The organism is Desulfovibrio sp. ZJ200, from assembly GCF_011039095.1.
In the GTDB taxonomy this organism is placed as follows: Bacteria; Desulfobacterota; Desulfovibrionia; order Desulfovibrionales; family Desulfovibrionaceae; genus Desulfovibrio.
Genome location: NZ_JAAKEH010000017.1, coordinates 1 through 54,852, shown reverse-complemented (window position 1 = coordinate 54,852; position 54,852 = coordinate 1). Strand labels below are relative to the sequence as shown.

Here is a 54,852-nt window from a genome sequence, read left to right as displayed (position 1 = left end):
CAGATGGGGGCGCGCAAAGAGCGGGAGCCGCGGCAATGATCCCGCCGGCGGCCCGGACGCGGGCTGAGCGCGTATGCCTGGCCTTCTGACAGGAACGGCTCTGATTTACACATAGGCAATCTGCTGTGGCACAGAGAAGCGTCCGGCGGCGTTTTGTTCCGCCTTCCTAGAGCAGATTACCTTTGACTTTTTATGAAAGTCAAAGGTGGCATTCAGGCGAAAAACGCGGTTTTCGCCTGAATGTACGCCGCGTTGCGGCGGCTGCCGCTTTCGCGTCAGCAGAGCATTTTCAAAGTGAAAACGCTCTAGTGACGGGACGAGGTCAGCGCAGCACGGTCAGGCGTCCGCCTTCCATGCGCGCTTCGCGATTGATGCAGAGCGGCGCGTCCTCATCGTGGTGCGAAACATACACGAGATGGATGCGCTTTTCAGGATGGTCCGCCACGGTATCCAGCACATCCAGGTAGCGGGCGCGGCTTTCGGCGTCCAGGCCGGAGCAGGGCTCGTCCAGCAGCAGAATGTCGGGATCGCCCGTCAGGGCTCTGGCCAGGAACAGGCGGCGCACCTGGCCTGTGGAAAGCAGGCGAATGGATTGGGCCGCCACCTGCTCCGCGCGGCCTTCCGGAAAAAGCGCATGGATCAGGCGCAGGGCCTGGTCTTTCTCGCGTTCTGTGAATTGGCGGTACAGGCCGATGCTGTTGTCAAAGCCGGAGCAGACCAGCTCCAGGCCGCTGAGTGTGAACCCATAGAGAGCCTGGGAAAGATCCGAGACCAGCCGCACGCCCTTGCGCACCTCGGCCAGGGTTTGCACGCTGCCGCCCTGGCGCGGCAGCCAGCGGCGGATACGGCCCCCGGCGGCCGCGAATGCATCACCGGCCAGCAGGCGCAGCAGAGTGGATTTGCCGGAACCGTTGGCCCCGGTGATGCGCCAGTGCTCGCCTTCATGCAGGCTCCAGGTGAGATTGTGCAACACCTTGCGCCGGTCAATGAATACCGAGACGTTTTCCAGAGCCAGCAAAATGCGGTCGTCGGCATTGGAGACCGGCTGCGGCGCGCGCGGCCCGGCCTTCGGGGCAGGGGAGGGGGCAGGGCCGGGCGCAGGGCTTTTTGCCGGAGCAACGGTATGCAGGCGGCCCGCGTCAATATACAGGCGGCCGCGGCACCAGGCCGGTATCTCGCCGGGACGGTGCGCGGTGAGAATCACGGTGCAGTTTTTCGCGCAGTCTTCCAGAGCGTCGGCAATACTGCGCCTGCGCGCGGCGTCCAGGCCGTCGGCCCACTCGTCCAGCAAGAGCAGGGCAGGCTTGCGCACAAGGGCCCGTCCCAGCAGAAGCAGGCGCAGCTGGCCCTGGGAAAGTGTGGGCACCAGCCGGTCCAGGAGGCTCACGGCCTGCAGACGGGCGGCCGTCTTTTCCACGACAGCCTCCTGGCAGGCGGCCCTTTGCGCATAAAGCAGAGGCGTATCGTCAAAAGCGGTGAGCAGCAGCTCCCTGCCGGTGATCTCCCAGGCCCGGCGCTGGTAAGTTTCCTGCTGGGACGGAGAAACCAGGGCGCTCATGGCTCTTCCGGCCAAAGGCGATTCTTCGGCTCCTTCCGCCGTATGCCAGTAGATATGCCCTTGCGCGGGCCAAAGCTCGCCGTGCAAAAGGCGCAGAAGTGTGGACTTGCCCGAGCCGTTGGGGCCCAGCAGGGCGCAGTGTCCGCCGCGCGCAATCTGCCAGTCAATGCCGTGCAGTACGGTTTCCTGCGCAGGATCGCCGGGCAGAAAAAGACTGACGTGATCCACTGTGACCAGCGGCGCTGCCGCGTCGGGGCCGGGCAAAGGCTGTGCTGAAAGGAACGGGCTGGTTTTCGGCATGATACGCGCACTCTTGTCAAAAGCGGCCGGGATCTGCGGGCCGCCATCCGGTCGCTCACGGGGTGGAGCCGGGAATCTCGTCCAGAGCATTTTTTCTTTGAAAATGCTCTGCTGACGCGAAAGCGGCAGCCGCCGCAACGCGGCGTACATTCAGGCGAAAACCGCGTTTTTCGCCTGAATGCCACCTGTGACTTTCATAAAAAGTCAAAGGTAATCTGCTCTAGAAGGGCTGCGCCGTCATGCGGCCCTTTTCAAAGATCACATGTTCTGTAAAGCCGAAGGCCCTGGCGTAGGAGGCCAGGCGCGCAAAGCCATAGGCAATGTCGTCAACGCCGTGAGCGTCCGAGGCAAAGCTCACGGGCACATGCAGCTCGGCGGCCAGTGCCATGATCGGCGGGGCCGGGTATATTTCGCGGCAGGCCTTGCGCAGACCCGCGGAGGAAATTTCCATGGCCATGCCCGCGTCGCGCAGGGTCGTGAGGCAGCGGCGCAGCAGTTGGAGGCTCTCCGGCCTGGCAAGCCAGATATGAAATTGCTCCACAGAGAAAATTTTGATCAAATCCGGGTGAGCCGCAATATTGAAGAGCCCGGAGCGCAGCATCTGTTCCCAGGCCGTGAAATAGGCCTGATACTGTGTTTCGCATTCCTCCTGGGAAAAGGTCTGCCAGGGCCCGGCGCCGTCGTCAAAGCCCCAGTGCCCGAGAAAGTGCACGCTGCCCAGCAGGTAATCGAAATCATGGGCTGCGCAGGAAGCGCGGGTAAAGTCCTCGCGGCCGTCCAGCCAGTCTATTTCCATGCCGAAGAGCACGCGGCAGAGACCGGCTTGCCCTTCACGCGGCGCGGCTTTAAGCGCGAGCACCTCGTGGACGTACTCCGGCAGGCGCCGGGTCAGTTGCTCGCGGTATTCATGCAGATAGTCAAAGCCTTCCGGGCGCGGCGAGTGCTCGGAAAAGCCCAGCAGCGTCAGCCCCTTGTCCAGGGCTGCGGCGTACATTTCCGCGGGCGTGTTCGCCCCGTGGGAATACGCGGTGTGGGTATGCAGATCGACTGTGATCATCTTCGGCTGCCCCAAATGCGCAAGTTGCAGGAAAAAAATAAAAAAATTTATGGGAGAGGAGCTTGCCTCCTCTCCCAGAACGCCAGAGGAATTTTGTCCGCCGGCAAGGCAGGCAAGCGACCCGGCGCGGGCGCGCAGTCATCTGCGTAACCAGTCCGGGCCGCGCGGCCTGACACAGCCAGCGGGCAAAAGAACATGGCGTCAGGCAAGCAGCCTCTTGACAATTTCCTGCCCGGCCCGCCGCCCCGCGCCCATGGCCAGGATCACCGTGGCCGCGCCGGTGACGATGTCGCCCCCGGCAAAGACGTTGGGCAGGGACGTCTCGCCGCTTTCCTCATTCACCTTGATGTAGCCCCACTGGTTTTGCTCCAGGCCGGGTGTGGCGTCCAGCAAGATGGGATTGGAGCGCGTGCCCAGGGCCACAATGGCCAGATCCGTGGGCAGATCGTAGACCTCATCCTTGATCGGCACCGGGCGGCGACGACCCGAGGCGTCGGGCTCGCCCAGCTCCATCTTCTGCAGAGTGACCGAGGTCAGGCGCATTTCCGCGTCGCCGTTGAAACACAACGGCGCGGAAAGCATGGCGAACTGCACGCCCTCTTCCTCGGCGTGCTCGATCTCCTCATGCCGGGCCGGCATTTCCGTCCTGGTGCGGCGGTAGACGATATGCACGTTTTCCGCGCCCATGCGCAGCGCGGTGCGCGCCGCGTCCATGGCCACGTTGCCCGCGCCGAAGACCGTCACGTTTTTGCCGGGAAAGGCCGGCGTGTCCTGCTTCGGGAAATCGTACGCCCGGCCCAGGTTCACGCGGGTGAGGTATTCGTTGGCCGAAAACACGCCTACCAGATTTTCCCCGGGCACGCCCAGAAAGACCGGCAGGCCCGCGCCCACGCCAATGAAGACCGCGTCATATTCCCGGCGCAGCTCTTCCACGCTCACGGTGCGGCCGCCCACATAATTCAGATGAAAATCCACGCCCGCGCCGTGCAGGCCGTTGATTTCCGTGGCAACCACGTTCTTGGGCAGACGGAAGGCCGGGATGCCGTAGATCAGCACCCCGCCGGGCTCGTGCAGAGCCTCAAAAACGTCCACCTTGATTCCCGCGGCCGCGCACACGCCCGCACAGGTCAGGGAAGCCGGCCCCGAGCCGACGCAGGCCACTTTTTTGCCGCATTGGGGCACGGCGCAGGCATTGGCGCCGGTAACCTGCTCGCAGGCCGTGGTCGCAATGTATGTGTCGGCCACAAAGCGCTCCAGGCGGCCGATGGCAATGGGCTGGCCCTTGGCCTTGAGAATGCATTTGCCCTCGCACTGGTTTTCCTGCGGGCAGACCCGGCCGCAGACCGCGGGCAGGCTGTTGGTGGTCTTGATGATCCTGTACGCCGCGTCCATGTTGCCGCGCGCCACTTCGGCGATGAAGTCGCGGATGGGCACTTCCACCGGGCAGCCGGTGACGCAGAGCGGCTTTTTGCACTGCAGGCAGCGGGAGGCCTCGGCAACAGCCATTTCCCTGGTATAGCCCAGGGCCACTTCCGCAAAGTTGGAGCGCCGCACGTCAGCGGGCTGGCAGGGCATGTCCACCCTGGGGGCAAGGGTTTTTTGGGGCTTCTTAGTTTCCATGTCCGCACCTGCTGTATGAGTCAATGGAGATTTTTTCCTGTTCGCGGTAAGCGGAAAGACGGCGGCGCAATTCGGGAAAGTCCACTTCATGCCCGTCAAATTCCGGGCCGTCCACGCAGGCGAATTTGGTTTTGCCGCCCACGCTCACGCGGCAGGCGCCACACATGCCGATGCCGTCCACCATGATCGGGTTGAGGCTGACCGTGGTCTTCACGCCGAAGGGGCGGGTGGTGTCGGCCACCGCGGCCATCATGGGCACCGGGCCCACGGCCACCACCTCGGACACGGTCTTGTCCGCTTCCAGGCGATCGCGCAGCAGATCCGTGACCAGGCCCTTGTGGCCGCGGCTGCCGTCGTCCGTGGAGATCAGCAATTCGTCGGCAAAGGAGGAAAGCTCTTTTTCAAAGAGCAGCAAATCCTTGCTGCGCGCGCCGATAATGCCGACTACCCGGTTGCCGGCGCGGGAGTGGCCCTTGGCAATGTGGTGCATGGCGGCAATGCCCGTGCCGCCGCCCACACAGATCACGGTGCCGTGTTTTTCAATGTGCGTGGGATGGCCCAGAGGGCCGCAGACGTCCAGGATGGCGTCACCTTCCTTGAACGTTTCCAGCACGGCAGTGCTCTTGCCCATAACCAGATAGACGATGGTAATGGTGCCGTTGGCGGCATCCGTATCCGCGATGGTCAGAGGGATGCGCTCGCCCTGCGGGTTCATGCGCAGCATGACGAAATGCCCGGGCCGCGCTTTTTGGGCGATCTGCGGCGCATGGAGCACCAGTTTGCTGGTTTTGCCCGGGATCAGGCTTTCCTTGTGCAGAATGGGTGTCGGCATAGACTCTCCTGTGCTGCTTGTGAGCCTGCCCCCGCGACGCTCCGTTTGTTTGCGCCCACGCAATACCTGTTTTTATTGCGTTCGCGTTATGCCGGAGTGCGCTCTCCCCATAAAAAGCCTTTCTTTTCCGGCAGAGAGCGGCAGTGCCCGTGGTGCGGACAGGCCCCGGAGCGTTTCAGCAAAACGCTCCGCCGACGCACGTGCGCCGGCTGCGAGGCAATGTGAATTCGGCAAAAAACCGCGCTTTTTCGCCGAAAGGGTTGTGAACCGCAGGGAGGCTCAAAACGGTCAGCATGGGAGCATCACGGGTTGGAATAGCGGCGAAACGCTCCGACGACGCCCCGGAGCGCCGCCCCGCGAAAGGGGCCGGAAAAAGATTCGCGGCCCGGCCCGCGCGGCGTGGAGCGCCGTTTTGCTTTGCCGGGTCCGCACGCCCTCGCGCATCCCGCTGGGGGAGAATCCGCGCGCAGGTACAGTCGGGCCGCGGGCGCGGCCTTGCTGTGCAGAACCGGCGTCGGGCAAGGCGAGGCTTTGCCCGCACGCTGAGTTGTGATTGTTGCAGGCATAGTAGCCGTGAAAAAGCCCCCTGGCAAGCGCCCGCGGCCGCGCAAATCTTTTTTTTCACAGAGCTGGCAGGCAGATAGCCTTGCCATTCCTTGATTGAGCGTTCAGTGAAATTTTTTTTTAAAAAAATTCCTAAGGTAAATTTTTGGCTCGCCGATAAGAAAAATGTTGAGTGGGGAAAGGGGAGAGCGTATAGCCGTAAAGGAGGCGAGTCAGGCGACCCCCATTGCAGGGAAGCAATGATCCATTCAGGGAGGAATGGTCATGTCGCTTATACGTACCGACGAATCCCGAACGGATAAAGAGCAGCCGGACAGCTTTGATCCCGGCGCGCAAGAGGAACTGGCGCAGGTTTCGCGCTATCTTGCGGTATTGGAAGAAAACAGAGGGGCCAGCCGCTTTGTCCTGGACGATGCGGCACTGGCCCTGGACATGGCCGGTTTTGTGAAAAACCGGCTGCACAAGGGGCATGCCGCTCCGGCAAGCCCCCTGGCGCGCCTGGCTCTGGCCCTGGTGCACAAGAGCCCGGAGGCGTGCGAGCAGTAAAGCCGATCATCATGCCCGCCGGCACAAAGGGCATTCGCAGCCGCACTGTGAACTGCCCTGAAAAACGGCCGCCGCAAGCGCGGCGGCAAGGCCGCATGTGGAGAAAATCCGCGCCGCAAGCGCGGCAGCAACCTCAACATACCGTCATGTTTCCGTGACATGAGGGGGATTCGCAACCGATTCGCCATCCAGTTGATTCTCCGCTCAAAGCCAGGGAGGGGCCGTGGGGGCCCCTCCCTTTTTTGGCGCCGGGCCGCCCCTGGCTCACTCACGGACGTTGCTTCCGGGAAAAACTCTGTTTTTTCCCGAAACGGAAACGTTGAACGCTGTAAAAATTTACAGGTACTTTGCTCTACTTCCGGAATCCGTGCCTGAAATCTTCGGCATACAGGCGCGAGGCCGCGCCTTTTTTCAAGGCAGCGGGCAGAACGAGAAAAACAACCTGCCGGGTAATGCCGTGCGCCGCCACGCTGCCGGCCAGCTCGCCAAGGCGGGTGCGGATCAGTTTTTCCTCGGGCCAGCCCACCCGATAGGCGCAGAGCACCGGCGTTTCCGGGGGCAGGCTGCGGGAGAGCTCTTCCTGCAAGGCCTGGGCCGCGTGCGCGGAAAGATAGATGGCCAAAGAAGTTTTGTGCGCGGCCAGGGCGGCCAGGCGCTCACGTTCAGGCACGGGCGTGCGGCCCTCCATGCGGCTGATGATCAGGCTCTGGGTCGCTTCCGGCACGGTAAAGGTCACGCCCGCGGCGGCCGCGGCCGCGCAGGCCGCCGTAACCCCGGGAATCACCCGCCAGGGGATGCGGTCCCGGTCCAGCAGGGCAGCCTGCTCGCGCAGCGCGCCATAGAGGGAGGGATCGCCCGTGTGCACGCGGGCCACGTTCTCTCCGGCCAGAGCCGCATCGCGGACCAGAGCATGACATTCCGCCAGCGTCAGGGGCGAGGAATCCGCCACTCTGGCCCCGTCTCCGGCGCAGGCCACCACTGCCGGGGGGACCAGGGAACCGGCATAGAGCACCAGCCCGGCCTGCTCAATGGCTTTGCGCCCCTTGACGGTCAGCAGTTCGGGATCCCCGGGTCCGGCCCCGACAAAAGAAACCAGACCCGGCCGCACCGTGTCTTGCTTGTTTTCCGCTGTGGGCATCGGTACTCCTTTTTTGCGTCGGCGTTGCGAGGCTGCCCGGCGCGACCGCCTGCACCCCGGCGCGGCGCTTGCCGTGCTGCGCGCGGGCTGCGGGCAGGCAGAAGGGATTGATCAGCTCGCGTTGTGCGCGGGTTTTTGCGCGGCCAGCAGAAAAACCGGATTCAACGCCGCCAGATGCAGATCTCCGCCCAGCTCGCGAGCCTCGGAAGCCTGGACCTGGACGATCTCCAGCGGCCAGCCCAGACGTTCCAGAAAGCGGCGGCTGCCGCAGAGCGTATCCAGCAGCACGCACGCGGCCACAAGCCGCCCGCCCGGCGGCAGGCGGTGGCAGACATGCCCCAGAATATCTTCGGCATCCTCGCCTGACAATCCGCCGCCGATAAAGACCCGTTGCGGGTCCGGGAGGGCGGGCAGACATTCCGGAGCCTGCCCCAGGCAGACATCCAGCGTGGCGGCCCCGAAGCGGCGGCGGTTTTCCTGGATGCTGATGGCCCGCCCGGCGGAGCGCTCCACAGCCACGACACGGCCTTCATGGGCCAGCACAACGGCCTCCAGAGCCATTGCGCCGGAGCCGGAGCCGATGTCCCAGACCACATGACGCGGTTTAATCCGCAGCAGGGAAAGCGCGGCGGCGCGCACCGGCCGTTTGGTTATCAGATTGCCTTCAACGGCAAGCTGCGCCGTGTCCAGGCCCAGATACGGCGCGCGCGGCCTGTCTTTGGGAACCAGCAGCAGGGTGCAGGCCGGGCCGAAAGCGCGGCAGGCCGTTTCCGAAAGGCTGAGCTGGTGATGCGCCTCATCCGGCGCGCCCATGCGCTCGAAAATATGGGCCGTGAACCAGTCCACGCCGCGATCCAGCAGATGCCGGGCCAGCACGTCCGGGGTCATGCGCGCATCGGTCAGGATGCAGAGCGGCGCATCCTTGCCCGCGGCCCTGTTCAGAGGCCCGAGATCGTCGCGCCCGTGCAGCGAGAGGCAGATTACCTTGTGCCAGGGCAGGGCCAGGCGCGCGCACGCCTGTTGCAAGGAGCTCACGGCCGGGAGCAGGCGCACGGTTTCCGGGCCCAACTGGCGGGCAAGCGTCGCGCCGATGCCGAAAAAAAGGGGATCGCCGTCGGCCAGCACCAGCACGCGCTCCCCGGCGGCGCGCAACTGGCTCAAACGGCTGAGCACAGGCTCCAGCGGCGCGGTCAGAGGCAGAACGCGGGCTTTGGCTGCGGCGAAACCCTCCAGCAGGGCCTTGCCGCCGCAGATCACGTCGGCCTTTTCCACCAGGGCGCGCTGTTCCGGGGGCAGGGCCGCAAGATCCCGGCCGCAGCCGCAGGCCAGGCCCAGCACGGTGATTGGTTCCGGCGCGGGCGTGGTCGGCTCAAAGACAAAAAGCGAGTGCAGCATTGTGGTCAGGGGCGGCCAGCCGTCCGGCTCCGGGACCGGGCAGGCCGCGGCCTGCCCGGTGTCCGCCTCCGGCCGCTCCGCGCAGGAGCCGGAAAGAGATTCCTGAACTTCGGAAACATCAATGCCGGGGAGCGCAGCCTGTTTTTTCATAATGCCAGCAATTCCCTGCCGTCAGTGTGGAAAAGATGCAGACCCACGGGACGCCCCGCGAAGTTCCGCGCCGTGCGGGCCGCGCGGTGGCCCACGGCCGTGAGCGCCGCCGGACCGGCCGGGTCCGCCAGAATATGCTCCAAAGCGTGGGCCGCCGTCACACAGCGGGCCACCTGGCCGGCGCAGGCCAGACCCTGGCGGGCGCAGAGTTCGGCCAGATCCGCCATGTCCAGCGCGGCGTCGCGGGCATGGGTGGAGGCATGCCCCTGGGCCAATTTGACCAGCTTGCCGAAAAAACAGCCCCAAAGTATCCGCGAAAAGGGCAAAGACCCGGCCGCGCGCAGCGAAAAGCGCGCAAAATCAGCGACCTGCACGAAACTCTGGGGCGCAAGCTGCGGATAGCGGGCCATGAGCAGCTTTTCCGAACGCCGCCCGGTAGTCAGGCACACGGTTCGGCAGCCTGTGGCCAGGGCCACGCTCAGGCCCTGCTCGATGGTGGCCCGCCAGGCCGCATGGCTGAAGGGCCGCACTGTGCCCTGAGTGCCCAGAATGGAAATGCCGTCCACAATGCCCAGGCGCGGATTAAACGTGCGCCGGGCGATTTCCCGGCCTTGGGGCACGCTGACAATGACCAGCAGCGGCGGGCAGCGCAACGGCGCGCGCTCCGCGGCATACAGGCCCAGGGCAAAACGGATCTGCTCCTGCGGCACGGGATTGATGGCCGCTCTGCCCACGGGCACGGGCAGGCCCGGCAAAGTGACCCTGCCCACGCCGGGGCCGCCCGCAATCTGCACGAAACCGGGCTCTTCGGGCCCATGACGCGACTCTGCGCCAGGCTCCTGCCGGCCAATCGGAATCGGGCTGCCGGCGCTTGTTGCAAAATCCGCCCCGCGGAACACAACAGTGGCCGTGATCAGCGCGCCGGAGGTGGCGTCGGGATCATCGCCGCCGTCTTTGCGGACGCAGGCGTGCGCAATGCGGCATGGGCTCGCGCCGGGCGCCTCTTGCGCGGCACGCGCGGCGTGCTGGTTCACGCGCCGATCCCCAAGCTCCGGCGCAGGGCCGGGCGCGCAACAGGCCACGGGCAACAGACGCCACTTGCTCGGGCAACTCCCCGCGAATACGGCTTTTTGGCCGTGAGGCGGCGGCGTGAACGGCGGCAGGGGCACGCGCACCGTATGCGGGGCGCGACCCTCGCAGAGCAGGCTCAACGCGGCCAGAGCCGCGCCTGTGGCCGCCGTGCCCGTGGTAAAGCCCTCGCGCAGCGGCTGAGCGTGCGAATGGCGCGTCACGGCCTGTTCAGGCCTCGTCCTCCGGCAGCCAGACGCGTCCCTGGGCCACCAGGGAAACAGGACCGTCCACGGCCGCCAGATTTTCCTGCCCTTCCGTGAACAGCCGCACATCCAGGGCCGATCCGCCGGGCTGCATAATCGAAAAGCTCCTGCGCGATCCCGATCGGGCCAGGCAGAGCGCCAGGGCCAGCGCGCCCGAGCCGCAGGCGCTTTCCAGGCAGGTGGTCTGCGCGTCGCGCACATGAACCAGGGGCAGCATGTCCAATTGCCCCTGGCGCTCGCGCCACCAGATCACCCCTGCCGCGGCCTCGGCAGCCAGGCCGTGCCGCTCGCGCAGCAGGGCGGCGGCAGCCGCGCAATCCTCGGGAAAGCAATGCACCGCGGCATTGAGCAGAAGATGGGAAATGCCCGGCAGACGCACCAGATGCAGCCCCTCACCCAGGGGCGTGATCGGGCAGGCCGGCATGCGCAGCCTCGCCTCAACCTGCCAGAGCGGAGCGCAGCCGCGCGTAAAAAGACGCAACGGGCTCTGCCAGCCGGAAACCCGCACCTCATACCGGCGTTCCACAATATCCACAGCAGCGGCCGCGGGCTTTGCCGCGCCGTCCGCGCCGGCCAGGGAGCCCTGGCGCAAGGCGCGGGCCTCCTCCGACAAGGCCAGCAGCGCGCCGAACGCCCGGGAGGCATTGACGCAAAATTCGCCTCCGGCCATGCGCAGGCGCAGTTCGCGCTGATCCGTAAAACCCGCCTGCTCGCCTCCCAGATACTGCGGATGCAGCGCCGCACGGGCCAGCCGGGCCTGCTCGCGGCTGCTTCGGCCTTCTGCCGGGAAAAGCAGGGTCGTGTTGCCGCCGGGGCTCCATTTGGAAAAGTTCAGTGCGGGCATGCCGACTTCCTTGCTTTGCATAAACGATGCGCCATCCCGCGGCAAATGCGCCGTCGGCGGATCTGCCTTGCGGGCGCTGTGCGTGACGGCCCGCAGGCGGCAGCGCCCAGGTGCAGGGCCGCGATGGCGTGCGCCGCAGTTTCTGCCATCTGCAAAAAAAGTATGCCTGAGCCGGGCCGCGCTGTCCAGCGCAGCGCAGAGAAGCGGCGAGCCGCAAAGGTTTGCCAATGTTCATCCCGATCTTGCCCAGGCCGCGCCAATGCGCGCTGCGAGCTCATTTCCCAATTATCACTTGCGGTTTTTCGTAAAGCCGGGTATGGAAAAACCAGTTGCCGCCTCCATGCCCTGAAGGGCGCGACAGAGAGCCGGTACTTTGGCGGGCAACACCGCGATTTACTGTATGTTGACGGTAATTCGACACAAACAACGTTTTGGGAGGCATTATGAAATCCTTTAGACTTCTCGTCCTTGCAGCTGCTCTTGTATTGAGCTACGCCGTGGCGGCAGTGGCCGCTCCGGCATGCAACAAAAAAATAGAAAGCTTTGACTTTGTCGTGGACTATTCCGGTTCCATGATGATGCAAAACAAGCAACTCAAGCAGGATAAGATCATTGTGGCCAAAAAGGTGCTGCAACGCGTCAACGACGCCATTCCCGCTCTTGATTTCAAGGGCGGCCTGCACACCATTTCGCCCAACGGCGTGATCATTCCCCAGGGTCCCTGGGATCGCGCCGCCATGAGCCTGGGCATCGACAAGCTGCGCTCCGGTTTCCAGATCTTCGGCCGCATGACCGCCATGGGCGACGGCCTGCAGGCGTATGAGCCCTTCCTTTCCAGCATGCAGCGCGATGCGGCCCTGATCCTGGTCACCGACGGCGACAACAACCGCGGCGTCAACCTTGTGGACGTGGCCCGTCAGCTCTATGCCAGCCAGCGCAACCTGGTGATCCACATCATCTCTTTTGCCGACACCGAACACGGCGCCAACGTGATCCGGCAGATCGCCGCCATGAATCCCAACACCGTGGTGGTGCCCGGCGAAGAGCTGGCCTCCAGCGACACGGCCGTGGAACGCTTCGTGCTGGCCGTGTTCTGCCAGGACGAAGAGGTGATCGTGCTGCGCGGCGTGAACTTTGCTTTTGATTCCTATGCTCTTGACAGCAAGGCCATGGGCATTCTGAACGAAGCCGCCCAGCTGATCAAGGCCAACCCCAACAAGCAGGTGCTCCTTAACGGCTGGACCGACTGGATCGGCAGCGACGCGTATAACAAGGTGCTTTCGCAGAACCGCGCCAACGCCGTGAAGCGCTATCTTGAGAAGCAGGGCATCCCGGCCAGCCGGATGACCGCCATCGGCCGCGGCAAGTCCTACAAGTACGACAACAAGACCGAGGAAGGTCGCTACATGAACCGCCGCACCGAAATTTCCTTCGAGTAAGCGGCGAATGTAGAGAAAAAGCGAAAAAGCCGGGCGGCTCCTGCTGCCCGGCTTTGGTTCATTATGAGGTATGCCCATGCGAATTTTTCTGGCTTGTATTCTTAGCCTGGGGCTTGCGACCAGCGGCTGCGCCTGGTTTAACGGCGGCGACGCCGCAGAAGCCCAAACCCCCAGCGCGCAGCCGCAGGAAGAGGTGGTTGTTGCTGAAGTCGTGACCGAACCCGCTCCTCCGGTCAAACCCGCTGCCAAAAGCAAGGCCAAAGCGAAAAAAGCCCCCCGCGCGGCCAAAGGCGCAAAATCTGAAACGGAAATCAGGGCCGAGCTGGATAAGATGGGTCACAAATTGGTGGCCCGGGCTTCCAGAACCGTCCTGCCTTCCGCGACCGCCAAGGAAGTGCGCAAGGACGGCAGCGGCTATGTGGCCAGCTATGTGGAAGTGGACACCAGCAACGTGACCACGGAATTGCGCCCCGGCGCCAAGGGGCAGTATGTGGGTTTTATCCGCTATCAGGAAAAAGTTTATGAATGCCGCGGGTCCAGCAAGAAGGCTGCGCTCTCCGCGCCCTGCAAGCAAGTCCGCGCGCGTCGGATTAACGAGCTGATCCGTTATGACGGCAAGGCCTGGCAATTTTAGGGTTTTGTCCGCTTGGGGCCTGTTAACACTTTTTAGAGCATTTTCTCTTTGAAAATGCTCTGCTGACGCGAAAGCGGCAGCCGCCGCAACGCGGCGTGCATTCAGGCGAAAACCGCGTTTTTCGCCTGAATGCCACCTTTGACTTTCATAAAAAGTCAAAGGTAATCTGCTCTAGTCCCACAGTGAAGTGGTTTGGATTCATGAAATCTTTCGGGCTCAGCAATAAACTTCTTGAAGGACAGGTTGAGCGAAACAGACAAAGAAAAGTACAGCGTGGGTGGATTTTTGGAGTAGGAGTTTCATTTTGTTGTCTGTTTTATGCAATTTTTTGCATAATAATTATCTACAGTTATTACAATTTTTCGGCTTTGCCGGCAATGCCGGTTGCCTGGGTTTTTCCGTTAATTGGTTTGCTGACAGTCCCCACACTATTTTTAGCGGTTATGGTACTCTGTCTTTACCGTGACCGCCCAGAAATCAATCCAGACGTTATAGCCAAGGCCCTCTGGAAAATCATTTCAAATTTGCCGAAATAGGGCAAAAGATATTCAGGCCAAAGGCGCTTCTCCGGGGCGGCCTTTTGTTTTTCCCCGTCAACTGTTTCGCGCCCTGGTCCAAACCGCCGTCCAGGCGCGGCCCGATTCCATCGGGTATCTCTCCCCCTGTTCTTCAGGCGGCGGACGGCAGCAAACCGGCGCGGCGTCTGAAGCGGGTTCATCGGGGCTGGTTGTCAAGGAACGATGTTTACAGCTCAGCTTTAAAGAATGATTCTTTTATTAGCAGGCATAATTTTCTGCCCGTTTTGAAAAGAATTTTTCTTGATATGTTGAGCCTAGCAGGAGGCTCAGCATGGAGTTTGAACGAATGGTTCAGATCGAACGGAACATCGTGGAAATTTTTGACGCCCGCCGAACGGAGCTCAAGATGAGCATCGAGGCGCTGGGGAAAAAGGTCTACCCCAATGACCCCAGCCCGTACATGCGAATCCAGGGCTTTCGCAAGCCTCAGGCCAACGGCAAGCCGCGAAGACTGCCTGTAGGTGACTTCATGGCAATGTGTCAGGCTCTGGATCTTGACCATGTTCGGGCCTTGATTGACGCGGCTGAAAGAAAATGAATCAAATTTTTTAAAGAAAAATTCTTTAAGCTTTGATTGGCTGATAAAGAATTTTTCTTTAAAATTAAACCCGCCAAGCACACGTCGCATCCCGCAAGGAATGGCCGATGCGCGAGGCGGGTTTTTCGTTGACTGGCCCGGCGGAAAGGGCAAGGTTCTTTGACAATCGAAGCGGAGAAGGTCCTACCGGGACGTGGGAGGATAGCTGCCTACGCGGTTCGGACAAGCCGGAGCACACACGGCCAACGCGTTTTTGACAGAGAGCGTGAAACCCTTTATCTCTGAATACAGACCGCAAGGAGGCCATTATGACCGCCACAACCTTTGATACCCTCGGATACTTTGAAAAGCTCAAGGCCGCCGGCTTCACGGAAGAACAGGCAAAAGTTCAAGCCGAAATGTTGCGGGAACACGCCGAAGCCCAGAACGCGGCTGTGCAAAAAATTCTGGACAGTCGGGAAAAAGAGCTCGCCACCAAGACGGATCTGAAAGAACTTGAGCTCCGCCTGCTCAAATGGCAGTTCGGGATCGCGCTTGCCCTTGCAACCATCATGGCCAAGGGCTTCGGCTGGCTGGGCTTCTAGAGCATTTTCTCTTTGAAAATGCTCTGCTGACGCGAAAGCGGCAGCCGCCGCAATGCGGCGTACATTCAGGCGAAAACCGCGTTTTTCGCCTGAATGCCACCTTTGACTTTCATAAAAAGTCAAAGGTAATCCGCTCTAGGTTCAGGACTCGTTAATTGGCAACGCTATTGTGTCAGTGTACTCATAGCGCACGAGGTAATTTATGAGTACACTGTCTTATCTTTCCCCCGGGCAGATGGCGCGTAGCAAACCCTGTTTCCCTTTTTCTTACGGGGTTCCCGGAGTGGGCGACGCGCGTGTCGTCAGCGGGATCATCGACATCATCAAGCACGGACTGCAATGGAAAGGAGAGTATTAATAATATGATGTAAATATGTTATATCCCTCCAACAGGATGAGCTCATGGAAGCAAAGCCCGACTGCCCCAAGTGCCATGCCAGCACAGTATATCGAAGCGGAAAGGTTCTGGAAAAACAACGGTATCGCTGCAAGAATTGTGGATTTCAATTTACTTGCGCCACTCCACGTGGCCGCCCGGCAAGTGAAAAAGCCCTTGCTGTCACGCTGTATACCATGGGTCTGTCCCTGTCTGCCATTGCCCGAATTTTTCATGTTTCACCCCCCGCTGTTTTACGTTGGGTACGAAATTTTGCGGAACGTGTTTATGAAAAGCCTGAACCTGGGGAGGCCATCATTGTTGAGCTTGATGAAATGTGGCATTTTCTGAAGTCAAAAAAAGAAACTTTGGATCTGGAAAGCCTGTTGTCGTGATACCGGTCAACGCATCGACCGGGAATGTGGCGGGCGTGATCAGGCTACCCTCCACAGATTGATGGAGCGATTGAAAAAGTGGAAAGTTTATCCTCTGGAGATAGCCGAAAACGATCTGCTTCAGGGGAAAAGTGGCACAGTCCGCATAGAAAGGAACAATTGTCGCCAGCGTCACTGCTTTGCCAGATTCCGCCGAAAGTCGGTCGTTGTTTCACGAAGTCTGCACATAGTGACTTGACGATGGCTCTTTTTGCCAGGTTTCATCTGAATGGAACTCTGGATGACATTAAAACATTATTTAGTTAATACTCTCACATTTCTTTCAGTTCCTCACATATTCGTTCCCTTTCGTCGTCAGCAACAGCCGTCATCGTGTCTGACCTCCTGCCTGTCTGCTGGAATACAATCTCTGTTTGGGAAAACCCTGCCACAACTTTTTTCTTCGGGAAGCCCTTTGGGAATTTTGGGCAATAAATTGCGAGAAACATATCTGTCATCCATGACGTGCCCGGCTTATTCTGCATTTATGCGGCGTGGCCGTTTTCCATTTCCAAACCGGAATAAAAGGAATTCCCCGCGATTCGGGAGGTGCTTCATGGCGAAGGGTGATCACATGTCACGTTTTCAGGTTTTTTTCCTTGCGGCCCTGACGGCGCTTTCTTTCCTGGGGAACGCGCCTTCGGCGTGGGCCGCCCAATCCCAGCCCGAAAAGGGAGTTCAGACTATGGACAGATCGCTGACGGCGGAAAAAAACAGGCAAAAACTTTTGGGCAACACGCCGTCCGCTCTGGCGAAGAGCGATCCCGATCTCGCCGCCATGCGCGACCGTCTCGTCTATGGCGAAATCGCGGAGCGCGGCACGCTCGACGACCGGCAGCGGATGCTCATCACTCTGGTGACGCTGACCGCCAGCCAGACCCTTGCCGACATCAAGGCGTACACGGAGGCCGCGCTTCGCGTCGGCGTCAGCCCGGCGGAAATCAAGGAGGCGCTCTATCAGTGCGCGCCCTACGTCGGCTTTCCCAAAACGGAAAGCGCGGTGCGTCTGGTCAATGACGTTTTTACCGAAAAAGGTATCCCCCTTCCGGTGGAGAGTCAGGCCACGGTGACGGAAGCGAGCCGCTTTCAGGACGGGCTGGCCACTCAGAAAGCCATCTTCGGAGACGTTATCGACAAGATGCACGCAACGGCTCCCGAAGGGCAGAAGGACATCAAGGTGAAGTACCTTTCCGCCTTCTGCTTCGGGGACATCTACACGCGCAAGGCGCTTGATCTGAAAACCCGCGAACTGCTGACCTTTTCCATCATCAGCGCATTGGGCGGCTGCGAGGCGCAGGTCAAGGCCCATGTGCAGGGCAATGTGAATATGGGCAACAGCAAACAGAACCTCATCGATGCGCTGGCCCAGATGCTGCCCTACATCGGCTTCCCCCGCACCCTGAACGCCCTCGGCTGCGTCAACGCCGTCCTGCAGGATTCCTGAGCCCAAACCACATCGGATGAAGTGAGCATCGTCCCTGGAGTATTTTTTGATTGAAAATATCTATTTTCAATCACTGCGCTTTCTCAATATTTTCGCAACCGCACCAGCCCTGTCATGAAAAAGGATATTCTCGCCATTGATAAGGCGTCCGTGGATATGCTCTCCGCTTTGCCGGAAGATATCCGGGCGCACATGGTGGAACGCATTGAATCGCGATCCGGTTTGCGCCAGCTCAGCTCCATGAAAGAGACGGGCATGGGCAATCACCAATATGAACTGATCACGCTCTGACTGCCTCCTGAAGCAAGGCGGGGATGCAGATTCAGGCAACTTTCAACGATATGACGGGGAGAGATGATAGCACGGGCAAAACTGATGGCCGCAATATGGCTTGTCCTCTTTGCAGAATGCGCCGCCGCCGTCGCCGCCGACGCGAAGAAGCGCATTCTGGTATTCGGCGATTCCAACACGTTCGGCTATTTCGAGGACGCGCAGGGAGTGGTGGGGCGTTTGCCTCTGCATGTGAGCTGGCCCGGCAGGATGGCCGAACGGCTGGGGCCTGATTACGAGGTGGTGGTCGAGGGGCTGAGCGGACGCACCACCGCCCTCGACAGCCCCGCGCGATCCGGCACGGGCGTCATTCCGGGCGCGGGCATGAACGGGGCCGCATATCTTCCGGCGGCGCTCTCTTCGCATATGCCGCTTGATATGGTCATCATCATGTTGGGAACCAATGACCTGCGCAAGGACCGCAATCGCAGCGCCGCGGACATCGCGTCAGGCGTGGCGGCGCTCGCCGCCATCGTCACCGGGGGCGAGTGGCAGCAGCGCAGGCGCTTTCCCGCTCCCCGGGCGCTCGTAATCTGCCCGCCAAAGCTGGATATTCAACAGAGCGCCTATAAAGCCTTTTTTGAAGGTTCCCTCGCCAAAAGCGAAGCCCTCCCCGGCCTCCTCCGCCCGCTGGCCGAAGCCGCCGGAGCCGCCTTTTTCGATGCGGCAAGCGTGGTCCCCTTCGCCGAAGGGCCGGATGAAATCCATCTGACGCCGGAGAACCACGCCGCGCTGGGCAAGGCTGTGGCCGGGGAAGTCAAAAAGGCGTTCGGGGATGCCCGCCCCATGAACGATGTAACACGCAAGGAGGCAAGCATGAACGAAATCAAGGAACTCTTCCCGCGTGGCGGGGCGAATACGGCCTATGCCCAATACTTCGTGGGCAACAGCTATCTGAACATGCTGTCCACGGAAGGCGTGGTCATCGGCAACGTGACCTTCGAGCCCGGCTGCCGCAACAACTGGCACATCCACCATGCCGTCAGGGGCGGCGGGCAGATTCTGCTCTGCACCGCCGGGCGCGGCTGGTATCAGGAATGGGGCAGGCCCGCCCGGGAACTGCGCCCCGGCGACGTGGTGAACATTCCCGCCGGGGTCAAGCACTGGCACGGCGCGGCCAAAGACAGCTGGTTCGTCCATCTGGCCGTGGAGGTTCCGGGAGAAGACGCCCGGAACGAATGGCTCGAAACCGTCAGCGAGGCGGACTACAGCCAGCTTCCCTGAAATGCCGTTTATGAAAACGAGCATGGATCACCAGATGAGGAGCCGCGCATGGACAGCGCGAGAAATACGAAAGCCAGCATGATGACGCGCCGCTGCCTGCTGAAAATGGCCGGGGGCGCGCTGGCCCTGAACCTTCTGCCCCGCCTGATTTCCCCCGCCGACGTTCTGGCGGGCGACACTGGAGGAACACCCATGAAAATCATTGTTCTCACCGGCAGCCCCCACCGTCAGGGAACGTCGGCGCTGCTGGCCGACGAATTCATCGCCGGGGCGACGCCCAGGGGGCATACCATCGTCCGTTTCGATACGGCCTTTGAGAAGGTCGGCCCCTGCCGCGCCTGCTATTATTGCGACAGGCACAACGGGGAATGCGTCCAGAAAGACGCCATGCAAAAGATTCTGCCGGAAATCCTGTCGGCGGACATGATCGTGCTGGTCACGCCGCTCTATTACTTCGGCATGACGGCCCAACTGAAAACCGTTCTGGACCGCCTGATGCCGCAGCGCGAGGCCCTGCGCAGGCGCCCCGTGAAATCCGCCATGCTCGTCACCTGCGGGAGCGATACGGACTGGAACATGGACGCGATCATGGCCCATTACAAGGTGTTGCTGCGCTACCTCCCGTGGGAGGATCAGGGCGTGGTGCTCGCCAGGAACGTCTTCGCCCGCAAGGACATCGAAGGCACGGCCTATCCCCGGGCGGCCAAGGCCCTGGGAGAGAGCCTGTAGCCCGCGCTTTTTGCAGCTTTTTGCAGCGGAAAGGAGAACACGATGCCGGTTATCACTCTGGAAGCCGCCTCTCTGAACAATGACCAGAAAAAAAGGCTGATTTCGGAATTCACCGAATCCGCCGCAAGGATCATGAACCTTCCGAAAGAGGCTTTTTACGTCTTCCTCAAGGAAAATGCCCCGGATACGGTGGGGGTGGGAGGCGTCCCGCTTTCCGAAAGGCAACGGACGACCCGCGACAGCGAATGAAGGACGCCGCCCGCCGAGGGAACCCGTCCCCCTGGAGCGGGCGGAAAAACATAAAAAACGGCGCGGAAAAACAACTTTCGCGCCCAAAGGAGAACCCCATGACCATCCGCCATTGCCTTTGCTCCGCCCTGTTGGCGGCTCTTGCAGCCTTCCCCGCCCTGGGAACGGCCCACGCCGCCGACGCAACCTCCATCCGCATGGCCCATCTGCGCATCAAGCCCGACCAACTGGAGGCGTTCACCGCCGCCGTGAAGGAAGAAATGGAGGCGGCCCTGCGCCTTGAGCCCGGCGTCGTGGCCCTCTATGCCGTAGCGGAAAAGGACGATCCCACAAAATGGACCTTCTTTGAGATGTATGTGGATGAGGCCGCCTATCAAACCCACCGCGATACACCTCATTTCCAGAAGTATTTCCACACCACCAGGGATATGATCGCGGAGCGCGTGCTGCTGGAGGCCGTGCCCGTCGAGCTGCGCGACAAGCACAATACGCCCGCCGCCCGGTAGCGCCGCCCGAACGACGCATCCCGTCCACCCTGGAAGAGCCGGGCATCGGCTTCGTGCCCTTCAGCCCGCTCGGAAAAGGGATGCTCGCGGGCCGCTTCACGAAAGCGTCAAGATTCGCTGCCGACGACTTCCGCAGCGCCATCCCCCGGTTCAATCCGCACAATCTCCGGCGCAACGCCACGGTGGGAGAACTCGTCGGCAACATTGCCGAGCACAAAAACACCTCGCCCGCGCGCGTGGCTCTGGCATGGCTGTTGGCGCAAAAGCCGTGGATAGAGCAATTTCACTTTGAAAATGCTCTGCTGACGCGAAAGCGGCAGCCGCCGCAACGCGGCGTACATTCAGGCGAAAACCGCGTTTTTCGCCTGAATGCCACCTTTGACTTTCATAAAAAGTCAAAGGTAATCTGCTCTAGAACGGTTTGCTGTTGAAAACGGCAACCGCTCTGGCGGTCGCGGGAGCAATTTAAAGTGAAAGCTGCGCCATTGTTATAACACTATGGAATAGTTGGTAGAAAAATATTTTACATATTTTCCTACCAACTATATTACCAACATTCTTTCTGGCTTTCAGAGGACTCTATCACCCTCCATCAGCCAACCTCCCCATGCCGGGCGGGTCGCCTCTTGGCATTTTCATTTCCCATACACTTGCCATACCTTCCGGGCCGACTTCCAGCGCCTGATTCATTTTTTGCAGAGCACCTTGCCTGGTCTCCAAAGCTCAAGCCAAGACACGCATTCGGGCACGCTGGACATGCTGACGTTGCTCTCTTTGCGACGAATAATCCATCCCTGTGGGAAATGGCAATCTCACATATTCCACGAAGATTGCACTTCCTCACCATGCGCACGCAGGAGGCTCGCAACCCAGAGACGCAAAGACAGCGACACCCCAAAGAGATTCTCGTTTCTCATGGTTTGTCTCCATACCGACACGCGGTGGGCGCGCTACACACAATCCCGTCCCGACTCATACTCCGTAGCGTTCTCCCCATACAGGCACTATCACCGCCAGCCTGGCATTCGGATGCCCCCGCTGTCACGCTCACCATGGCGACCATTCTGTGAGCCAAATACAGATTGGACGGCTGCCGCATGATGCCCAGACTTTCGCCGCATACCGTCTTCCTGTAAATCGGATGGTTATCCCGTGTCGTCGTCATGCTTATCAGCAGCACACCGGATACAACTCCGCTTCACGTTTGATGCGCACTCGCCACATTCCCGATGCCCGCATCATGCGTCTCTGTTTTCGCACGGATGCCTGTTCATTCGTCCGGCATTGTCTCCGAGGGCCTACGTTTCGTCTATACGCTACGCGTATAGCCTCACGGCTGGCAAGGGGCGCTGCCCCTTTGAACCCCGGAAAGGCAAAAGGCAGGGAAAGCGGTGAGGCGCGTCAAGTCCGTGCGCAACGCCGCCGTCCTCGTGCGCGTGTACCCGGAGGAGCGCGACATCCTCCGCTTCAATGCGGGAGTGCACGGCATGAGCATGTCGGAGTACATCCGCCAGACCTGCCTTGGCATCCGCCTGCGGAGAACGCCGGAAGAAAAACGGCGGCTGAGGGAGCTGGCACGCATCGGCGCGAATATTAACTAGCTTGCGAAATGGGCCAACACCTGCAAGCGGGCGGCGGAGCCGTGGAGGTATTGACGGCGCTGGCGGGTATTGAGCGACGTATTGCCGAGTTCGCATCGTGTACCTCGACGACAGGTGAACCGGAGACGGAACCGTGCTGGTACAAGTCTTTCCTCACGATGCGGGGGAAGGTCTCAGCTGCTATCTTGTGTGCACGGAGTATCCGGGGGGGGGAGACACAGCCCCCCAGGTGCTGCGCGGCGCTCCCGCCATGACCCACGCGCCTATCGACAGTACAAAGGATCAATAAAAATTCACCTCGCCAAATCATGTCAAGCAAAAATTTGTTGTGCCTGTGCTCTCCAGTTGAACGTATGTGGATTGCCTTGGTCATAGCCTCATATTCAAATAAGGAGTCGGCTGAAAAAGTCGTGATACGCTGTGCGGAACCCGCCTTGCCCAACAGAAAAGGTTGTTGGATTAGAGCGTGTTGCTAATGGGAATTAGGTTTAGGACTCGTTAATTGACAACGCTATTGTGTCAGTGTATTCATAGCGCACGAGGTAACTTATGAGTACACTATTTTATCTTTCCCCCGAGCAGATGGCGCGCATCAAACCCTACTTCCCTCTTTCTCACGGAGTTCCCAGAGTGGACGACACGCGTGTCGTCAGCGGGATCAAGCACGGACTGCAATGGAAAGATGCCCCACGTGAGATGGACATATAAAACTCGATTTGACAGCTTATAACAGAAGGTTACGCAAATAGCATGCCAGATATTTCTATTCCTCATCAATTAAATTTTTGATCATGTTTGACTTTTCAAAAGTTTTTTTAGCCATTATGTCTAATATTAAAAATACATGATTTGATATATCATATTTTTGTTTATCAAGAGCATCAATTTTTTCTCTGTATGGGATATCTTTTTTATTTGAAATACAATTTATTATATATAATGTATCATTATGTAATTTTATAAATTTTCCGAATATTCCTTTTGGTGATACATTGCTGTCATTTTGTATAGAAAACAATTCTGCAATTTCTTTGTCAAAAATATATTGAAGTTGATTTGATATTTTATGCATATCTATATTAAATTGCCTGATTGAGTCATAATAAATCTTCTCTTTATCATTTATTTTTGATTTAATTTCTTCTGTTATGTCTTTATTTGTTTTAATATCATCAATAACCCATAGCAATCTATTAAAATCAAACAATCTTGTATTTAATAAATTTGACGTTTCCTCAAATATATTTCTTTTATCCTGAATAATTGTCTGCATAATTTCTATCTCTTTATCTTTTGTAATATTAAATTGCGTAGATAAATAAAATCCTGAAATTGCTACAATAAGAGTTCCTATTCCGCATGATATGTTGTAGAATTTTTGAAAGCTGTGATCCTTGAAAAATGCACAAACTTTTTCATAGATTACAGAAATCATACAGACTCCTTCAGAAGTATATTGTTTCTTTATTGCCAACTGCTTGTTATGTATATCCCCCCTTTTTTTTGGGGGCAAGCCTTGTGCACAAGTCGGACAGGTAGACGTATGTTATGGGGGCGCTCTATTGAAATTATCGTATTATGAATATTGATTAATCTATTTTATCCAGCCCTTCGATCTTGCGCCATAGAGGCCAGTATCGCTGATTGCGCATCATGTCCCGATCTCCGGCCATGCCGAAAGCGTAATCGGCTATTCGCTCGGCGTAGCGTTGCCAGTCCCTGCCTTTTGCGCTCTCGCGGATGGTCGGGGCATAGGTGCGGATAGTTTCGGCAACAGCTTCCCGGCTGTGGCCGTTGGCCCTCATTCGCAGGGCAATCATGGTGTCCGCACGGGAATGATCCTCAATGACCAGATGTCTGCGGATATTCTCCAGATGCGCGTAATAGGCCGATGCAGGATCACCGGGGCGCAGGCTTGACGATGGAGCCTGACGTACCAACGTTCGTTTGCGGGCAGCTTCGGCATCCTCCCGGTCGATTTGCCGGGACAGCTCCAGTGCCTTGGCACATTGACGGCGTTCCGTAACCAGCAGTTTCACCTGCGGATATGTGCCGTCCTCTTTTCGATGTTTGGGCTTGCGGTTTTCAAATCCTAGTGCGCGGTGGGGATGAATGCACCCGCACAGCTTCTTGTCTCCGTACTCGCGGTTCAGACGTTCGGTAATTCGATTTCCCACGTCCCGATCAAATTCCGTTCCCAGTTTGGGGATGGTCAGCAATGCCTGAAAGTTACCCGGCGAGCTTTTCAGTATCACGGCAGGTCGGAAGCCGTCCTGTTTCCGCCTGTCCATATTTTCCCGTGTCATATCGTCGATGAGGATATGATGTTTCCCTTCGGAAAGGGGCGTGTAATAGATGTTTTCTCCGCGTTCCTGAAGCCGAAGCATCTCAGGCATTCTTGCCGCCAGCTCGTTGGGAGAAAATTCTTGCTGGCCCCATCTTTTTTATCCAGAATGAAGGTCTTTTTCTCGCCGTCCTGCTCCATCTTGATGCAGGTCACGCGGAAACGATCTGCATTTACGGCAATGGCGTAACGCTGGAACTGTCGGAGTTCCTGTTTGCTTCCGAGCATGGGTTCCTCCTGTAGCGGGGCGGGGCTGTATCTGTTTCCTTCCAGACTTTTTCTGTGCCTCCATCGTTCCGCCTGAGCATCCATTCGCGAGTACGCAGCTAGGTTTCAAACCGCGGCCTGCCGCCTTTTTGCGCGTTGTTCGCAGACGGCGGCGCATATCCCGCAATTCCTGTTGCTGTTGAATTTTGATGCAGTGCCGGGCGATATTCAGGATCGGCAGGCCATGTTTGGCCAGACGGGAGAGCTTGCTTTCCCGTTCCTGTTTCTGACGAATTTTGAGGGCTTCTAGATCATTTTGCCTTTGAAATTATCTAATTTCAAAAGCGACGCTGCCATCATTGCGCGTCCAGAACGCGGTATGGACGCTTATTCGGCGCGGGCGCCAGCTACCGCTGTCGCCAGAGCGTTTAGCTAATTTCATGAGCAAAACGCTCTAAAAGCCACAGGCGGAGAGCGGATACTGGTCTTCCAGACCGACGCGCAGCGCCGACTCCCCGGTTTTTTCCGGGTAGGCGGGCAGGAGGCGCTGCCAGGGAAAAAAAGCGGCCAGAGCGCGGGCGCAAAACAAAAGCGCGGCGCAAACCCGGCGGCAGGAAAAGAGCGGTATGCGCATCCTCCGAAAATGAGCGTCCACAGCGGCGGATCAGAACATCTGGCGCATGAGATCCTCGCCGCCCTCGGAGGTATCCACCACAGTGCCGTCCCCGGCGTCGGGCGCGGTGGCCGAGACCCCCTCCAGGGGCATGTCGGCCCGGTATGCAAAGCCGCCGGACATGACGATGCCGTCAGGCATGACGAAGTCCTGCGCTTCGTACATCTCTTCCACCACGCTGCGATAATAGCGGAAAATGGGCGCGGCGGTGCGCCCGCCCTGTTCCAGACGGCCCAGAGACCGCAACTGATCGTAGCCCACATAGACGCCGGTGACCAGATAGGGCGAGAAACCCACAAACCAGGCGTCGTGCTCCTCGTTGGTGGTGCCGGTTTTGCCCGCTATGAAGCGGCCTTCCACCTTGCCGCGGACCCCGGTGCCCGCATTGACCACGTTTTTGAGCAGCACGTCCATGATGTAGGCGTTCTGGGGCGTGACGGCCTGCCAGTGCTCCACGTCCTGACGATAGAGCTCGCGGCCCTGGGCGTCGTTGATGGCGGTAATGATCCGGGGGCGCACGCCCAGGCCCTGATTGGCGAAAGCCGCATAGGCCTGCGTCAGATTAAGCGGGGAAACGGCCACCGCGCCCAGACTGACGGAAAGCTCCTGCGGGAAGGCGGGCTCCAGGCCCAGGGCCTTGGCCCGCTGGATTACGTTGGCGATCCCCACCTGCTGCGCCACGCGCACGGTGCTGGTGTTGCGCGAGAGCGCCAGGGCCTGATGCAAAGGCATCTCGCCCTTATAGTTGTGCTCGTAGTTGGAAGGCCGCCAGACTTCATTGGTATAGGGGTTCACATAGACAAAAGGCGCGTCCAGCACAATGGAGGACGGCGTGAAGCCGAAATCCAGCGCCGTCGAGTACACCACGGGCTTGAAGCTGGAGCCGGGCTGGCGGCGGGCCTGCGTGGCGCGGTTGAAATGGCTTTCGCCGAACCGGTAGCCGCCGATCAGGGCCACCACGTCGCCGCTCTGGGGCTCAAGCGAGGCAAGAGCGCCCTGCACGGCGGGCTCCTGCTGCAAGAGCAGGGGAATGGGCGTTTCTTTCCGAACCGCGGCCGGATCAAAGGGCACGCTTTTCTGCTCTTTGCGGCCTTTGGGGCCGGTTTCCCTCATTTTCAGCTCGGCGGCCGAAACCCAGATCACATCGCCGGGCCTGAGCACCAGTCTGGCGTCTTTGACCGCCGGAGCGTAAATGCCCGCCACCTTGGGATTGGGCTTGCGCGCCCAGGACATGTTGGCCACGGGAATCAGGCCGGTATAGCCCTGGCCCAGGGCCACGCGGGCCTCTTTGGCGTCCACGGCGGTGACCAGGGCCTTGACCCAGGCCTTGCCGGCAAGATCCAGGGGGGCAAAAGCGGAGGCGGCCAGAAAAGCGCGCTGCTGCTCGGCATCCAGATGTTGCAAAGCGCCGCGCCAGCCCTGCCGCTTGTCCAGTTCTTCCAGACCCCGGCGCAGGGCGCGGCCTGCGGCTTGCTGATGGGCGGGCGCCATGGCCGTGCGCACGGTCAGGCCCGCCTCGTACACATAATCCTCGCCGTATTTGCGCGTCTCCACGCCCAGGGCCTTGAGATTGTGCTCGGTGAAAAATTCGATGAGCAGGCGGCGGGCCTCTTCCAGATACCAGAGCGCGGCCCCGCCCTGGCCTTCGGGCATGCTCCAGTAGACCAGGGGTTCGGCAGCGGCCTGCGCATATTCCTCGGGGGTGATCCATTTCAGGTCGCGCAGGCGGCCCAGCACATACATCTGGCGGTTTTTGGCGGCCTCGGGATGGCGGAAGGGATTAAATTTGCTGGGGGCCTTGGGCAGCCCGGCAATAACCGCGCTTTCAGCCAGGGTGATGTCCGAGGCGTGCTTGCCAAAATAGGTGCGCGCCGCGGCCTCCACGCCGTAGGCGTGCTCGCCCAGATAAATCTGGTTGAGGTAAATGGTCAGGATCTCGTCCTTGGAAAGATTTTTTTCCAGGCGATAGGCCAGAATGGCCTCCTTCATCTTGCGCGTGAAGCTGCGCTCCGAGGTGAGCAGAAGCTGCTTGATGAGCTGCTGGGTGATGGTGCTGCCGCCCTGGCCCTTGGTGCCGGTGCGGAAGTTGATCAGCGCCGCGCGCGCGATGGCCACCGGGTTCACGCCCATGTGCCGGTAAAAGGAGTCGTCCTCGGCGGCGAGGAAAGACAGGGGCAGAAAGCGCGACATGTCCTTGAGGCCAATGACAAAGCGCTTTTCATGGTAGAAAAGGCCCAGCACGGAGCCGTCGCGCGCCAGGACCGTGGTGGCCTGCGGCGGATTGTAGTCGGCAATGCGGGTGATGGCGGGCAGATCGCGCGAGGCCCAGTAAAAAAGCAGGGCCGCCGTGCCGCCGCCCACAAGCCCGCAAAACAAAAAGATGCCCACCAGCCAGAGGGTGAGTTTTTTCCAGGAAAATCTGATCTTCATGGCAGGGCAGTACCGTTTTTTTGTTCCGGCGTAAAGAGATCATGGCGCAATCGCCGCCGTGATGCGGTCGGAAAAGTACAGCCGGACTCGCTGCCGGGGCGCCGGCTTTGCGGGGTTTGCATCGGTTGACCCTGGGGGCTGCCTTTGCATTTCCTCGCAGCCGCTTCCCTGATTGCAAACATCTGCGTCCGCGCCCGGGCAGGAGCATAGCGGGCAAAAAAAAGCGGAAGGGGCAACCTTCCGCTTTTTTCTGAAAATTTGCGCTCCGGACTACACGCAGCCGGTGGGCTTGGGCAGACCGGCCATTTTGCAGGCGCCTTTGCCGGGGCCGGAGGGGAAAAGCTCGTACACTTCTTTCAGCTTGTAGCCCGTATTTTTGGAGAGAATGCGCACCATGGGCGCAATGCCGTTCTTTTTGTAATAATCCTGCAGGAAATCAAGGATCTTCTGGTGATCAGGGGTGATATCGGAAATGCCTTCGGATTCCTTCACATATTCCATCCATTCGGGGCACCAGTCGTCAAAACGCAGCAGGAAACCATCTTCATCAACTTCAAAGCTTTTGCCTTTATAGGTGATCTCAGCCATGCGTGTCCTCCTTGGACAGATATTGCTCATTTTCGCCGGGACGATATGCCTCGGCGCTATGCCAGCCGGAATTGACGATCCCGACCGAATTCCTCAAATGTGGGCCGTGATTGTGAGCCCAATCACGATGCAGGAAAAGTTATGTCATAAAAAAATTTCAATGGCAAGCCCTGCACGGCTTTTTTCGTTGAGCCTGGCGCAGTGGTGGGGAAAAGAAGCGTTTCTTTCCAACAGGATGCTAAAACAACGTCACACGCGCCCGCACATCCGGCGGCTCACGCCAGGTGCACTTCGTTGCGCGCCCAGTAGAGCAGGCGGGCATGCTGCCTGACCGCGGCGATCACCGCCTCTTCGGCCTCGCGGCTTTCCATGTCGCGGATACGGAGAAAGACCTGGCGGTCGCCCTCCTGATTGTTGGCCGAGAGCACGGAAAGAATCCGGGCTCCGTGCGCGCGCAGCAGATCGAAAATGGGCTTCATGGCTCCAGGCCGGTTGGCGATCTCAATGCCGATCTGGATGCCGCCCTCGCGCACGCCGGTAATGGTCACCAGAGCCTTGAACACGTCCTGATCCGAAATGATGCCTGCCAGATGCCCGTTTTCTTCCACCACCGGCAGGCCGCCGAACTTGTTGTCCAACATGAGCATGGCGGCTTTTTCCACGGTATCCGTGGGTTTGACTGTGAAAGGCCGGGGAGTCATAATGTCTTTGGCCTTGAGTTCGGCCAGCAGGTAATGCATCTCGTACATGTCCAGCGTGGTGGCCTTGGAAGGCGAGGCGTCCCGCACGTCCCGGTCGGAGATGATGCCCGTAAGGCAGCCTTTTTCGTCCACCACCGGCACGCGGCGGATATTGTTGTCACGCATGAGCTTGCTGAGTTTGAGCAGTGATGTTTCGGGAGTGACGGCGATCACGTCGGCGGTCATCCAATTCCGTATAAGCATGCTTCCTCCGGCAGTGGACGGTTGAGATCATTCGCGCTTGCCGCGCTGCTTTCAGGCCGGCAGCGGCATGGGCCTGCGCGGCGCTTGGCTTTTTCTATATACCAAGGGGCGGATGCTGCACAAGCCCGGCGCGCGGGCGACCGGGGCCGGGCGCGGCTGCTCTGCCGCCTGCCGCGCCGTTTTCTCCGGCAGTTGCCCGGGCGGACGCATAATTCTCGGACCTGCTTTTTTCAGGAGCGACATTATGGATGCATATCTTGATTGCGCGCACGGCATCAGCGGGGACATGACCCTGGCCGCACTGAGCCATCTGGGCGTGGACTTTGCCCCGCTGATCGCGGCTCTGGCCCGCGCGGGCATAGACTGTTGCCTGGAAACGCGCCCGGAAACCCGCGCCGCAGGCCCCGGGCGGCGGGCGGACGTGAGCTGGGACAGCAATCAGCCGCTGCGCCATCCCGCGGATATTGCGGCGGTCTTCGCGGCTGTGGAGGTCAGCGCCGCTGTTCGCGGTCGGGCCCTGAAAACGCTGGAAGCCCTGACCCTGGCCGAAGCCGAGGCGCATCAAGTGCCGCCGGAGCAGGTCCATTTTCATGAAGTGGGGGCCATTGACACGCTCGTGGATATTTTAGGAGTCTGCTGGGGCCTGGAGCAGTTGGGCGTGAAGCGGATCGCAGTTTCGCCGCTGCCCTGGTTTTCAGGCACGGTGCAGTGCGCTCACGGCCTGATTCCGCTGCCCGCCCCTGCCACGGCATGGCTGATGCGAGGCAAGCCCGTGCGCCCCGGCGGCGTCTGCGAGGAGTTGATCACGCCCACGGGCGCCGCGCTTGTGCATGCGCTGGCCGACGCGTTCGAGGATGGCCCCCGAGGCGTGCTGGCCGGGCTGGGCACCGGCTACGGCTCGCGCCCGGCCCCGGCGGGCCTCAGAGTCTGGCTGAGCGAACCCGTGCCCGAAACCGCGTCGGCTGCGCAAGGCGGTCGGGAACAGGTGCTGCAACTGGAGACCCATCTGGATCACCTCAGCGGCGAGGAACTGGGCATGGCCCTCACGGCCCTGGCCGATCTGCCCCATGTGCTGGATGTGCTCTGGCTGCCGGGCATCGGCAAAAAAAACCGCCCCGCAGGCCTGCTGCGCGTGCTCTGCCCGCCCGAGGCCGAGGCGGCCGCCGCGCAGGCCATGCTGCGCCATACCCATAGCCTGGGGCTGCGGCGGCAACTGCTGGAACGGCTGATATTGCCGCGCGAGGCGACAACCCTGGACTGCTGCGGCGAACGTCTGGCGGCCAAAGCCTATATTCTGGAAGGCGCGCGCTATGCGCGGCCCGAGGCCGATGCCGTCCGGGCGGCGGCGGCCCGGCGCGGCGTGGGAGCCCCGGCTTTGCGCTTCACGAATACCGGGCAAGGCGGGTAGAGCGTGTTCTCTTTGAAAATGCTCTATGCATTTGCACTATATTTGGCGTCCCCTGGCGTTGTGCGCCCTGACAACCGCTCTGTGGCTGACCGGCGCCGTATTCCTTGGGGCCAACGGCTCCAGGGCATCCGTCTGACGCCGGAGAAGGCTGAGGCGTTTTCAGGCCGGATATGCGGCACCCCATCCGTCGAAAGCGTAAAAAAGCGCGCTTTGCCGAAGCAAAGCGCGCTTTTGCATGAAAGGCTTGCGCCTGTTTATCCCTGACATTTCCGCTTCAGGGTTTCGGCCACGGTTCTGCCGAGCTCATGGCAGGCCTTGAGCACGTCACGATCCGGCTGCCAGGCGCATTTCACGGGCTCCGCGGGCATTGTCATACCCATGGAGGCCAACTGCTCCTGAAGATATTTGGGGGCCTCGCCCGACCAGCCATACGAGCCAAAAGCGCCGCCCACGCGGTTTTGCGGGCGCAAGCCTTTCATATACGCCAACTGGGCGGTCACCAGGGGCAGCACGCCGTTGTTGTGGGTGGGGGAGCCGGCCAGCACAGCGCCGCAATCCGCGAGCTCGGTCATCACGGCGCTGTGGTGGTTGTGTTTTACGGACATGAGCCGCGTGGGCACGCCGTTTTCCTCCAGGCCGCTACAGGCTGCATAGGCCATGCTTTCCGTGGACTGCCACATGGTATCGTAAAATATCAGGGCGCGCTGCTGCGGTTTCTGTTCGGCCATGCGGCGATAGAAGTCCACAATGAAGCGCACGGCCTTGGCGCCTCTGTGGATCAGGCCGTGATCCGGGGCAATCATGTCGATGTCGAGCTTTTCCAGGAGGGGCAGGGCTTTCAGCACCATGGGCGAATACGGCAGAACAATGTTGTAGTAGTATTCTTTGATGCGCTTCTCAAATTCGGCGTCATCGCCGAAGTCGTCGGCAAAGCGGGCGCTGCTTGCAATGTTCTGCCCGAAAATATCGTTGCTGATCAGGAGCTTGTCTTCCGGAATGTAGCTTACCATGCTGTCGGGCCAGTGCAGCATGCGGGTTTCCTGGAAGACGATGTTGCGGCTGCCGATATTCAGGGTTTCACCGTTTTTTACGGCCTGCACGGGCCAGTTTTTGCCTGCGAAATATCCGGCGAAGGACTTGAGGCCCGTCTGAGAAACGAAGATTTTTTCGGGCTTGACGCGTTCCACAACCTCAGCCAGCGCACCGGAGTGATCCCGCTCCAGGTGGTTGCACACAATGTAATCCACTTTTTCAGGCTCAAGGGTCTTGGCCAGACGGCAGAGCAGCGTGCCCGCGCAGCCGGGAGCCACGGTATCCACGAGGACATTTTTTTGATCCTTGATCAGATAGGCGTTGTATGTGCTCCCGTCCGGCGAGCGGGAGTAGCCGTGGAAATCGCGGTGATCATAGTCAACGAAACCAACCCAGTAGATATTTTTTTTGATTTCAACAGGTTGCATGTACAGTCTCCCTGAAACAGATTACTGTCGAGAAGGTATGCCTCAACTGTAACGTTCATCCGCTCGAAAGTTACATTGCGCTCAAAGGCACAGGTGGCGCGTCGCTGCGCTTTTTCACAAAAAGCCCCGCCTTCCCGGAATACCGGCAGGGCGGGGAAGGAAAAAAGGTCGGAAAATCAGGGGTTGCCTCTCAATTGCTTCTTGCTTTCGCCGTAGCCGGGCTTGGCGAGCTTTACGGATAAAGACAACAATGGGCCTGCACAGAGCTTTGTCAAAGAAATCGCTGTCGTTATCCGTAGCTTCCCCGCTCTTTCAGCCGGGGCAAGCCTTTGTCGCACCGGCTGAAGCGAGTCCCACAGCTCTGCTGCCATCAGCCGTCAGGCGGCTGTGCCGCCAACGGCTGAGGCTGGAGTACACTCCTTTCGCAAAAAGCTTGTTTTTCGTGCTGAAAGAACAAAACCCCTCAATTTAGAGCGTTTTGCTAATGAAATTAGCTAAACGCTCTGGCAGGGCGAAGCCCTGCCCGCCGCAAAGGCGCAGGCAAAATTTACTTTCGCCGTTAAGCGCCGGAGCGAGCGTTTCAAAAGCAATATGCTCTAGGGTCAGCCCCTAGGCCGGACTGAATTGATCCTTGCTCACGCCGCAGACAGGGCAGACCCAGTCGTCGGGCAATTGATCGAAAGGCACATTGTCATGTTCAGCCGGATCATATTCATAACCACAGACACTGCAGACATACTTTTCCATGGGGTTCTCCTTGGGGCATGGCGCGGAAGGCCCGCGCCTCATTCTTTTCAGGCGAATATACGCCGCAGGCCGCCGGCGCGCATGCCGCGCCCGGGGCCCTCCACAGCGCAGGCGCTAGTTTTCGGCCTTCCACAAGCCGTGCAGGTTACAGTATTCGCGGGCTGTCACCTTGTCGGCGTCAAGTTTGAAGAAGGCCTCAGGCTCCTCGCCGGGGCGCAGGAACCTGGTATAGCTGCGATCGTCGGCCAGAAGCTCGATCCATTCAATGTAGTGTTTTTCTTCCATGGGATGCGGGGCGCTGCCGATTTTGACCCTGTAGCCGCCGTCCACCCGCTCAATCACCGGCACATGCTTTTCCAGCGCGCCGTCGGTGGAGCCTTCCTTCATAAGTTTCATGGGTTCGCCACAGCAGGACATCTCTGCGCCGCCGCCATGCAGGACTTCCACAATATTGCCGCAATGGGTGCATTTATAAATTTCAAGATGTTTAGGCATGGTCTTCCTCACTTGTCCCGGCCCGTTGGGGGGGCAAATATTTTAAGCTATGTGGGCGGGCACATGCCCGCTGAGCGTGTTTTTCCGAAAAGCGGCTCCCGGCAGGCGCGGGAACTTTTTCGCCCTTTTCGGAATCGACTCTCAGTGTGTAAAAAATTCCTTGCTTTGTAAAGCCTTTTTTATGTCTGGAGCGTTTAGCTGCTTTCATGAGCAAAATGCTCTAGGGCTGGTCTGCCGGAGACGGCAGAGCCGGAGCCGCGGGGCTCATGGGCGGCGCGTTCAGCCCAAGGGGCTCTCCACTGCGTTTTTCAGGGGCATCTCGTTGCGCGGCGGGCGGTTCGGCGGCAATGGCCGTTGCGTGCGGCCGCTGTTTGCGGCGCACGCCCAGGACATTGGGCAGCAGGGCCTTGATATTGCCCGTGACCAGAAAATCCGCGGCGCTGCGTCCGGCCAATTCGCGCCTGAGCGAGGCGGAGCGCACCAGCAGCCCGGCCTGGGCTCCGCCTTCCACATACATGACGGTGCGCACGTTGAGCGGCAGATGCAGCAACTGCTGGGCAAAAGTGTAGGCTTCCACCGGCTCCCGGCAGTGCAGAAAAAGGATCTGGCCGTCGCCGTCCTGGGCCACGGCCGAAATGGAATAGAGCGGGCCGCCGGGCGACCACAGGATGCGGCGCTCGGCATTGATCATCCGGTAGTTCTGGATCACCAGGCTGTACTGATCGATACGTTGCCGCCAGAGGGGATCGTCCCGATCCAGAATGGCGGCGGCAGGCAGGCGCGCGTCATCGGGACCGGCCACGAAAAAGGCCCCGAAGCGCCGCGCCAGACGCTTGTTGTTGACGTGCTCCCCGTGGCGCATATAGCCTGTGCTGGTGCTGCCGTCAGGCAGATACATGCTGGCGTTGATGGCCGCTGTGAGATCGTACTGCTCGCCCCAGTCATGCAGGGCGCGGGCCGGGCGACCGTCCCGGGACGCGGCGCAGAGCAGGAAGTCAAAGCGGACCGGATCAATGCGCAGGGCGCTCAGGCGGGTCTCGTTTTCATTAAGCTGGAATTCCCCGAAGCTCAGGCCCGGCTCAAGCTCGGTCCAGGCGGCTCGCCCTTTGGGGTCAATGCCTTTCTGGCCCGGCTCCTGAGCCGCGTCCGACATGGCCTTGAAAGCGGGCTTTGCCGGGGGCGGCGCGTGCTCCTGCACGGGAAGGCTTTGTGCCTGCCCGGGGGATGCGTCCGCCGGGACCGCGCCGGGATTCCCGGCAGGCAAAGCGGCGGTCTGCGGCGAAGGTTGAGGCTCGGCCGCCGCAACCGTAAAGAAGCAGCACAACAGGAGCAGGGCAGCGTCCCGGCATGCGGCGGCGAATCGGCGCAAGACCACGCGGCCTTGCGCGGGGCTCGGCAGTTTTACGGCGGAAAGGCTGGCATCCCCGTACCTTGAGGATGGTATGCGACGCGCTTGCATGTCCTTCACTTACGACCAGGACTGGCGTTTGGCAAGAACTCCGGCACAAAGCAGCTTGACATATCAGGTTATCTTGATATATTGGAACTCTCGCAGCAGACGGGGTTTTGCGCGCCTGCGGCTCGTTGCAGCGAGCTTATGGCCACAGCGGACGACGGCCGGTCCAAGGCGCGTGCGGGGTGGCCTTGCAGCAGGGCGCTTCACGCCGGAAACGGCTTGAGCGCCCGGCAAGGTGTGCAGGCAAATCAGTGCCGTACAATGCGGGCAGGCGGTCATACAAGCGTTGCATCCTGCAAGGGGGAACCATGCATATAGGCAAGCAGATCCAGGCGGCCAAAGCGCCTTTTTTTTCTTTGGAATTTTTTCCCCCTTCCGATGCGGCGCAGTTGCCGGGCTTTTACAGGACGGTGGAGCAACTGCGCGCGCTGGAGCCGCTTTTTGTGTCCGTGACCTACGGCGCGGGCGGGGCGCGTCAACAGAATACCCTGGCCGTTACGGCGGAGCTTGCCCGGCGCGGTTTCACGGCTATGGCCCACTTGACCTGCGTGGGGGCCGAGCCCGAAGGCATTGCCGGATTTTTGCGGGATCTGCGCGCCGCGGGCGTCGACAACGTGCTGGCGCTGCGCGGCGATCCGCCTGTGGGCGCGACCTGGGACTGGAAGGCCGGGCATTTCCGCCATGCCGCGGATCTGGTGGCCTTTGCGCGCGAGCGGGAGCCGGATATGGGCATCGGCGTGGCCGCCTACCCCGCGCCACATCCCGAATCCCCGTCATTTTCCGCGGATCGTGAGTATACCGCTGAAAAAGTGCGCGCCGGGGCCGATTTCGCCGTGACCCAGCTTTTCTTTGACGTGCGCGAATATGAAGCCCTGGTGGAAAATCTGCACGCGCACGGCCTGGATGTGCCGGTGCTGCCGGGCATTTTGCCTATTCAGAGTTTTGACTCGCTGCGCCGCGTGCTTTCACTCTGCGGGGCCAATATTCCCGGCAGGCTCTATCTGGATCTGGAGGAGGCAAACCGCAAGGGCGGGGCCGCTGCTGTGCGCGACGCGGGGCTGGATTTCGCCGTGCGTCAGATCTGCCGCCTGCTGGACTGCGGCGCTCCGGGCATTCATCTCTATACCTTGAACAAGGGCGATCTCTGCCTGCAGATTGCTGAGGAAGTGGGACTCTAGAGCGTTTAGAGCATTTTCTCTTTGAAAATGCTCTGCTGACGCGAAAGCGGCAGCCGCCGCAACGCGGCGTACATTCAGGCGAAAACCGCGTTTTTCGCCTGAATGCCACCTTTGACTTTCATAAAAAGTCAAAGGTAATCTGCTCCAGGGTCAGCCTCTCGTGTCAGTTGGTAAAAAAAACAAAAAAAAGTCTAAAGTTTTTACGTTGAGGGACGAAAATACCAACAGGGACGGGAAAAGCCATGGCCGACGCCAGCACCTCACAAAAACGCATGATGCTGCGCTGTTACGAGCAGCAGTTGCTGGCGGCGCGTCGCCTGGCCCGCTTCCGGGTACAGCGGCGTCTGGCGGAGGGCAGAGACCCCCGAGAGCCGGATCCGGCGATCAAGCGCCGCGTCTATGTGGAAAAGGTGGCGCAGGAGCTCTTTGACACCCTGATTTTTACCGGCAGCGACAACCCCGTGGTGGAGGAAATCCGCCGGGAGCTGGGCAAAACCGTAGGTCAGGACGTGCAGTTTGCCTACCCGCCGGGCGGGAAACTCTGCATTGTGGGCAAAGGTCCCGAAGGCCCGCGCCCTTTGTCGGAAGAGGAGCAACGCCGCACGCGCCACGCCCTTTGGCGGATTACGCGCCAGAAGGTCGACCAGAGCATGCTGGATGAACCCGTCAGGGACTGAGCCGGCGGGAAGCGGCCGTGACGGCGCACAGCCCGAAAGCGGCACTGCGGAAAAAGCGCAAGGTCCGGGCCTGCGGATGCATGGCATATATTGCGGAGAAAATCGTATGGAAATCAAATGCAACAGCAGTCCGCTGCTTGACCCGTATGCCGCGGGCACGGAAAAAACCGGCCAGGCCCGCTCGCGCCCTGCGACGGAAAATGCCGCCGACGCCGCCAGGGGCGATACGGTCAGTGTCTCGCAGGACGCGCTTTTGCTCACGGAGGCCCGCCGCGCAGCCCAGAATGCGCCGGACGTGCGGGCCGACAAGGTCGAAGCCCTGCGCATTCAGGTGGCCGACGGCACCTACAAGCCTGACAGCAGGCTGATTGCGTCCGGACTGATCCGTGAGGAGCCCGGCCTGTTCCGGCTGTAAGCCGTTTTTGCCGCTTGACCGGTGGGAACGAGCAGAGCAACATCCCCTTGACGGACGATATCCCTCGTGTCGCAAACCGCGCCGCGCCCGAATCACATGGGACGGAGCGGTTTTCTTCATACAATAAACAGGATGGCCGGGGCCATCCACGGCAGGCGGCAGGCGCGTATGCTTTTGCCGTCACGGCCAGGCGCGCCTTCCCGCAGCAGCAACCGGCCAGCCATATCCGGCGAAAGCATGGAGCGCACCCGGTCAAGGTTGCGCATCAGTTTGGAGTGCTTGCGCCTTTGCCTGGGCAAGAGGCCTCCTGCCCCCCCTTTGTTTTTTCGGCAAGCCCGTGTACCATGGCCTTGCCGCGGCGTGTTGCGCCGCGGAGGAGAGCGCATGTCTTTTCTGGCGTATGTGACTGTGCCGCATGAGGCCGAGGCCCGCGCCCTGGCCCGCCTGCTGGTGGAAAGCCGCCTGGCCGCGGGCGTGAATCTGCTGCCCGGGGTCATCTCCGTCTACCGCTGGCAGGGCAAGGTATGCGAGGCCGGGGAATGGCTTTTGCTGGCCCAGGTCAGCCGCGCGGCCTTTCCGGAGTTCTGCGCGGCCGTGCGGCGCGCGCACAGCTATGAAGTGCCCTGTATTGCGGCCCTGCCCCTGGAGGCCGGGCACCAGCCCTTTTTGCGCTGGATTGAGGAAAACAGCCTGCCGCCCGCGGAATAGCGCGCCGCGCGAATCTACAGCGAGGAATCCATGGCCATCTATATTTCAGGCTCCCTGGCTTTTGACCGCATCATGACCTTTCCCGGCAATTTTCAGGATCATATCCTGATGGACAAGCTGCACATGCTCAACGTCAGTTTCATGGTGGACGGCATGGACGAGCGCCGCGGCGGCTGCGCGGGCAATATCGCCTATTCGCTGGCCCTGCTGGGGGAAAAGCCGGTCATCGTGGCCGCGGCCGGGCGCGACTTCGTGCCCTATGCCGAAGCCCTGAGCAAACTGGGCCTGCCTCTGGACGGCATCCGCCGCGACGCGGACGTGTTCACGGCCCTCTGCTACATCACCACGGATATGAACAGCAACCAGATTACGGGTTTTTATCCGGGCGCCATGAGCCTGCCTGCGGACTACAAGTTTCCCGGCCTTGACCCGGATCGGGATCTGGCCATCGTCTCGCCCGGCAATGTGGAGGACATGCGCCGCCTGCCCGCGTTCTACCGCGAGAAGGGCGTGCCCTACATCTATGATCCGGGCCAGCAACTGCCCGTGCTTTCCGGCCGGGATTTGCTGGCCGCCGTGGAAGGCTCGCTGGCCTGCATCACCAATGATTACGAGCTGAACATGATCTGCAAGGCCACGGGCAAAACCGAGGATGAACTGCTGGGCCGCACGCTCTGGCTGGTCACCACCCTGGGCGCGGAAGGCGCGCTGGTGCGCGGGGCCGACGGCACTGAGCTGCGCATCCCCCCGGCGCCGCCCGAGCGGGTCGTTGACCCCACAGGCGCGGGCGACGCCCACCGCGCTGGCCTGCTTCTGGGCCTGGCGCGCGGTCTGTCCATGCCCGAGGCGGCCAGGCTCGGCTCGGTGAGCGCCAGCTTTGCCCTGGAAAAAATGGGCACCCAGGAACACAACTTCACCCCGGCCCAATTCCGGGAGCGCTACGAGAGCGTGTTCGGGCCGTTCCCCCAGGGTCTGCCGGCTTAGAGCATTTTCACTTTGAAAATGCTCTGCTGACGCGAAAGCGGCAGCCGCCGCAACGCGGCGTACATTCAGGCGAAAACCGCGTTTTTCGCCTGAATGCCACCTTTGACTTTCATAAAAAGTCAAAGGTAATCTGCTCTAGAGCGTTTTGCTCATGAAATGAGCTGAACGCTCTGGCGACAGCGTTAGCTGGCGCCCGCGCATACGGGATACGACCATGCTGTATATATTTTTGATGGTTCTGGCAGGCGGAATGATCGCCGCGCAGTCGCCGATCAACGCGGCGCTCAGCCGTACTGTGGGCGTGCTGGAAAGCAGTCTGCTGTCTTTTGCGGGCGGCACGCTTTTTCTGGCTCTGGCGGTGCTCTGCTTTGGACGCGGCCATTTGCTGCGCGTGGCCGAGACGCCGCCCTGGCAGTGGATCGGCGGCATTCTGGGCGCAATCATGGTCTTGTGCACGATCCTCGCCGTGCCGCGCATCGGCGTGCTGGCCACAGTGCTGGCCATGATTTTCGGCAATCTCGTGGTGGCTGCCGTGATCGACAATTTCGGCTGGTTCGGCCTTGCGGTGACGCCTTTCGGCTGGCGACGCCTGTTCGGCTTTGCTCTGGTGCTGGCCGGGCTGCTGCTGACGCTCCGGCGCTGACCCTGGGAGGAAGCATGCGGAGAGAGTTTTGCTAGAGCGTTTTGCTAATAAAATTAGCTAGAGCATTTTGCTTTTGAAATTATTCAATTTCAAAAGCGGCGCTGCCATCATTTCGCGTCCAGAACGCGGTCTGGACGCTCATTCGGCGCGGGCGTCCGCTCCCGCGGCCGCCAGAGCGTTTAGCTAATTTTATTAGCAAAACGCTCTAAACGCTCTAAAGGGCAGGCAGCAGCAAGGTCTCCAGCTCGCAATCCACAGGCACTTCGCGCGAGCTGAATACCTTGTCCACCCGTACCGTGCCTGCGGGCGCGTTGCGCAAGGGCTTCACATGGCGCGCTTCCGCATACAGGATGCGCGCCCTGGCCGCGTCGCGCTGCCAGCTTTTGCAGGCGGCCAGAGCTCCGGCCTGATCCAGCGTGCGCTCGGGCACGTCCTGGCCGCCGTGGGCCCGGCGGATGATCACATGCGCGCCGGGTCCGTTCTCGGCATGCAGCCAGATGTCATGGGGCGCGGCCAGCCTGAGCGCCGCCAGATTGCCCTTTGCGTCGCGGCCGCGCAACAGGGCGAAGCCGTCGGCGCTCACAAAGAGCTGCACGTTTTTGGGCAGAGTCCTGCCCGGCGTCGGGGCGGGCGTTTTGCCCGCGCTTTGCGTCCTGGCGCCCGGCAGCGCAGCGTCGTGGCTTCCCGGCAGGCATTCGCGGCGCGCGCGGCGCAGGGCCGCGGCTTCTTCTTCCAGAGCCGCCCGCCGGGCCGCCAGATGTTCCAGGCCCCGCTGCCCTCGCCGGGCGCGATGAAAAAGCGCTTCCATTTCCTCGCGTACCGTGCGGCGAGGGTCCAGGCGGATTTGCCGCATGGCGGCCTGCCCCGCCTCGCGGGGCGCTTCTTGCGGGCCTGCGTTTGCCGCGTCCACCGGAACATTGAGGCTCGCAGCGCGCAGATCCGCGGGCCAGCGCCAGAGATTTTCCCGCAGGGCCAGCGCGTCTGCCCTGGCCGCCAGCATGGCCCCAAGGCGCTTCTCTTCCTCATCCAATTTGCACAGCAAACGCGCGAGCTTGCGGCTGCGGCGGTCCAGAGGCAGGGCCGCTGCGGCTGCGTTTTCCTGCGCCAGACGTTCCAGCACAAGGCTTTGCCCGGCCCGTTCCAGCAAGTCCAGAATCCGGCAGCCCTGGACCGCGCCCGGAGGCATGTGCGGCGGGAAGGCTGCGGCCTGCGCATTTTCAGGCTCTCCGCTTTCCGCGCAGAGCGGCGCCAGACCTTCCCGCAACGCCGGGGGCAAAGGCCAGGCGCTTACGGCGCGAACGCTCATTGCTGCCGGGCCTGGGCCGCTCTCGCCGTCTTTCTTGTGGAAGGGTGCGCCATAAAGAAAAATATCGCCGCCGCCCGCGCGCAGATCTTCCAGCAGGGCCCATTGCTCAAGCTTTTCAAGATGCGTCAGCGTGCGGCGCAGGGCAGGCGTGAGCACCGGCCATTGCCGCCAGTTCGCGCAGGCTTCGTCCAGATTTTCCGGCGCGGGCCAGGCGGGGCGATCTTCTGCCGGGCTTTCCTGCGCTTCGAGGAAATGCAAGGACGGCCCTTCGCGCAGATCCAAAAGCAGCCAAAGAGATGTGCCGGGCGCAGCGCCCTCGCCGTGTCTGCCGCCAGAGGCGTCGCCCAGGAGCAGCCAGAGCCGGCGCGCGCAGAATTGCGCCACGCAGGCCGCTATGCGGCGCTCCGCCGCGTATTTGCGCAGGCGCATGATCCGGGCTGTGGGCGCGTGCCCGGCGCTGATCCGTTTTTCGGTCAGGAAGCAGAAGGGGTCCTTGCGGCCGAAACGCAGGCAGAGCTGGCGTTTGCCGCCCGCCTTGAAAAAGGTCAGCGTCAGCAGGCCCGGCGCGGGCTCCTGAAGTTTTTCCAGGCGCGCGCCGGTGAGCCGGGGCACAAGATCTTCGCAGAAGCGGCGGAAAAGATGGGCGTCCATGCGGCGACACTACAGGGCAAGAGGCCGGGCGGCAACAGCGGCATGACCTGTTGTTGCCGCGGCATTGATCATGAAAAAAAAACGCCTGAACAGCAGGGTGAGCATTGAGGGATGAAAATTGCAAGCTTACGGAACGGCGCAGCTCAAGGATAGCGCAAAAAGTGCGAATTCGAGCTGCGCCGTCCTGCTGATGCGATCCGGATGACAAAAGGCGCGTGTGGCGAGCTCGTCCTAGAGCAGATTACCTTTGACTTTTTATGAAAGTCAAAGGTGGCATTCAGGCGAAAAACGCGGTTTTCGCCTGAATGTACGCCGCGTTGCGGCGGCTGCCGCTTTCGCGTCAGCAGAGCATTTTCAAAGAGAAAATGCTCTAGAGCATTTTGCTTTTGAAATTATTCAATTTCAAAAGCGGCGCTGCCATCATTTCCCCGCAAGCGGGACAAGCCCCCGCAAGCGGGACAAGCGCCTGAAAAGCGTGGTTTTCAGACTCATTGCTTCAGCCGTTGCGACGAAGGAAGCTACGGATGAAGACAGCAATGAGTTACCACAAAAAAACATTCAACGAAACCGCTGTCGCCATCCGTAAGGCTCGCAGACTTGCCAACGGCTGGCGCAAGCAAGCAAAGCTTGCTAACGGCTACCGCCGGCGCGGGCGCCAGCGAACGCTGTCGCCAGGGCGTTTAGCTAATTTCATGAGCAAAACGCTCTAATCGCCGCGAAGGTGTTCGTCCTCTTCCTGCTTGGCCTTGCAATTGATGCACAAACGCGTCACGGGCCGGGCTTTGAGGCGCGGGATGCTTATTTCTTCGCCGCACTCCTCGCAGATGCCGTACGTGCCATCGTCAATGCGCTGCAAGGCGGCCTGAATTTTGCGGATCAGGCGGCGCTCGCGGTCGCGGATGCGCAGGGTGAAGGCGCGATCGGACTCGGCCGTGGCCCGATCCGCCGGGTCGGCGAAGACCTCATTGCTGTCGGTAAGCTCCTCCAGCGTGGAGTCGCCCTTTTGTTGGGCTTCCTCCAGCATCCCGGAGAGGAGCTTGCGAAAAAATTCAAGGTCGTTATGATCCATATATAAGCCCTCCAGCCGGTACGATAGCAGTTGAAACATGCCGTTCAGACTGTATCCTTATTTCTGAGCTGTAATAGTCCCATATAGCTTCAAGCCTTGCCTTTGTAAAGATCCTGGCCGTTCTGAAGGATGCGCTTTCAGAGTGAAATCTCTTTTACAACCATGTAAAATTACAATGAATTTTTTAAGAAAATCATCGCAAGGGCGAACCCCTCGCCGTTCTGACACGGGCAGCCCGTTACAACCGGCGGCCGCAATCAGCCTTGACACAACGCGGCGCGCTCCGGGCGCCTGTTTCCCGCGCCTGCAGAGCCGCCCGCATTTCGGCCCGAATTTCCGAACGCACCTCTTCCCAGGCGGGCTCGCGCCAGAGGTCGGCGTGGCCTTGAGGGCGTCGGGGCATGACTGCCAACTCCCGGCCGTTGTCGCGCCAGCGCGCGCGCAGCATGACAGGCGCGGCCAGAGCCACGGCCTTGGGCGCGTAGGAAGCCGTCAGGGCGGCAGCCTCTTCCAGCACGGGCGGCGGCCAGGTTGCGCCGTCGCGGGCCAGGGCCAGAGGGCCGGGCAGATCCTTGAGCGTGATCAGCGCGTCCCCAGGTCTTGCGGCTGCGGCCAGGCGCTGATTGTCCGCACTGTTGCGGCCCACGCTGAGCCAATACTCGCCCTCGGGCGCGCTACGCCAGAACTGCCGACCCAGATTGGCCAGGGCGAAATCCGCCGCCTCGGGCTGCGCGCGGCGAGTGAGCACGGGCCAGTAACGCCGTGCGTTTTCCCTTTCCGTAAGACGGCAGCCGCCGCCGGGCGTGGGGATTGTTTTCAGGCCGTAATGCGCGGCCAGGGCCAGTTGTTCGCTGCGTCCCCGCCCGGAAATACCCAGCAGGCGCGAGCGATCCACCAGGCCCTCCACCTCGGCCGGAACAGGAGGCAAATGCTGCGCGCAGAGCGGGCGCAGCAGCACATCGCTTACGCCCGCGTCGCGCATGATCACATGCAACGTATCGCGCCGTTGCGACATGGGGCGCTGCCCGAGCACCTCGCCCGTGGCCAGCACGCGCCCGCCCACAGCCTGCATGTACAGGCGGGCCTGCCGCAGGAGCAGAATTTTGCAGTCCACGCAAGGGTTCATGACCTTGCCGAAGCCGTAAACGGGCCTGCGGCGCAGCAGGGCCGCGAAATCCTCGCTCACATCCAGGCTGCGAATGTCCAGGCCGTAGCGTTCCTGCCAGCTTGCCACGGCCGCCGCGTCGCCGAAAAAGGGCGAGGTACAGTGCAGGCAGCGCACCGCAAGCCCCTGGCTTTGCAGGAGCCTGGCGGCCAGGATGCTGTCCAGGCCGCCGGAAAAGAGCACAATGGCGTCAGGGGTGTCGGTCATGCAGGCGTTGTACGCGAAGGGAGAGGCAAAGGGCAAGACCCTGGCGGCAGCCTGCCCTTGCGCCGGACGCGCCCGCAAAAATCCCTTCAGAGCATTTCATGAGCAAAACGCTCTGACGGTCCGGAGGACGTTGATTTTCTGCTCTTGATACTTATCTCTGGCAGGTTAGCCTGCAAAGGCGGGCGGCCCGCGGGCCGCCAGGGAAGTGCACGCAAAAAGGCCGGCGCGCGCGAAAAGCCCGGAGAGCCGGCAAAAGCCGCTTCGCGGCGGGACATTCACCTTTGAGATGATTTTCTAAAATTCGTTTTTAATTTCAGATGGTTGTAGTATCATTTTCAGTGAAAGCGCGAACGTCTCCCCGCTGCGGCCTTGTTGCCTTGCGCCGCTGCCTTTGCTAGTATGGTGCGCTTGAATATCTCTTACCCGGAGCAACACGAACATGGCCAAAAAGCCTGCCCTGACCCCTGAAGACGCCCGTGCCGAAGCGTTGGGCACCGCCTTGTCCACCATTGAACGCAAATACGGCAAGGGCGCGGTGATGAAACTCTCCGACGAGGCTCATGTCAGCGTGCCCGTGATTCCCACGGGCTCCATCGGCCTGGACCTGGCCCTTGGCGTGGGCGGCATCCCGCGCGGGCGCATCTCCGAAATTTTCGGGCCCGAGTCCTCGGGCAAGACCACCCTGACCCTGCATATTATTGCCGAATGTCAGAAAATGGGCGGCACCTGCGCGTTTGTGGACGCCGAGCACGCCCTGGACGTGGGCTACGCCAGGCGCCTGGGCGTGAATACCGACGAGCTGCTCATTTCCCAGCCGGATTACGGCGAGCAGGCTCTGGACATCGCGGACATGCTGGTGCGCTCGGGCGCCGTGGATCTGGTGGTTGTGGATTCGGTGGCCGCCCTGATCCCCCAGGCCGAGCTGGAGGGCGACATGGGCGAAACCCAGGTCGGCGGTCACGCCCGGCTCATGTCCCATGCCATGCGTCGCCTGACCGGCACCATTCACAAGTCCCGCACCTCGGTGATCTTCATCAACCAGATCCGCATGAAGATCGGCGTGCAGGGTTACGGCAGCCCGGAAACCACTACCGGCGGCAACGCGCTCAAGTTCTATTCCTCGGTGCGTTTGGACATCCGCCGCATTCAGACCCTGAAGGACAAAGAGGAATCTTTCGGCTCGCGCACCAAGGTCAAAGTGGTCAAGAACAAGATGGCTCCGCCGTTCCGCAGCGCCGTTTTCGACATTCTCTACGGCCAGGGCATCTCGCGCTCGGGCGAGTTGCTGGATCTGGGCATTGAGGCCAAGATCATCGAGCAGAGCGGCTCCTGGTTCGCCTTCGGGGCCGAAAAGCTGGGCCAGGGCCGGGAAAAGGTGCGCGCCCTGCTGGACGAAAACGAAGATCTGCGCAATCAGATCGAAGCCAGGGTCATTGATTTTCTGGGCATGCACCCCAAGGAATTTGTGCCCACCCCCGAGGATCTGAAAGAAAGCGCGGCTGCCGCTGACGCGGCCTTGCCGGGCACGCCGGAGTACGAGTAATTGCCCGGGCCGGAAAGCGCGCTTTCCGGCCCATGCTCCTTCCTGAAATCCTGACGGGTTTCGGGACAATCCCCTTCCGGCGGAGCAGCCGACGCGGGCCGCGGGCCCGGGCGGTGCTCCGGCCGGGCCCAGCTTTGCCAAGGAGCCCCTTATGCTCACCGCCACGGAAATCCGCCGCCGCTACCTGGACTTTTTTCACCGCCACAAGCACGAAATCGTGCCTTCCGGCCCGCTGATCCCGCCCGATGATCCCAGCCTGCTGTTTACCAACGCGGGCATGGTGCAGTTCAAAAAGCTCTTTCTGGGAGAGGAAAAACGCGCCTGCAGCCGGGCGGCAAGCTGCCAGAAATGCCTGCGCGTGTCCGGCAAGCACAATGACCTGGAAAATGTGGGCCGCACCGCGCGCCACCATACCTTTTTTGAAATGCTGGGCAATTTTTCCTTTGGCGAGTACTTCAAGCGCGAGGCCATTGCCTGGGCCTGGGAATTTGTCACTGAAGAACTGCAATTGCCCAGGGAAAAGCTCTGGGTCACGGTCTTTCGCGAGGATGACGAGGCTGCCGCCCTCTGGCGGGAGATTGCGCAGCTCCCGCCGGAGCGCATCGTGCGCATGGGCGAAAAGGACAATTTCTGGACCATGGGCGATACCGGCCCCTGCGGCCCCTGCTCGGAAATCTACATCGATCAGGGCGAGGACATGGCCTGCGGGCCGGATTGCGGCATCGGCAAGTGCGACTGCGACCGTTTTCTGGAAATCTGGAATCTGGTCTTCACCCAGTTCGACCAGGCGGCCGACGGCAGCCGCGCGCTGCTGGCCGCGCCCAATATCGACACGGGCATGGGGCTGGAGCGCGTCGCCGCCGTCTGTCAGGGCAAACGCTCCAATTTTGACTGCGATCTGTTTCAGGAAATCATTCAGTATGCGGCCGGGCTCGCGGGCGTGACCTACAGCTTCAGCGCGCCGGACGCCAACGACGTGGATACGGCCTTGCGCGTGATTGCCGATCACAGCCGGGCCGCGGCCTTTCTGATTGCCGACGGCGTGCTGCCCTCCAACGAGAGCCGGGGCTATGTGCTGCGCCGCCTGATCCGGCGGGCCCTGCGCTTTGCCACGCTCATGGGCGTGCACGAGCCCTTTCTGCACAAAGTGGCCCGCAAGGTCACGGAAGTCATGGCGGATGCCTATCCCGAACTGTCGGGCAACGCGGCCTTCATTGAGCGCGCGGTTTTCGAGGAAGAGCAGCGCTTCTCCCTGACTTTGGAAAAGGGCCTGCATCTGCTGGACGAGGAGTTGCAGCGGCTCGCGGCCGCGGGGCTGACGCAGATCCCCGGCGATTTCTGTTTCAGGCTGTATGATACCTACGGTTTCCCCCTGGATATCGTCACGGACGTGGCGGGCCGGCGCGGCTTCACTGCCGACGCGTCCGGCTTTGAGGATTATATGCGCGAGCAGCGCCAGCGGGCCCGCGATCATCAGAAAAAAGGCGGGCTGCTGGGGCAGGGCGCGGGCGAGGGCGGCGAAGCGGCCAAAGCTCTGGCGCGCCTGGCTGCCGCTGGCCTGCAAAGCCGTTTTGTGGGATATGAAAGCCTTACGGCCGAGAGCCGGATCAGTGCGCTCCTGGATCTCCACGGCCAACCCGCAACCATGCTGGGCGAAGGGCAGAAGGGTTTCGTGGTGACCGCCCAAACCCCCTTTTACGGCGAGGGCGGCGGCCAGGCCGGAGATCCTGGCCTGATCTCCTCCGCGTCGGGCCAGGCCAGGGTGCTGACGGCCCGCAAGCCCGCGCCGGAGCTCATTGTGCTTGAAGTTGAAACATTCCGGGGCGAGCTGCACGCGGATCAGGAAGCGCGCCTTGCCGTGGATGAAGACAGCCGCCAGGCCACGGCCCGCAACCATACCTGCACGCATCTGCTGCACGCGGCCCTGCGCCGGGTGCTGGGGAATCACGTCAAGCAGGCCGGTTCTCTGGTGGACAGCCACCGCCTGCGCTTTGACTTTTCGCACATCGCGGCTCTGAAGCCCGAGGAACTGGCCGCGGTGGAGCGCGACGTGAACCGCGCCATTCTGGCGGATCTGCCGGTGACGGCACGGGAAATGCCGCGCGAGCAGGCCCTGGCCGCGGGGGCGATGGCCCTGTTCGGCGAAAAATACGGCGAGACCGTGCGCGTGCTCAGCGTGGGCGCGGAGGATGCCCCGGAATCCGTGGAACTTTGCGGCGGCACGCATTTGAGCCGCACCGGGCAGGCCGGTTCCTTCCTGATTCTGGCGGAAAGCGGCGTGGCCGCCGGAACCCGCCGCATTGAGGCCGTCACCGGCTGGAACGCCTACGGGCTGGCCGTGGAGCAGCGCGCGGAGCTGACCGATCTTGCCGCCCAGCTCAAAGCCCGGCCCGGTCAGTTGCGTGAGCGCCTGCAAAGCTTGCAGACGGATCTTAAAAAATTGCGCAAAGCCTCGGAAAAAGCCGCTGCCGCTCCGGCCACGGGCGCGGATCTGCTGCGGCAGGCCGAGGAAATCAACGGCGTGCGCGTGCTGGCCGCGCGCCTGGAAAATGTGCCGATCAAAGCCCTGCGCGAGATCATGGACGACGTGCGCTCGCGGCTGACGTCAGGGGTGGCCTGCCTTGCCAGCGTCGAAGACGGCAAAGTGGGTTTGTTGCTCCATGTCTCCAGGGATCTGCACGGGCGTTTCACGGCCCCGGCTCTGATCAGGGAAGTGGCCGCGCCTGTGGGCGGCGCGGGCGGCGGACGCCCGGATCTGGCCCAGGCCGGAGGCAACAGGGTCGAGGGCCTGGACCAGGCCTTTGCCGCGTTGAAGGCAGTGATCAGCAAGTAGCAGCAAGCAAAATATATATTGTTTCACCGGAGCCGGCGCGCGGGCCGCGCGCTGCGCTTCGCAACCCCAGGATAGCTCCAGGATACCCTTATGATAGGCATTTCCAAATTGTACTGCGGGCAGGCAGAGCCTTCGGACGCGCTGCGCTACGGCCGCGAATCCGGCAAACTGCCTTCGCATCTGCTGCAATTTTCCAGGGACAAAAAGCCGGTCATTGTCTGGAACATGACGCAGCGCTGCAATCTGAAGTGCGTGCATTGCTATGCGCATGCCGTGGAAGTGGACGGCACGGACGACATCAACACCGAGCAGGCCAGGGCCATGATCGACGATCTGGCGGCCTTCGGCGCGCCGGTGATGCTTTTTTCCGGCGGCGAGCCTCTGGTGCGCAACGATCTGGTGGAGCTGGCCAGCCACGCCACAGCCAGGGGCATGCGCGCGGTGATCTCCACCAACGGCACGCTGATCACCCCGCAGAAGGCGCGCGAGCTCAAGGCCGTGGGCCTCTCCTATGTGGGCATTTCGCTGGACGGCATGGAAGAAGTGCACGATCATTTCCGCTGCGTGCCCGGCGCGTTCAAAAAGGCCTTGCAGGGCATTGCCAATTGTCAGGCCGAAGGCCTGAAAGTGGGCCTGCGTTTTACCATTAACAAGCGCAATGTGGCGGAAATCCCCGGCATCTTCCGTCTGCTCAGGGAATTGGAAGTGCCGCGGGCCTGCTTCTATCATCTGGTGTATTCGGGCCGGGGCTCGGCATTGATCAAGGAAGATCTGGATCATGCCGAAACCCGCGCCGTGCTGGATCTGATCATGGATGAAACCCGCGCGCTTTTTGAGGCGGGGCATCCCAAGGAAATACTGACCGTGGACAATCACGCCGACGGCCCCTACGTCTGGATGCGCCTGAAGCGCGAGGACCCCAAACGGGCCGAGGAAGTTTTTGAGTTGTTGCAGTACAACGAGGGCAATAATTCGGGCCGGGGCATCGGCTGTATTTCCTGGGACGGCAAGGTGCACGCGGATCAGTTCTGGCGCGGGCATGTCTTCGGCAACGTGCTGGAGCGGCCTTTCTCGCAGATCTGGGATGATCCGTCCATTGAGCTGCTGCACAAGCTCAAGAACAAGAAGGCCCATGTGAAGGGCCGTTGCGCCAGGTGCCGTTACCTCAACATCTGCGGCGGCAACTTCCGGGCCCGGGCCGAAGCCTTTTACGGTGACGAGTGGGCGCAGGATCCGGCCTGCTACCTCACCGATGAAGAGATCGGCCTGTAATCCGCCCGCTGTCTGATACGACAAGCCCCGGCGCCTGACGATGCCGGGGCTTTTTTGCACCTTCTGCGCAAATGGGACGGATCGCCGGGCCGGCTCCGGCCTGCGCATCACAGCCAGTATGCCCTCCGCCACGACCGTCAGTATGGTGCGGCACGCGATGCCCGCAGGCAGGATACACAGCAACCCCGCGCCAGAAGTTGACACGGGCCGCAGACAACGCCATTATACTTCCCCGTCGCGGCAGAACGGCACAGTCTGCATGCGCATTCCCGAAGACTGCAGACCGCCTCCTGCGCGTCATCGTCGCTTTTCGAGGAACCGCCATGCTGCATCGCGTGCTTCCCCACCTTGCCACCCTCCTGCTGACCCTGCTCATGGCCGGGCAGAGCCTGCTTGTTCAGCACCTTTCCGGCATTGACATCCGGGGGCTTGTGCTCATGGATATTGCCGCGGCCCTTCTGCTTGTCATGCTGTGCGGCAGAAGGCTGCTGCGCGCCATCTGCCTGCTGCAGGCCCTGCTTTCCCTGCTCTGCCTCAGTTACGCCACCGTGATGGGCACGCCTCTCAGCCTGACCGCCCTGATCAATGGCAGTCGGCAACTTGCCGTCATGGATCTGTCAAGCCTGCTGAGCTACGTTGGCATTTCCTCGCTGCTCCTGATCCTTCCCTTTCTGGGAGGGCAATGGTGGCTCTGTGGCCGAAAACCCCGTCTTTCCCGCCGCTGGCTGGCGCTCATTCCCGCTGTGCTGCTGCTTGTATCGCATGGCAACGCCTGCCTGTTGCAGCCTCCCCGCCACTTTTCGCCGGAATTTCTGCAGAAGGAAGGGAAGCGATTCTTTGAGCCGCCCTCCCGCCGCTCTCTCAAATACCGGGGCTATGTAGCCAGCATGCTTCTGGAGCTGGGTACCGGATACGCGCTGTCTGCCCACTATCATTCGCCTGCGCCCTGCTCCGCCCGGGGCACGGAAGCCATTCCCGTTCCCCCTGTTGCGGAGCGTATAGCCCTTGTCCAGGTGGAATGCCTTGATTTTGAACTGCTGGAAATGCAGCATGGCGGACAATCCGTCATGCCCTTTTTGCAAAGCCTGCTGCCACATGCCATTCTGCTGCGTCTGGATGGCGCCAAAAAGCTGGCCTCCGCCAATTCCGACTTTGAACTGTTCAATGGACGAGAAGCCAGCGGCGATGTCGTCCATTATGAATACGAAACCAGCTATCCGCACAGTCTTATCACCTGTCTGAAACAGACGGGACGCCAGCTTGATGTCTTTCATGGCCTGCCGGCAGACTTCATGAATCTGCGTTCCGCCTATCAGTTGCAGGGTTTTGGGCGCTACCATGACATCGAGACCATGCGTCAGGCGGGCATCCGCCCCCTGGACTGCTGGTGGGCGGGCGTCATCAATGACAGCGATCTCTTTGCCTATGCCACCCGGCAGCAGCACCAAAAGCCCTGGGTACAGTTCATCATCACCATGACCATGCACCTTCCGGAGCATCTTCATCTCGTGACAGACAGGAAATTGTTTGCAGATACACCGCAATCAGCCTTTCTGACCCTGGCCCATCATACCGATGCGGCATTGCAACGGTATGTGCAGGCGCTGCCGGACGGCGCCATGCTCATTCTCTGGGGCGACCACAGCTCGTACGCCGGCAACAATTCGGGAAAGATCCCCTTTCTGGTCTAGAGCAGATTACCTTTGACTTTTTATGAAAGTCAAAGGTGGCATTCAGGCGAAAAACGCGGTTTTCGCCTGAATGTACGCCGCGTTGCGGCGGCTGCCGCTTTCGCGTCAGCAGAGCATTTTCAAAGTGAAAATGCTCTATACCAAGGGGCAGGAGCATCATTTTGACGGACGTCACCTGCCCGGCCTGACCCGCTGCAAGATGTACCATTATCTGCGCCGCCTGCTGGGCTGTCAGTCAGCGGCAGTATCGTGCTTACGCTAAAAAAAGTACAGATGTCATGAAAAAAGCCGGGATTTTGCTGCTTGCTGTTTTTCTTCTCTTTGTAATAGGTTATAAGAGCGAAAGCTGCAAAAATACACTCACAAACCATCTGGCGCGTCTTCTTGCAGGCGCCAGTCACACTGCGCAGCCCGTATGCAAAACAGTATCAGCATCCCCGTTTATCGCGCATGCCGGCGGGAATATTGATGGACATCTGTATACCAACTCTCGTGAAGCTGTCGAAAACGCTCTCAAAAATGGTTTTACATTTATAGAAATAGATTTTTTGGTCACACGTGACGGCCATCTTGTCGCTGTTCATGACTGGAAAAACTTTGGACGGATGACGGGAATACCTACTGACACGGCACTGACCGTTGAAGAAGTAAAAAAACGTCTTATATACAATAAATACCATGCGCTTTCTGGAAAAGACATAGCAGATATCATGAAAAGGCATCAGGGCATGATCCTGATTACAGACAAGATAACAGACATTTCATTATTGGCAAAAGAACTTCCTTTCCGGGAAAGAACTCTCGTGGAAGTTTTCAACAGGCTTGATTACATCAAGTGTCTCTGGTACGGCTTCACCCCTGTTTACTCTCTCCCCTGGAAAAGTGATGATCTCAAAAATATCATGGGGCTTGATGCTCCGTGGTACACCTTGCCGGGTATTTTTCTGGAAAAGAGTCATGCACAGCTTCGGGAGTACGCAGCAACGCTCTGTCAGCAGGGAAAAGAGGTCTTGCTGTATACGGCCGGCAGTCCGCCTGACGTGGATATGGAATCTGATGACTTCCTGAAACAATACAGGGGAGTCTACTTTACGAAGATATATACCGATGCGCAACGCAGCCTTTCCGCTCGCTGATGCCATTTGTCAGGCCAGCATACGCGCCAGCAGAAAGCCCAGCCGGCAGCACAATCTGGCGAAAGGCCTTTTTGCCCTGCCAGGCCGCCCGGTAGCCGCCCAGCGAATAGCGCGTGGCATTCCAGAGGCGTTCGAGGCCGCGTCGTCCCTTGAGGTCATTGCGTTCCGTCATGCTTGTCTTCTCCTGTGCCATGCCGTCCGGACAGACGGCAGTGCCTGTGATGTGTCCACTTTTCCCCTGCGAGGTTTTGGGCTATAGTGCCTCGCACGTCAGGCGTCGCCTGACGCTATTCAGCATAACCGCGGGCCCCCCGCATCGAGGTATAGCATGCAAACTTTTCATCGCGGCCGCCGCCTGCGCCGGACCCCGGAGCTCCGCAATCTGGTGCGCGAGACCGGGCCTTTGCCGGCGGAAGACCTGATCATGCCCTACTTTGTGGTGGAAACCGAAGACAAATCCTTCCGCAAAGAAGTCCCTTCCATGCCCGGCCAGTTTCAGCTTTCTTTGGGCGAGCTGGAAAAGCAGGTGGAAAAGGCTGTGGACACAGGCCTTGCGGCCGTCCTGCTTTTCGGTATTCCGGCCGAAAAGGACGAAAAGGCCAGCGGCGCCTATGCCGAGCAGGGCATTGTGCAGCAGGCCGTGCGGCGTCTCAAGAAACGCTGGCCCAGGCTTCTGGTGATTACCGATGTCTGCCTGTGCGAGTACATGAGCCACGGCCACTGCGGCGTGCTGATGCCGGACGGCGCGGTGCTCAATGATCCCACCCTGCCCCTGCTGGCCAGAACCGCGCTCAGCCATGCGGCCGCAGGAGCGGACATGGTGGCCCCCTCGGACATGATGGACGGGCGCGTGGCGGCCATCCGGCAGGCTCTGGACGAAGGCGGCCTGAAAGAAGTGCCGATCATGTCCTATGCCGTGAAGTACGCTTCCGCCTATTACGGGCCCTTCCGCGACGCGGCGGAGTCGGCTCCGACCGCCGGGGATCGCAAGTCCTATCAGATGGACCCGGGCAACGCCCGCGAGGCCCTGGTTGAAGCGCGCGCGGATCTCGCCGAAGGCGCGGATGCGCTGATTGTCAAGCCCGCCGGGCCGTATTCCGACGTCATTCGCCTGGTGCGCGAGCATGTGGATGTGCCGCTCTGCGCGTATCAGGTCAGCGGCGAGTACGCCATGATCCGCGCGGCCGGGCTCAACGGCTGGATCGACGAGCGCGCGGTCATGCTGGAATCTTTGCTCGGCCTCAGGCGCGCGGGCGCGGATATGCTGATTACCTATTTCGCCGAGGAAATACTTCGGCAAAGGCTGGCGCGCTGATGCACAAACATGATCGTCCGGGCGGCCCCCCCGGCGGGCATCCGGGCACAGGGCCGCGCGTTCTGGAGGACGGCAGCCCGGCCTGCCGCCTGGTGGCCTGGGAAGTGACGCGCTCCTGCAATCTGGCCTGCAAACACTGCCGGGCCGAGGCCCATCCCGAGCCCTACCCCGGCGAGCTGTCCACACGCGAGGCAAAGGCGCTGATCGATACGTTCCCGCAGGTGGGCAATCCGATCATCATCTTCACCGGCGGGGATCCCATGATCCGGCCGGACGTTTACGAGCTGGTGGCCTACACCCATGCCAGGGGCCTGATCTGCGCCTTTTCGCCCAACGGCACGCTGATCACTCCTGAAAACGCCAAAAAACTCAAGGCCGCCGGTGTCGATCGCTGCTCCATTTCCATTGACGGGGCCGACGCCGCAAGCCATGACGCCTTCCGGGGCGTGCCCGGCGCGTTTGACGCCAGCCTGCGCGGCATCGGCTACCTCAAGGATGCGGGCCTGCCCTTTCAGATCAACACCACCGTGACCCGCAACAATCTCGCCAGTTTCAGGAAGATTTTCGATCTCTGCGAGCGCATTGGGGCCGCGGCCTGGCATATCTTTCTGCTGGTGCCCATGGGTCGGGCCTCGGGCCTTGCGGATCAGGTGATCACGGCCCAGGAATATGAAGACGTGCTGCACTGGCTCTATGATTTCCGCAAGGGCACAAACATGCACCTGAAGGCCACCTGCGCGCCGCATTACTACCGCATCATGCGCCAGCGCGCGCATGAGGAGGGCATTGCCGTCACGCCGGAAACATTCGGCATGGACGCCATGACCCGCGGCTGTCTGGGCGGCACGGGCTTTTGCTTCATCAGTCATACGGGTCAGGTGCAGCCCTGCGGCTATCTGGAACTTAACTGCGGCAATGTGCGCGAAACGCCTTTTCCGCAAATCTGGCGCGAGAGCGCGTATTTCCGGCAATTCCGCGATCAGTCCTGTTACAAGGGCAAGTGCGGCGTGTGCGAGTTTCACAAGGTCTGCGGCGGCTGCCGCGCCAGGGCGCAGAGCATGGACGGGGATCACATGGGGCAGGAGCCCTTGTGCACATATATACCCGCCAGGTTGCGCTGAAGAAATACGGCACTCTCGCCGGCCCTGCCGACAGGCGCAGGCATGCGGGCCTGGTTTAGAGCATTTTCTCTTTGAAAATGCTCTGCTGACGCGAAAGCGGCAGCCGCCGCAACGCGGCGTACATTCAGGCGAAAACCGCGTTTTTCGCCTGAATGCCACCTTTGACTTTCATAAAAAGTCAA

General features: G+C 60.7%; 58 protein-coding genes and 2 pseudogenes (1 of these 60 only partly in view). 34 read left to right on the top strand and 26 right to left on the bottom strand.

The features are described from left to right. Positions 1-67 carry the 3' end of a DedA family protein gene (locus G7Y52_RS06930; RefSeq protein WP_165068761.1) on the top strand. 620 nt of this gene lie to the left of the window's left edge, so 67 of the gene's 687 nt are visible here — the last part of the coding sequence; the start codon falls outside the window, past its left edge; the stop codon is at positions 65-67. A gap of 255 nt (positions 68-322) precedes the next feature. Here G7Y52_RS06930 and G7Y52_RS06925 read toward each other — a convergent pair whose 3' ends face one another. From G7Y52_RS06925 to G7Y52_RS06905, 4 genes are all read right to left on the bottom strand, one after another. Then, positions 323-2,008 carry an ATP-binding cassette domain-containing protein gene (locus G7Y52_RS06925; RefSeq protein WP_241159629.1) on the bottom strand — a complete coding sequence of 562 codons (1,686 nt, stop codon included), beginning with the start codon at positions 2,006-2,008 and terminating at the stop codon, positions 323-325. Between the two features lie 70 nt (positions 2,009-2,078). Further along, a complete protein-coding gene (locus tag G7Y52_RS06915) occupies positions 2,079-2,915 on the bottom strand; it encodes a histidinol-phosphatase (protein ID WP_165068750.1) in 837 nt (278 codons plus the stop codon). A gap of 201 nt (positions 2,916-3,116) precedes the next feature. After that, positions 3,117-4,535, bottom strand: a complete 1,419-nt coding sequence (gene gltA / locus G7Y52_RS06910; RefSeq protein ID WP_165068745.1) for an NADPH-dependent glutamate synthase — start codon at positions 4,533-4,535, stop codon at positions 3,117-3,119. Further along, positions 4,525-5,367 (bottom strand): sulfide/dihydroorotate dehydrogenase-like FAD/NAD-binding protein, encoded by an 843-nt coding sequence (locus G7Y52_RS06905; protein ID WP_165068741.1) that lies wholly within the window; start codon positions 5,365-5,367, stop codon positions 4,525-4,527. The genes gltA and G7Y52_RS06905 overlap by 11 nt, the downstream gene beginning before the upstream one ends. 828 nt (positions 5,368-6,195) lie before the next feature. Here G7Y52_RS06905 and G7Y52_RS06900 point away from each other — a divergent pair. After that, positions 6,196-6,477 (top strand): hypothetical protein, encoded by a 282-nt coding sequence (locus G7Y52_RS06900; protein ID WP_165068737.1) that lies wholly within the window; start codon positions 6,196-6,198, stop codon positions 6,475-6,477. 352 nt (positions 6,478-6,829) lie between these two features. Here the strand turns inward: G7Y52_RS06900 and cobM are convergent, their stop codons facing one another. From cobM to G7Y52_RS06880, 4 genes are all read right to left on the bottom strand, one after another. After that, positions 6,830-7,615, bottom strand: coding sequence for a precorrin-4 C(11)-methyltransferase (gene cobM / locus G7Y52_RS06895; protein WP_165068734.1), 786 nt, complete (start codon positions 7,613-7,615; stop codon positions 6,830-6,832). A gap of 111 nt (positions 7,616-7,726) precedes the next feature. Then, on the bottom strand, positions 7,727-9,160 hold the full coding sequence (cbiE, locus tag G7Y52_RS06890) for a precorrin-6y C5,15-methyltransferase (decarboxylating) subunit CbiE (RefSeq protein WP_165068714.1): 1,434 nt from the start codon (positions 9,158-9,160) through the stop codon (positions 7,727-7,729). Next, the gene (gene cbiD / locus G7Y52_RS06885) at positions 9,157-10,452 is read right to left on the bottom strand and encodes a cobalt-precorrin-5B (C(1))-methyltransferase CbiD (RefSeq protein WP_241159628.1); all 1,296 of its coding nucleotides are present in this window, start codon (positions 10,450-10,452) and stop codon (positions 9,157-9,159) included. Before cbiD ends, cbiE begins: the two co-directional genes overlap by 4 nt. 7 nt (positions 10,453-10,459) lie before the next feature. Further along, complete coding sequence (locus G7Y52_RS06880) at positions 10,460-11,338, bottom strand: hypothetical protein (protein ID WP_165068690.1); 879 nt, start codon at positions 11,336-11,338, stop codon at positions 10,460-10,462. 443 nt (positions 11,339-11,781) lie between these two features. On the opposite strand from G7Y52_RS06880, the gene G7Y52_RS06875 reads away from it, so the two are divergent. The 3 genes from G7Y52_RS06875 (at position 11,782) to G7Y52_RS06865 (ending at position 13,947) form a co-directional block, all read left to right on the top strand. After that, a complete protein-coding gene (locus G7Y52_RS06875) occupies positions 11,782-12,777 on the top strand; it encodes an OmpA family protein (RefSeq protein WP_165068686.1) in 996 nt (331 codons plus the stop codon). 76 nt (positions 12,778-12,853) lie between these two features. Then, complete coding sequence (locus tag G7Y52_RS06870; RefSeq protein ID WP_165068681.1) at positions 12,854-13,411, top strand: translation initiation factor 2; 558 nt, start codon at positions 12,854-12,856, stop codon at positions 13,409-13,411. Positions 13,412-13,506: 95 nt separating this feature from the next. Continuing rightward, entirely contained in the window at positions 13,507-13,947 is a 441-nt protein-coding gene (locus G7Y52_RS06865) for a hypothetical protein (protein ID WP_206215225.1), read from the top strand. Between the two features lie 208 nt (positions 13,948-14,155). Here the strand turns inward: G7Y52_RS06865 and G7Y52_RS06860 are convergent, their stop codons facing one another. Then, the gene (locus G7Y52_RS06860) at positions 14,156-14,617 is read right to left on the bottom strand and encodes a hypothetical protein (RefSeq protein ID WP_206215224.1); all 462 of its coding nucleotides are present in this window, start codon (positions 14,615-14,617) and stop codon (positions 14,156-14,158) included. A 218-nt stretch (positions 14,618-14,835) separates the two neighbouring features. On the opposite strand from G7Y52_RS06860, the gene G7Y52_RS06855 reads away from it, so the two are divergent. From G7Y52_RS06855 to G7Y52_RS14940, 4 genes are read left to right on the top strand one after another with little or no spacing between them, the layout of a single operon-like run. Then, positions 14,836-15,111, top strand: a complete 276-nt coding sequence (locus G7Y52_RS06855; protein ID WP_165068671.1) for a DUF1640 domain-containing protein — start codon at positions 14,836-14,838, stop codon at positions 15,109-15,111. Then, positions 15,042-15,266: a hypothetical protein gene (locus tag G7Y52_RS06850; protein WP_165068666.1), complete on the top strand. Its 225-nt coding sequence runs from the start codon at positions 15,042-15,044 to the stop codon at positions 15,264-15,266. The genes G7Y52_RS06855 and G7Y52_RS06850 overlap by 70 nt, the downstream gene beginning before the upstream one ends. Positions 15,267-15,313: 47 nt before the next feature. Then, entirely contained in the window at positions 15,314-15,469 is a 156-nt protein-coding gene (locus tag G7Y52_RS06845) for a hypothetical protein (protein WP_165068662.1), read from the top strand. A 44-nt stretch (positions 15,470-15,513) separates the two neighbouring features. Further along, entirely contained in the window at positions 15,514-15,882 is a 369-nt protein-coding gene (locus G7Y52_RS14940) for a helix-turn-helix domain-containing protein (protein ID WP_206215227.1), read from the top strand. Between the two features lie 311 nt (positions 15,883-16,193). Here G7Y52_RS14940 and G7Y52_RS14930 read toward each other — a convergent pair whose 3' ends face one another. Further along, complete coding sequence (locus G7Y52_RS14930) at positions 16,194-16,406, bottom strand: hypothetical protein (protein WP_206215223.1); 213 nt, start codon at positions 16,404-16,406, stop codon at positions 16,194-16,196. Between the two features lie 200 nt (positions 16,407-16,606). Between G7Y52_RS14930 and G7Y52_RS06835 the strand changes: the two genes are divergently transcribed. The 10 genes and pseudogenes from G7Y52_RS06835 to G7Y52_RS15235 form a co-directional block, all read left to right on the top strand. Continuing rightward, entirely contained in the window at positions 16,607-17,365 is a 759-nt protein-coding gene (locus tag G7Y52_RS06835) for a carboxymuconolactone decarboxylase family protein (protein WP_165068659.1), read from the top strand. Between the two features lie 114 nt (positions 17,366-17,479). Continuing rightward, complete coding sequence (locus tag G7Y52_RS06830; RefSeq protein WP_241159627.1) at positions 17,480-17,656, top strand: hypothetical protein; 177 nt, start codon at positions 17,480-17,482, stop codon at positions 17,654-17,656. Positions 17,657-17,719: 63 nt separating this feature from the next. Then, positions 17,720-18,430: pseudogene (locus G7Y52_RS15245) on the top strand (GDSL-type esterase/lipase family protein); the annotation flags it as partial. 81 nt (positions 18,431-18,511) lie between these two features. After that, the gene (locus G7Y52_RS15240; RefSeq protein ID WP_241159631.1) at positions 18,512-18,919 is read left to right on the top strand and encodes a cupin domain-containing protein; all 408 of its coding nucleotides are present in this window, start codon (positions 18,512-18,514) and stop codon (positions 18,917-18,919) included. Between the two features lie 48 nt (positions 18,920-18,967). Continuing rightward, positions 18,968-19,648, top strand: a complete 681-nt coding sequence (locus G7Y52_RS06820) for a flavodoxin family protein (RefSeq protein ID WP_165068653.1) — start codon at positions 18,968-18,970, stop codon at positions 19,646-19,648. Positions 19,649-19,690: 42 nt separating this feature from the next. Beyond that, positions 19,691-19,897, top strand: coding sequence for a 4-oxalocrotonate tautomerase DmpI (gene dmpI, locus G7Y52_RS06815; RefSeq protein ID WP_165068650.1), 207 nt, complete (start codon positions 19,691-19,693; stop codon positions 19,895-19,897). Positions 19,898-19,995: 98 nt separating this feature from the next. Next, on the top strand, positions 19,996-20,403 hold the full coding sequence (locus G7Y52_RS06810) for a putative quinol monooxygenase (protein ID WP_165068647.1): 408 nt from the start codon (positions 19,996-19,998) through the stop codon (positions 20,401-20,403). Between the two features lie 17 nt (positions 20,404-20,420). Beyond that, on the top strand, positions 20,421-20,834 hold the full coding sequence (locus tag G7Y52_RS06805; RefSeq protein WP_277424294.1) for an aldo/keto reductase: 414 nt from the start codon (positions 20,421-20,423) through the stop codon (positions 20,832-20,834). Between the two features lie 978 nt (positions 20,835-21,812). Next, positions 21,813-22,004: a hypothetical protein gene (locus tag G7Y52_RS06800; protein ID WP_206215222.1), complete on the top strand. Its 192-nt coding sequence runs from the start codon at positions 21,813-21,815 to the stop codon at positions 22,002-22,004. Between the two features lie 549 nt (positions 22,005-22,553). After that, a pseudogene (locus tag G7Y52_RS15235) lies at positions 22,554-22,700 on the top strand (IS5/IS1182 family transposase); the annotation flags it as partial. A gap of 67 nt (positions 22,701-22,767) precedes the next feature. On the opposite strand, the gene G7Y52_RS06795 reads toward G7Y52_RS15235, so the two are convergent. The 7 genes from G7Y52_RS06795 to G7Y52_RS06765 all read right to left on the bottom strand — a co-directional run bounded on the left by G7Y52_RS06795 (position 22,768) and on the right by G7Y52_RS06765 (position 29,190). After that, positions 22,768-23,439: a hypothetical protein gene (locus G7Y52_RS06795; RefSeq protein WP_165068639.1), complete on the bottom strand. Its 672-nt coding sequence runs from the start codon at positions 23,437-23,439 to the stop codon at positions 22,768-22,770. 154 nt (positions 23,440-23,593) lie between these two features. Further along, positions 23,594-24,391, bottom strand: a complete 798-nt coding sequence (locus tag G7Y52_RS06790; RefSeq protein WP_241159630.1) for a RepB family DNA primase — start codon at positions 24,389-24,391, stop codon at positions 23,594-23,596. After that, positions 24,307-24,576 (bottom strand): hypothetical protein, encoded by a 270-nt coding sequence (locus G7Y52_RS06785; RefSeq protein ID WP_165068475.1) that lies wholly within the window; start codon positions 24,574-24,576, stop codon positions 24,307-24,309. Before G7Y52_RS06785 ends, G7Y52_RS06790 begins: the two co-directional genes overlap by 85 nt. Before the next feature lie 433 nt (positions 24,577-25,009). Continuing rightward, positions 25,010-25,189, bottom strand: a complete 180-nt coding sequence (locus G7Y52_RS06780; protein ID WP_165068631.1) for a hypothetical protein — start codon at positions 25,187-25,189, stop codon at positions 25,010-25,012. 30 nt (positions 25,190-25,219) lie between these two features. Beyond that, positions 25,220-27,658: a PBP1A family penicillin-binding protein gene (locus G7Y52_RS06775; protein WP_165068626.1), complete on the bottom strand. Its 2,439-nt coding sequence runs from the start codon at positions 27,656-27,658 to the stop codon at positions 25,220-25,222. 270 nt (positions 27,659-27,928) lie between these two features. After that, positions 27,929-28,246 (bottom strand): TusE/DsrC/DsvC family sulfur relay protein, encoded by a 318-nt coding sequence (locus G7Y52_RS06770; protein ID WP_165068622.1) that lies wholly within the window; start codon positions 28,244-28,246, stop codon positions 27,929-27,931. A 275-nt stretch (positions 28,247-28,521) separates the two neighbouring features. Next, positions 28,522-29,190 (bottom strand): CBS and ACT domain-containing protein, encoded by a 669-nt coding sequence (locus tag G7Y52_RS06765; protein ID WP_165068619.1) that lies wholly within the window; start codon positions 29,188-29,190, stop codon positions 28,522-28,524. A gap of 244 nt (positions 29,191-29,434) precedes the next feature. Here G7Y52_RS06765 and G7Y52_RS06760 point away from each other — a divergent pair, with 244 nt between their 5' ends. After that, entirely contained in the window at positions 29,435-30,598 is a 1,164-nt protein-coding gene (locus G7Y52_RS06760) for a LarC family nickel insertion protein (RefSeq protein WP_165068603.1), read from the top strand. A gap of 254 nt (positions 30,599-30,852) precedes the next feature. On the opposite strand, the gene G7Y52_RS06755 is transcribed toward G7Y52_RS06760, so the two are convergent. From G7Y52_RS06755 to G7Y52_RS06740, 4 genes are all read right to left on the bottom strand, one after another. Continuing rightward, positions 30,853-32,058: an FprA family A-type flavoprotein gene (locus G7Y52_RS06755; protein ID WP_165068599.1), complete on the bottom strand. Its 1,206-nt coding sequence runs from the start codon at positions 32,056-32,058 to the stop codon at positions 30,853-30,855. 609 nt (positions 32,059-32,667) lie between these two features. Then, positions 32,668-32,805 (bottom strand): rubredoxin, encoded by a 138-nt coding sequence (locus tag G7Y52_RS06750; RefSeq protein WP_165068593.1) that lies wholly within the window; start codon positions 32,803-32,805, stop codon positions 32,668-32,670. 114 nt (positions 32,806-32,919) lie between these two features. Then, on the bottom strand, positions 32,920-33,300 hold the full coding sequence (locus G7Y52_RS06745) for a desulfoferrodoxin (protein ID WP_165068588.1): 381 nt from the start codon (positions 33,298-33,300) through the stop codon (positions 32,920-32,922). A 220-nt stretch (positions 33,301-33,520) separates the two neighbouring features. Then, a complete protein-coding gene (locus G7Y52_RS06740) occupies positions 33,521-34,498 on the bottom strand; it encodes a phosphodiester glycosidase family protein (protein ID WP_241159625.1) in 978 nt (325 codons plus the stop codon). Between the two features lie 566 nt (positions 34,499-35,064). On the opposite strand from G7Y52_RS06740, the gene G7Y52_RS06735 reads away from it, so the two are divergent. From G7Y52_RS06735 to flgM, 3 genes are all read left to right on the top strand, one after another. After that, complete coding sequence (locus G7Y52_RS06735; RefSeq protein ID WP_165068583.1) at positions 35,065-35,934, top strand: methylenetetrahydrofolate reductase; 870 nt, start codon at positions 35,065-35,067, stop codon at positions 35,932-35,934. Positions 35,935-36,176: 242 nt separating this feature from the next. Then, positions 36,177-36,611 (top strand): DVU0524 family FlgM-associated protein, encoded by a 435-nt coding sequence (locus G7Y52_RS06730; protein WP_165068578.1) that lies wholly within the window; start codon positions 36,177-36,179, stop codon positions 36,609-36,611. 106 nt (positions 36,612-36,717) lie between these two features. Continuing rightward, positions 36,718-37,026, top strand: coding sequence for a flagellar biosynthesis anti-sigma factor FlgM (flgM, locus tag G7Y52_RS06725; protein ID WP_165068569.1), 309 nt, complete (start codon positions 36,718-36,720; stop codon positions 37,024-37,026). A gap of 116 nt (positions 37,027-37,142) precedes the next feature. Here the strand turns inward: flgM and G7Y52_RS06720 are convergent, their stop codons facing one another. Beyond that, positions 37,143-37,325 (bottom strand): hypothetical protein, encoded by a 183-nt coding sequence (locus tag G7Y52_RS06720; protein ID WP_165068566.1) that lies wholly within the window; start codon positions 37,323-37,325, stop codon positions 37,143-37,145. Between the two features lie 85 nt (positions 37,326-37,410). Between G7Y52_RS06720 and cutA the strand changes: the two genes are divergently transcribed. The 3 genes from cutA (at position 37,411) to G7Y52_RS06705 (ending at position 39,361) form a co-directional block, all read left to right on the top strand. After that, the gene (gene cutA / locus G7Y52_RS06715; protein WP_165068563.1) at positions 37,411-37,734 is read left to right on the top strand and encodes a divalent-cation tolerance protein CutA; all 324 of its coding nucleotides are present in this window, start codon (positions 37,411-37,413) and stop codon (positions 37,732-37,734) included. A gap of 30 nt (positions 37,735-37,764) precedes the next feature. Continuing rightward, entirely contained in the window at positions 37,765-38,718 is a 954-nt protein-coding gene (locus tag G7Y52_RS06710) for a carbohydrate kinase family protein (RefSeq protein WP_165068559.1), read from the top strand. Between the two features lie 214 nt (positions 38,719-38,932). Further along, a complete protein-coding gene (locus G7Y52_RS06705; protein WP_165068555.1) occupies positions 38,933-39,361 on the top strand; it encodes a DMT family transporter in 429 nt (142 codons plus the stop codon). Between the two features lie 214 nt (positions 39,362-39,575). Here the strand turns inward: G7Y52_RS06705 and G7Y52_RS06700 are convergent, their stop codons facing one another. After that, positions 39,576-41,318, bottom strand: coding sequence for an NFACT RNA binding domain-containing protein (locus G7Y52_RS06700; RefSeq protein ID WP_165068552.1), 1,743 nt, complete (start codon positions 41,316-41,318; stop codon positions 39,576-39,578). 524 nt (positions 41,319-41,842) lie between these two features. On the opposite strand from G7Y52_RS06700, the gene G7Y52_RS06695 reads away from it, so the two are divergent. Then, complete coding sequence (locus tag G7Y52_RS06695; protein ID WP_165068549.1) at positions 41,843-42,028, top strand: hypothetical protein; 186 nt, start codon at positions 41,843-41,845, stop codon at positions 42,026-42,028. Here G7Y52_RS06695 and dksA read toward each other — a convergent pair. Both dksA and G7Y52_RS06685 read right to left on the bottom strand, forming a co-directional pair. Next, positions 42,025-42,387 (bottom strand): RNA polymerase-binding protein DksA, encoded by a 363-nt coding sequence (dksA, locus tag G7Y52_RS06690; protein WP_165068545.1) that lies wholly within the window; start codon positions 42,385-42,387, stop codon positions 42,025-42,027. The genes G7Y52_RS06695 and dksA overlap by 4 nt on opposite strands. A gap of 238 nt (positions 42,388-42,625) precedes the next feature. Beyond that, complete coding sequence (locus G7Y52_RS06685; RefSeq protein WP_165068771.1) at positions 42,626-43,759, bottom strand: tRNA(5-methylaminomethyl-2-thiouridylate) methyltransferase; 1,134 nt, start codon at positions 43,757-43,759, stop codon at positions 42,626-42,628. 439 nt (positions 43,760-44,198) lie between these two features. Here G7Y52_RS06685 and recA point away from each other — a divergent pair, with 439 nt between their 5' ends. The 4 genes from recA (at position 44,199) to G7Y52_RS06665 (ending at position 51,098) form a co-directional block, all read left to right on the top strand. Beyond that, positions 44,199-45,302 (top strand): recombinase RecA, encoded by a 1,104-nt coding sequence (recA, locus tag G7Y52_RS06680; RefSeq protein WP_165068542.1) that lies wholly within the window; start codon positions 44,199-44,201, stop codon positions 45,300-45,302. A 151-nt stretch (positions 45,303-45,453) separates the two neighbouring features. Continuing rightward, positions 45,454-48,135, top strand: a complete 2,682-nt coding sequence (alaS, locus tag G7Y52_RS06675; protein WP_165068538.1) for an alanine--tRNA ligase — start codon at positions 45,454-45,456, stop codon at positions 48,133-48,135. Positions 48,136-48,225: 90 nt separating this feature from the next. Further along, the gene (gene ahbC / locus G7Y52_RS06670) at positions 48,226-49,407 is read left to right on the top strand and encodes a 12,18-didecarboxysiroheme deacetylase (protein ID WP_165068534.1); all 1,182 of its coding nucleotides are present in this window, start codon (positions 48,226-48,228) and stop codon (positions 49,405-49,407) included. Positions 49,408-49,730: 323 nt separating this feature from the next. Further along, the gene (locus tag G7Y52_RS06665) at positions 49,731-51,098 is read left to right on the top strand and encodes a sulfatase-like hydrolase/transferase (protein ID WP_165068530.1); all 1,368 of its coding nucleotides are present in this window, start codon (positions 49,731-49,733) and stop codon (positions 51,096-51,098) included. Here G7Y52_RS06665 and G7Y52_RS06660 read toward each other — a convergent pair. Beyond that, positions 51,031-51,306: a hypothetical protein gene (locus G7Y52_RS06660; RefSeq protein ID WP_165068527.1), complete on the bottom strand. Its 276-nt coding sequence runs from the start codon at positions 51,304-51,306 to the stop codon at positions 51,031-51,033. The two genes, G7Y52_RS06665 and G7Y52_RS06660, sit on opposite strands and share 68 nt — an antisense overlap. A gap of 70 nt (positions 51,307-51,376) precedes the next feature. Here G7Y52_RS06660 and G7Y52_RS06655 point away from each other — a divergent pair, with 70 nt between their 5' ends. The 3 genes from G7Y52_RS06655 (at position 51,377) to ahbD (ending at position 54,670) form a co-directional block, all read left to right on the top strand. Then, positions 51,377-52,234: a glycerophosphodiester phosphodiesterase family protein gene (locus G7Y52_RS06655; protein ID WP_165068524.1), complete on the top strand. Its 858-nt coding sequence runs from the start codon at positions 51,377-51,379 to the stop codon at positions 52,232-52,234. 328 nt (positions 52,235-52,562) lie between these two features. Beyond that, positions 52,563-53,549, top strand: coding sequence for a porphobilinogen synthase (gene hemB, locus G7Y52_RS06650; RefSeq protein ID WP_165068519.1), 987 nt, complete (start codon positions 52,563-52,565; stop codon positions 53,547-53,549). Then, positions 53,549-54,670, top strand: a complete 1,122-nt coding sequence (gene ahbD, locus G7Y52_RS06645) for a heme b synthase (protein WP_165068498.1) — start codon at positions 53,549-53,551, stop codon at positions 54,668-54,670. The genes hemB and ahbD overlap by 1 nt, the downstream gene beginning before the upstream one ends. Positions 54,671-54,852 lie beyond the last annotated feature (182 nt).

Coding starts and splice junctions, on each gene's coding strand:
- alaS (WP_165068538.1), top strand. CDS start 45,454: ATGCTCACCGCCACGGAAATCCGCCGCCGCTACCTGGACTTTTTTCAC.
- G7Y52_RS06900 (WP_165068737.1), top strand. CDS start 6,196: ATGTCGCTTATACGTACCGACGAATCCCGAACGGATAAAGAGCAGCCG.
- G7Y52_RS06880 (WP_165068690.1), bottom strand. CDS start 11,338: ATGCCCGCACTGAACTTTTCCAAATGGAGCCCCGGCGGCAACACGACC.
- cbiE (WP_165068714.1), bottom strand. CDS start 9,160: ATGAAAAAACAGGCTGCGCTCCCCGGCATTGATGTTTCCGAAGTTCAG.
- G7Y52_RS06780 (WP_165068631.1), bottom strand. CDS start 25,189: ATGCGCATACCGCTCTTTTCCTGCCGCCGGGTTTGCGCCGCGCTTTTG.
- gltA (WP_165068745.1), bottom strand. CDS start 4,535: ATGGAAACTAAGAAGCCCCAAAAAACCCTTGCCCCCAGGGTGGACATG.
- G7Y52_RS14940 (WP_206215227.1), top strand. CDS start 15,514: ATGGAAGCAAAGCCCGACTGCCCCAAGTGCCATGCCAGCACAGTATAT.
- G7Y52_RS06855 (WP_165068671.1), top strand. CDS start 14,836: ATGACCGCCACAACCTTTGATACCCTCGGATACTTTGAAAAGCTCAAG.
- flgM (WP_165068569.1), top strand. CDS start 36,718: ATGGAAATCAAATGCAACAGCAGTCCGCTGCTTGACCCGTATGCCGCG.
- G7Y52_RS06845 (WP_165068662.1), top strand. CDS start 15,314: ATGAGTACACTGTCTTATCTTTCCCCCGGGCAGATGGCGCGTAGCAAA.
- cutA (WP_165068563.1), top strand. CDS start 37,411: ATGTCTTTTCTGGCGTATGTGACTGTGCCGCATGAGGCCGAGGCCCGC.
- ahbC (WP_165068534.1), top strand. CDS start 48,226: ATGATAGGCATTTCCAAATTGTACTGCGGGCAGGCAGAGCCTTCGGAC.
- G7Y52_RS06835 (WP_165068659.1), top strand. CDS start 16,607: ATGGACAGATCGCTGACGGCGGAAAAAAACAGGCAAAAACTTTTGGGC.
- G7Y52_RS06685 (WP_165068771.1), bottom strand. CDS start 43,759: ATGACCGACACCCCTGACGCCATTGTGCTCTTTTCCGGCGGCCTGGAC.
- cobM (WP_165068734.1), bottom strand. CDS start 7,615: ATGCCCACAGCGGAAAACAAGCAAGACACGGTGCGGCCGGGTCTGGTT.
- G7Y52_RS06820 (WP_165068653.1), top strand. CDS start 18,968: ATGGACAGCGCGAGAAATACGAAAGCCAGCATGATGACGCGCCGCTGC.
- G7Y52_RS06795 (WP_165068639.1), bottom strand. CDS start 23,439: ATGATTTCTGTAATCTATGAAAAAGTTTGTGCATTTTTCAAGGATCAC.
- G7Y52_RS06760 (WP_165068603.1), top strand. CDS start 29,435: ATGGATGCATATCTTGATTGCGCGCACGGCATCAGCGGGGACATGACC.
- G7Y52_RS06790 (WP_241159630.1), bottom strand. CDS start 24,391: ATGCTTCGGCTTCAGGAACGCGGAGAAAACATCTATTACACGCCCCTT.
- G7Y52_RS06710 (WP_165068559.1), top strand. CDS start 37,765: ATGGCCATCTATATTTCAGGCTCCCTGGCTTTTGACCGCATCATGACC.
- G7Y52_RS06745 (WP_165068588.1), bottom strand. CDS start 33,300: ATGCCTAAACATCTTGAAATTTATAAATGCACCCATTGCGGCAATATT.
- G7Y52_RS06775 (WP_165068626.1), bottom strand. CDS start 27,658: ATGAAGATCAGATTTTCCTGGAAAAAACTCACCCTCTGGCTGGTGGGC.
- G7Y52_RS06810 (WP_165068647.1), top strand. CDS start 19,996: ATGACCATCCGCCATTGCCTTTGCTCCGCCCTGTTGGCGGCTCTTGCA.
- G7Y52_RS06870 (WP_165068681.1), top strand. CDS start 12,854: ATGCGAATTTTTCTGGCTTGTATTCTTAGCCTGGGGCTTGCGACCAGC.
- G7Y52_RS06905 (WP_165068741.1), bottom strand. CDS start 5,367: ATGCCGACACCCATTCTGCACAAGGAAAGCCTGATCCCGGGCAAAACC.
- G7Y52_RS06875 (WP_165068686.1), top strand. CDS start 11,782: ATGAAATCCTTTAGACTTCTCGTCCTTGCAGCTGCTCTTGTATTGAGC.
- dmpI (WP_165068650.1), top strand. CDS start 19,691: ATGCCGGTTATCACTCTGGAAGCCGCCTCTCTGAACAATGACCAGAAA.
- G7Y52_RS06765 (WP_165068619.1), bottom strand. CDS start 29,190: ATGCTTATACGGAATTGGATGACCGCCGACGTGATCGCCGTCACTCCC.
- G7Y52_RS06850 (WP_165068666.1), top strand. CDS start 15,042: ATGGCAGTTCGGGATCGCGCTTGCCCTTGCAACCATCATGGCCAAGGG.
- hemB (WP_165068519.1), top strand. CDS start 52,563: ATGCAAACTTTTCATCGCGGCCGCCGCCTGCGCCGGACCCCGGAGCTC.
- G7Y52_RS06830 (WP_241159627.1), top strand. CDS start 17,480: ATGAAAAAGGATATTCTCGCCATTGATAAGGCGTCCGTGGATATGCTC.
- G7Y52_RS06925 (WP_241159629.1), bottom strand. CDS start 2,008: ATGTACGCCGCGTTGCGGCGGCTGCCGCTTTCGCGTCAGCAGAGCATT.
- G7Y52_RS06860 (WP_206215224.1), bottom strand. CDS start 14,617: ATGCGACGTGTGCTTGGCGGGTTTAATTTTAAAGAAAAATTCTTTATC.
- G7Y52_RS06695 (WP_165068549.1), top strand. CDS start 41,843: ATGAAGACAGCAATGAGTTACCACAAAAAAACATTCAACGAAACCGCT.
- ahbD (WP_165068498.1), top strand. CDS start 53,549: ATGCACAAACATGATCGTCCGGGCGGCCCCCCCGGCGGGCATCCGGGC.
- G7Y52_RS06655 (WP_165068524.1), top strand. CDS start 51,377: ATGAAAAAAGCCGGGATTTTGCTGCTTGCTGTTTTTCTTCTCTTTGTA.
- G7Y52_RS06665 (WP_165068530.1), top strand. CDS start 49,731: ATGCTGCATCGCGTGCTTCCCCACCTTGCCACCCTCCTGCTGACCCTG.
- recA (WP_165068542.1), top strand. CDS start 44,199: ATGGCCAAAAAGCCTGCCCTGACCCCTGAAGACGCCCGTGCCGAAGCG.
- G7Y52_RS06915 (WP_165068750.1), bottom strand. CDS start 2,915: ATGATCACAGTCGATCTGCATACCCACACCGCGTATTCCCACGGGGCG.
- G7Y52_RS06705 (WP_165068555.1), top strand. CDS start 38,933: ATGCTGTATATATTTTTGATGGTTCTGGCAGGCGGAATGATCGCCGCG.
- G7Y52_RS14930 (WP_206215223.1), bottom strand. CDS start 16,406: ATGCAGAATAAGCCGGGCACGTCATGGATGACAGATATGTTTCTCGCA.
- G7Y52_RS06660 (WP_165068527.1), bottom strand. CDS start 51,306: ATGGTACATCTTGCAGCGGGTCAGGCCGGGCAGGTGACGTCCGTCAAA.
- G7Y52_RS06735 (WP_165068583.1), top strand. CDS start 35,065: ATGCATATAGGCAAGCAGATCCAGGCGGCCAAAGCGCCTTTTTTTTCT.
- G7Y52_RS06730 (WP_165068578.1), top strand. CDS start 36,177: ATGGCCGACGCCAGCACCTCACAAAAACGCATGATGCTGCGCTGTTAC.
- G7Y52_RS06755 (WP_165068599.1), bottom strand. CDS start 32,058: ATGCAACCTGTTGAAATCAAAAAAAATATCTACTGGGTTGGTTTCGTT.
- G7Y52_RS06770 (WP_165068622.1), bottom strand. CDS start 28,246: ATGGCTGAGATCACCTATAAAGGCAAAAGCTTTGAAGTTGATGAAGAT.
- G7Y52_RS06700 (WP_165068552.1), bottom strand. CDS start 41,318: ATGGACGCCCATCTTTTCCGCCGCTTCTGCGAAGATCTTGTGCCCCGG.
- dksA (WP_165068545.1), bottom strand. CDS start 42,387: ATGGATCATAACGACCTTGAATTTTTTCGCAAGCTCCTCTCCGGGATG.
- G7Y52_RS06750 (WP_165068593.1), bottom strand. CDS start 32,805: ATGGAAAAGTATGTCTGCAGTGTCTGTGGTTATGAATATGATCCGGCT.
- G7Y52_RS15240 (WP_241159631.1), top strand. CDS start 18,512: ATGAACGAAATCAAGGAACTCTTCCCGCGTGGCGGGGCGAATACGGCC.
- G7Y52_RS06785 (WP_165068475.1), bottom strand. CDS start 24,576: ATGCTCGGAAGCAAACAGGAACTCCGACAGTTCCAGCGTTACGCCATT.